The organism is Kouleothrix sp., assembly GCF_046328425.1.
GTDB lineage: Bacteria > Chloroflexota > Chloroflexia > Chloroflexales > Roseiflexaceae > Kouleothrix.
The window spans coordinates 1-57,671 of sequence record NZ_JAXLWP010000018.1; the positions used below are offsets into that span (position 1 = coordinate 1).

Below are 57,671 nucleotides of genomic sequence, written 5' to 3' on the forward strand. Positions count from 1 at the left end.
TGGCCCTGGGTGTACGGGTCTTTGGCGTCGATCGCGCCGGCCACCACTTTGATCACGCCCATAAACAGCCGGTAGGTGTCGTCGTTGAGCCGCGCGACCTGCAGCACCGTGGCGGCCTGGCTGGCGAGCGTCTCGAACAGCGCGATGTCGTCCTGGCTGAAGGTACCGCCGTTGCGCTTGTTGAGCGCCTGCGCGCCGCCCATAATGCTGGCGTTGATCTCGCCGCGCTCCTCGCCGAGCTGAATGCTAGGGGCGCGCAGCGGCACGCACAGGATCGAGCGCGTCACAAAGCCGCTCTGCTCGTCGGCCTGCTTGTAGTGATGCGTCTCCTTGCTGACATCGTACACCAGCCTGCGCTCGCCAGTCTGCACCACCTGGCCGATAATGCCTTCGCCCAAATTGAGCGTCAGCGCCTTGAGCTTCTCGCCGCGCTCGCCGGTGGCCACGTGCAGCCGCAGCACCGGCGGGTCGTTCTGCTCGTCGAGCTCCCACACCGAGGTAGCTTCGACTTCGAGCAGCTCGCGGGCGTGGTTCATGATCCGCGTCAGCAGCTCGTGGCGATCGAGCGTGGTGGTGAGGTGCGAGATAATATCGACCAGCGCGTTCAAGCGGCGCTGGCGCTGGTTCGCCTGCTCGAGCAGGCGCGCCTTCTCGATCTCGCTGGCCATGCGGTCGGCCAGGTCGTGCAGCAGCGTCAGCTCGTTCTCTTCGTCGACGGCGCTGTAGGGCAGGTTGAACACCTGCACCACGCCGATCGCCCGGTCGTGCAGCAGCAGCGGCAGGCAGTAGGCCGTGCGCAGGCGCATGCCCGAGAGCTCGCCCAGCCGCCGATCCCAGCGCGGGTCGGACTCGACATCGTCGATGAAGATCGATCGGCGCTCGCGCAGCGCCGCACCAACAATGCCGCGCGCGGCGGGCAGGCGCCGGCCGATCAAGCCGCGGCTCTGCGGGTCGCCCTTCACCACCTTGAACACCAGCTCGTCGGTGTCGGCGTCGTACAGGTACAGCGTACCGGCCGTCGCGTCGACGACCTCGATGAACAGGTCGACCATCTGGTCGAGCAGCGCGTCGAGCTCGTGGGTGGCGGCGATGGCATTGGCGCGCCGGATGGTGTCGATCACGCGCCGATATGACTGCCTGCTCAGTTCGCGTTCCACACCACACCCCCTGCGAGTTTTACTGCGTGCGCCGAACGTATTGAGCGCCGTGGCGAGAGTGCAGGCTCAGTGCTCGGCGCTTTTCGCCAGCGCCCGCACGTAGCGCGCCAGCTCGTCGGGCTCGCCGGCCAGCGCCACCGACGCGCCCGACTCGGCAGCAATCCGCTCGGCCGAGTACTCGTCGAGCGTCCGCGTGCCGGCGTGGTCGAACATCACGCGGGGCAGCAGCGCGCGCTGCGCGCCGGCGGCCCGGAGCGCCGCGGCCACGTCGTGGCCCATCAGCAGGCCCGAGACGGTGACCATCTCGCCAAAGAACTGGTTGACCACCGGCAGCAGCGTGGCGTGCAGGTTCTCGACACGGTTCAGGCGGTCGACGACGCGCTGCAGCACTGGCGCAATCAGCGTGCCGCACACCAGCGTCAGGCTGGTAGGCACGGGCAGGCGCGCGGGCAGGCGCCGCTGGGCGCGCGCCCAGCCGTCGACGAAGTCGCGGGTCATGCCGACGCCATTCGAGTACTGCGGCATGCCGTCGTAGCTGTCGGCGGGGGGCAGCGCGCGGCCGCTGATCAGGTAAAATTCGTCGGAGGGGTACACCAGGCGAATGCCCAGCTCGCGCTGGAGCTGCTCCTGGTATGGCGCGATCAGGTCGATCACCCGCGCGGCCTCGTCGGGGCGGAACGTGCGCATCGGCACGTCGGCGGCGACGATCTGGCGCGCGCAGTGGCCCAGGTCGGCGGCGAGCGTTCCGGAGCCAGGGGTTGGCGATTGAAGCTGGATCACCTCGCCAGCCGCCTTGCCCTGCCGCGCGGCTCCCCACGCCTCGTCCCAGAGCGGCTGGCGCTCCCAGTTGGTATCGATCCACTCGGGCGTCTCGTGCACGCCGATGGCGGCGCGGATGCTCTGCGGGCGCTTGCCCTCGAAGCGATACTTGGTGAGGCCCACCGGCACCACCGCGATCGTCTGGACGACCGGGTACAGTGCGGCCAGCTCGCGGATGCTCTGGTGCAGCGCGGCGCCGTCGTTGATGCCCGGCAGCGCGACGATCTGGGTATGTACCTCGACGCCCATACGCCCGAAGCGGCGGATCTGCTCAAGCACGTCGGGCACGTCGGCCTTGCCCAGCAGCACCGCGCGCAGCGCCTGGTCGGTGGCGTGGATCGAGACATACATCGGGCTGAGGTGCTGCTCTTCGATGCGCTGCCAGTCGTCTTCGCTCAGGTTGGTGAGCGTCACGAAGTTGCCGTACAGAAAGCCCAGGCGGTAGTCGTCGTCTTTCAGGTAGAGCGACTTGCGCATGCCCTTGGGCATCTGGGTGAGGAAGCAGAACGGGCACTTATTATTGCAGGTGCGCAGGCGGTCGAACAGCGGCTCGACGAACTCGATGCCCAGGTCGTCGTCGGCGTCCTTCTCGATCTCGTAGATCGTCTCGTCGTCGCCGCGGCGCACCAGCAGCTCGACGCGCTCCTCGGCGATGGCGAAGCGGTAGTCGATCACGTCGCGCAGCTGGCGCTCGCCCACCGCCAGCACCACGTCGCCGGGCTGTAGGCCCAGCGCCTCGGCGATGCTGCCGCGCGCGACGCTGGCGATCGGCCCGCCCGCGCCGGTGATATTCTTAAGATCTGGCTGGTATTCCATGCGTGTTGGTATATGTGATACAACTGAGGGCTTACGCAGAAACACGGAGCGCTCAGCCCTCGGCAGAGCGCGTCGGCGGCGTAAGCCATGATTCAATGCGCGGAGTTTCGACGTGACACTGTACGGGCGCGATCGAACGCGCCCTTTGAAACATGCCTAAGCCATACAGCAGGCTGGCCCGCACCAGCCGCATTATACCACACGGCGCCGTAGCGCGCCGAGATCAGCCTTTGGCAGCTTGCCGCGCGCCCGTTCGGATGTATACTGGCAGCGAGGCCCGGCCAAGGGCCTGGAACTTGCTACGCGCCCATGGCCGGCTGTGAAGATTGGAACATTCGCGATGGATTTGCTGTCTACTATCAAGGGCGATAGGCTAGTGGTGGAGGAAGACGGTGCGACGCCGTTTGCGACTTCTTGTTATAGCGACGCTCTTCGGGTGTGGGGCGTTTATGCTGTTCAGCCAATGGCGCGCCGACGCGGCGGCCAACCAGCGCCGGCCACCGCTCGACATGTTCGAGCGCGGGCCGTATCGGCACACACCCGGCTATGGGTGGCGCATCTCCGATCAGCGCGACCCCGGCCCATCGATTGAGCCCTATGTGCGCCCCGAGTTCGCGCGCCAGATGCGCGACCTTCAGCCCGCGATCCTCGCCGCTGCCGCGCGCCACAACCGCCCGCAGATCTCGGGCATCTCCGATCACGACTTTGCGGTCATCATCGCGCTGATCATGTACAACGAGCATTTCGGCTGGTTCGAGGAGCGCGTGAAGCCGGTGCAGCTGCTGACGCCCTGGTACGAGGATCTGCAGCGCGAGACCAACGCGACGGGCATTAGCAACCTGAGCCTGTGGCCCGCCAACATCCGGCCGTCGGTGGCGCTCGAGATCTTGCGCGGGCAGGTGCCGCTGCCGCACGGCAGCGGCGTGCTGACGGTGCCGCTGACGGTGAGCGGCAGCACGGTGCGCCCCGACGCTTTCGCCTCGCAGCAGGCGCTGTACGCGGCCATCAGCGCCGAGATCGCCAACCCCAGGCTGGCTGTTGAGTACCTCGCGGCGAACCTCGAGCGCGGGATCTACCGCGCCAACGCCGAGGGCGTGACGGTGACGTGGCGCGCGCTGGCGGCGTGGCACAACCAGGGTATTGTGGCGCCCGAGGAGCTGCGCGCCAACCCTACCGCCAGCGATTACGTGCACCGCGCGTCGGCCTACTTCGCACGCGCGCGCGCGCTGATCGACATGCCGCCGGCCGGCGCGCCCGTGTGGAAGTTCCCCACCGACACGCGCCCCGACAGCCAGGCGGCCGCGACTGCGGGCTAGCACCAAGCGGTACTTTACCTCTTGAGGTGTGCAGTTTTCCGCGCTCCGCGCGGAAAACCGCACACTATGGTCAGGCGAGTATTACGCTGCCGCAGGCGAGCTGCTGCCGTGCGCGTCTCCGTGCCTTCGCGGCGAGAGCAAGAGCACGCGCAGCTCACGCTAGCGCGCCGCCACATCGATCTGGCCAAGCGTGATGTAGTCGGCCGAGGCGTCGGCCAGCGCCAGGCGCCGCATCGAAGGGTAGGCGTACCAGCCGAGCGTCACGCGGTAGCGGCCTGGCGGCGCGCCGGGCTTGAGCGTGGGCGAAACCAGGTCGGCGTAGCGCTTGCCGGGCTGCCAGCGCTCGGTCGGGGCCGGCTGGTCGTGCTGGCCCCAGATCTGTCCGTCGGGGCCGACCAGGTGTACAAAGAACGAGTAGCTCGCCGACGGCGCGCCGAGCGCCTGCCACTGCAGCATCACTGGCACGCCGTCGCCGGGGTGGTACGGGCCAGGCGGCAGGGTGTAGCCGCTCAGCCCCACGCCGTCGGCCCAGGCCGCGCTCGCGGCCACGGCGGCCTCCAGCGGCGCACGGCCGACGCGCCAGAGGCGCCCTTCGGGCCACTGCGCCAGCCCCAGCTCCACATCGGGCGCCGAAAGGTACACCGCGCGGCCGTGGTCGAGCGCCTCGATCACCGAGGCGCGCCCGATGCCCGAGCCAAACTGCACGTCGGGGCGCAGGCCCTCGATCGTCTGCAGGTAGCGCGGCCCCTCGGTGGAGTACCAGTCGCCCAGCACCAGCGCGCCGGGCGGCAGCGGCTGCGCCAGCACCTCGCGGGCAATCCGCTCGTCGTCGGTGCTGTTGAGCGCGCGCACGGCCGGCAGGTTCTGCCACAGCAGCAGCGCGACATAGCCCGCGCCGAGGGCCGCCAGCCCGGCGCCGAGCGCGCGGCGCCACTGCTTGCCGCCGAGCCAGCGCCGCGCCGCGTCGCCCAGCGCCATCGCGCCCTCGCCCAGCAGTGGCGCGGCCAGCACGTGCGCCGGGATGAAGAACACTTCGACGTCGGCGACATAGTAGGCCACGCAGAACGCCAGCGTCAGCGCGTAGCCAAGCAGCAGCAGCGCGGCTGCGGCACGGTCGCGCAGCAGCAGGCGCACCCCGCCCAGCAGCGCCAGCAGCGCGCCGGCCGGCAGGAACTGCGGCCACACAAACGCGCGCGCCAGGGTGAATATGCGCCGCAGGCCCTCGCCGCGCAGCCGTGCCAAGTCGAGCCAGGTGGCGGTGAGCGAGGCGCCGCTGATGTGATCCCACACCTGCCGCCAGCTCTGCATCCAGGCCGGGGCGCGCAGCGGCACGTAGAGGTACAGCATGCCGCCGGCCAGCAGGCCGCCCAGCCCGAGCACGAGGTCGCGCGAGGCCACGGCGGGGCGCGCGCCGCCCGCCCGGCGGCTCATGAGCACAAACAATAGGGCGCCTGGGAGCATGAGGATGATCGAGCGGTGGTGCGCCAGGCCGAGGCCCAGCAGCAGGCAGGCGAGCCACAGCGGCCAGCGCCCATCGCGCCAGCGCAGCAGCGCCAGCAGCAGCAGCGCCTGGAGCAGCGCTGCCAGCGCGTAGACCTCGGCCACGGTGGCTTGCGACCAGAACGCGCGCGACACGCCCAGCGCCAGTGCGGCGATGGCGGCGGCCGGGGCGCGCTGGCCCAGCGCCCGCGCCAAGGCGTATACCACAGCTAGCGCGGCGGCGGCGGCTGCCGCCGAGAACAGGTTCAGGCGCCAGGCCGGCGTGCCGCCGAGCGGCAGCTGGCACCACAGCCAGCCCAGCAGCGTGTACAGCGGGTAGCCGGTGGGGTGCGCCAGCCCGAGCGTCGGCACCACCCACTGCAGCTCGGCGGTGTCGCGGCTGCCAAGCCCCGGCAGCAGCGTGGCCGCGTACAGCAGCAGCGCGGCGGCGGCAACACCGCACGCGAGCAGAATGTCGCGCCACGCGACGCCTGGCGAAAGCTTGCTTTCGGACACTGCCGTGTGGCCGCGCTCACCGCCCTGCCGCCACCCGGCGCTCAGCTGATCTCCTTGTGATTTATGCACATACACCATCCATAGCATCGAAGGCCGCGCGGCCGGCGCCTTGCGCCCGCGCCCTTAGCCTGCCCGCCGCCCGCGCGAGCGCCGAGCGAGGTTTGGGAGCGCGGGCCGAGCACAGCGCTAGCCGCGTAAGCCAGGTCATTGGCGGCCCGCGCCAGGCGCCTGCAGCGCCTGTAGCTGGGCGCTGATCGCGTCGAGGCGCTTGACCAGGTCGTCGTAGTGGGTCTGCGCCGGCGCAGGATCCTTTCCTATAAACGCCAGCGAGCCGCCGGTTTCGAGCACACACTCCTCGACGTCGTCGAGGCTGCGGAAGCCCTGGCGGTGCGCGGCGGCCGTCAGCTCGCCCAGGCTAATCAGCTCGCGGTCGAGGCGCTGGTGCCGCACGCGGCCGTGCTCGATCAGCAGCACCGGCTCGCCCTCCAGAAAGCGGTCGAGCTTGACGCGGCGAAACAAGAAGCGCACCACCAGGTAGTTTGTTAGCAGCAGGCTGACGGCGCCAAGCATTCCGCCAGTCACGCTGTTGTCGTCGCCGATAATCGCGTTCTGCACGGTGTTCGAAAGCATCAGCAGCACCACGAGGTCGAACGTGTTGATCTGCGCAAGCTCGCGCTTGCCGGCCAGGCGCAGCCCGATCACCAGAAAGCAGTAGACAATCACCGGGCGTAGGAGCTTTTCGATCAGCAGGGGGTAGAGTGGATCCAGGCCAAACATACTCCGCAGCGCAGCAAGCAGACTCATGGCTTCGGCTCCTCGTTGTTGTCGAACCATCCGCGCCATCATACCACGCTGGCGCTTGAGACGGTGCGGCACGGCGCTTGCTATAGAGAGTTCGGCATCGCGGAAAGGAGCACGTATGATCACATGCGCCAAATGTAGCAACGACACCCACACCAGCGCGCTGGTGACAGCGCAGGGCGAGGTGATGCTGGCCGGCACGATTGGCACCGGCCCGCGCCCGATCCTGGCGCAGGTATGCAGCGCCTGCGGTTTTATCGAGCTGTACGCGCCTTTGCAGCTCGACCAGCCCGAGATCAGCCGGGCGGAGCGCGCCACGCCAGCCGGCGACCTGACCGAAGTAGCCGCAGCTAGCAGCGTCGGCGCCTGACGGCACGCAGCTTGCTCCTGGTGTAGCTGCGCCACACGCCGGCGCAGCGTTAGCGGAGAACAGCTATGACCTTGATCATCGGCGGACTTGCCATTGGTATTGTGCTCGGTCTCATCGGCCTGCGCATCCTGCGCATGGGCGAGGCGCGCCAGCACGGCGGCACACAAGGCACGCACTTCCGGCATCACTCGTAGGCGGGGCCTGCGTTTTCATAGAACCAAGCGCTGCTCGGGCTTTGCCGGGTGGCGCTTGCGGTAGTTGGCCGGCCATATACACAACACAGCCGAAGCCAGGGCGGCCACCGGCCGCCGCCGTAGGGCGACCCAAGCGAGCAAGCGCTCGGCCGCACACGCCTGGTGCTCGTTTCGAAAGGCAACATGCTACCTTCCACGCGCCCGGTGTTCCTTTCCCAGGATGGAATGTTCGTTCCCGCACGCCCGGTGCTTGACACCGCGCGCCCGGTGCTTGACGCCGCGCGACCTGGCTTCGCCCTGCCAGAGGCGGTTGGGGCGCACTTTCTACGGCTCGGCCTCGCCACCCAGCCGGGCGATTTCGTCGCGGATCGTCTCAATCTCGGTGATAATCTCGGCGGGCGTATTGTAGCCAAACATCGCGCGCTTGTGCTCGAGCACCTGCAGGCGCGCGCGGTGCGCCTTCAGCAGGTCGCTGGAGCTGCCGGCCGGGGCGCCGGCCACGCCGGGCGGGCCGTAGTAATGCACGTGCTTGTCGCCCTGCACGGTGTCGCCGGCCTTGCCGATGGTATTGCCGCTGCCGAAGTTCACCCCGCCCGACTGCTGGGTGACATTGCCATGCACATCGCCGGCGACCGCAATGCCCACCCGCGCGCTGCCGCCGATCGTCTGGTTCCTGCTGCCAGCGGCGGCCGGCACGGCAACGCCAGCCGCAATGCGCCGCAGCTCGTCGCGCAGCCCATCGAGCAGCTGCTCAAGCCGATCGGTGGCCGCGTCAAGCGCGCCGGCCTGTTGGCGCAGCGCGTCGAGCACGCGCGGCACATCGGCCAGCGAATGGCCGAGCGCAGCAGCGGCCTGAGCCGTCTGGCGCGTGAGCCAATCGTGGAACGCGCGCCAGGCCTCGGCGTCGGCGGCAAGCTCGTGCTGAAACTCCAGCGCGGTGCATTCGAGCAAGCGCGCCTTGATCCAGGCAGCCTGGCGCGGCTCGTGGCCGTGCAGCAAGCCATCGAGCGCGCCGACCAGTGCGCGCTGCGCGGCAACAGGGCTATCGGCGCCGGGCGGGTACTCGGCGCGCGCCAGCGTATCGGCGGCGGCGCCGAGCAGCGCGAACGCAGCCACATCGGCGGCCCTGCCATACTCGGCCTGATACTGCCGGCGCAGCGCGGCCACCGCGCGGCGCAGGGCACGCTCGTAGGCACGCGCCAGCGCGCCACCTGGCCCGGCCGGCGGCAGAGCCAGGCGCCACAGCTCGCCCAGCGGCTCCGAAGCCCAGTTCACGCCCACGCCGCCGGCCGCACTGATCAGCGCGGCATTGCCGCTGAGCAGGCTCGCGCCCACCAGCAGCGCGCCGGCCACAAGCCTGGCGCTGGCTTCGCGTTCCATCGCAATGTTCCTTTCTCGGTCGTGTTGCCGGCGCACGCAGCGCATTCGCCGCAGCCGCGCATGTTCTGCATAAGAAACGTGGCTCACACGATTTTTCGCAGATCAACCGGGCCACGCACGCGCAAACGCCAGGAGGCTGGCGGCCCCCTGGCGTCGTATACTTGCGAAGGGCGAGTTCGACCCCGCCGCTACGTTGCCATGGTGTGGGCAGGCGAGATCCCGCCCGGTTTGGCAAAGGCTCGATCGAGCCAGGCGCAGCCCCGCGCGCCTACCCTAGCAGTTCTGGTACGCCTCGCGGAAGCGCTCGCGCGCGCGGAACAGCCGCGTCTTGATCGCGCTGTTCGAGACACCCATAGCCTCGGCGATCTCCTGGGTGCTGTGGCCCTCGCACGAATGCATGACCAGCGGCAGGCGGTACATCGCAGGCAGCTGGGCAAGCGCGCGCTGCACCGGCTCGCCCTCGTCGAGCCGCGACTCCATCGAGTGGCTGCCGCTGGGCGGCGGCTCAAGGTCGAGCAGCGGGGTGAAGCGAATGCGGCGGCGGCGGCGTAGGAAATCGTAGGCGGTGTTCGTGGCGATGCGGTAGAGCCAGGCCGCCACGCTGGCCGAAGCGTCGCGCTGGTGCCAGTTGCGCAGCGCCTTGATAAACGTCTCCTGGCAGAGATCCTCGGCGGCCTCGCGGTCGCTCACCAGGCGCGTCAGGTAGGCAAGCAGTGGCCGCTGGTACTCCTCGTACAGCAGCTCGATGCAGGTGGTATATGGGGTGCACGAATCATTCAGTGCATGCAGTGCTAACATCGTAGATTCCTCTATCGTAGAGCTGCTCGGGGTGTATCGGATCACGAAAGGAGAACGTGCCGGGGTGTGTTGCCGCTCTGGCGTTGGCGTGGCCGCTGCCGGCCACCACACCTACCTGCTGCCAAACCTGCTCACAACCGCCTCCTTGACGCTTGGCGCGGGCGCGTGAGCGTGGTGCTTGCGGGCCAGTGCGGCCCTCCCACGGCTGGTGCGCGTCGGCGCCATTGAGTGCCAGTAGGCATACTATAGCGGAATGCGCCGGCAGCGGCATCAGGCGTTTGGGCCATCTCGATCTCAACCGCGAAACCGACGCGGCGCTCATTCTCATGGTGGACATCGATCGGTCGCAGGGTTGATTTGCGAAGCGGCGCACAAAGAAGCCCGGCCCGCCGCGCGTACGCGCGGCGGCGGCTGAGCTAAGGCCTGCGAGGCAGCGAAGCCGCCTACTCCATCGGCACAAGGCGCTGGCGCAGCGCGTAGATCGCCGCCTGCGTGCGGTCGGCCAGGTGCAGCTTGCTAAGGATATTGCTCACGTGGGTCTTCACGGTCTTCTCGCTGATGATCAGCGTATCGGCGATCTCCTTGTTGCTCTGGCCCTTGGCGATCAGCCGCAGCACATCCATCTCGCGCTCGGTCAGCTGCTCGACCGAGTCCTCGGCCGGGCGCGGCGCGGTGAACTCCTGCATGAGCTTTGCGGCAACCTCGGAGTGCAGCACGGCCTCGTTGCGCTGGGCCGCGCGGATGGCGCGCGCCAGCTCCTCGGGCTGCACGTCCTTCAGCAAGTACGAGATCGCGCCGGCCTTAACCGCCGGAAACACCTTGTCGTCGTCGGCGAACGACGTAAGCACAATGATCCGCGTCGAGGGGCTCACCGACTTCACGCGCCGCGTCGCCTCGACGCCGTCGATGCCCGGCAGCACCAGGTCCATCAGCACCACGTCGGGCAGCAGCTCCTGCGCGAGCTTCACGCCCTCCTCGCCGCTTGGCGCCTCGCCTACCACCTCGATATCATCCTGCAGCTCGAGAAAATCGCGCAGGCCCTGGCGCACAACGCGGTGATCGTCGACGAGCATGACGCTGATGCGATCCATACTTCACTCCATCTCTATTCTTTAAATGTGAATGCAGAGCTGGTGCAATCTGAAACCCTCTTCCCCTGCCCCGCTCCAGCGCTCGCGGGTCGGGAAGGTGCGGTGCAGTGCGCCCCGCCTGCCCCGGCAGGGCCGCGAGCGAGGGGTGAGCCGAACAACGCTGCACGAGCCCTGCTACGTACGTGGCACCGTCACCACAACCTCGGTTCCCTTGCCCGGCTGCGAGCGCAGCTCCATCTGCCCGCCAAGCTCGGCGGCGCGCTCGCGCATGCTCGTAAGCCCAAGGTGGCGGCCGCTCTCGGGCACAAGCTCGGCCAGATCGAAGCCGGCGCCGTCGTCGACCACGCGCAGCAGCACGCGCTCGGGCTCAAGGTCGAGCACGATCGTAACGCGGCAGGCGCCGGCGTGCTTCACGACATTATTCAGCGCCTCCTGGGCGATGCGGTAGATCGCCTGCTCGGCGCCGCGGGCGAAGCGCTCGTCGCCGCTGATCTCGAAGTGCATCGTCAGGCCCTCGCGGCGGCCCAGCGCGGCCACGTGCTGCTGCAGCGCGGCCACCAGCCCCTGCTCGCTGAGGCCGGGCGGGCGCAGCTGGAAGATCAGCGCGCGCATCTCGGCCAGCGCGGCGGCGGCGGTTTCTTGCAGGCGCTCGAGCTGGGCCGCAGTGCGGGCCGGGTTCTTTTCGAGCTGCACGCGCGCCGCCTGGGCGGTGAGGGTCATGCTGAACAGCTGCTGCGAGATCGAGTCGTGCAGATCGCGCGCCAGGCGGCTACGCTCCTCGAGCACGGCGGCCTCCTGGGCGCGCTGGTACAGCCGCACATTCTCGATCGCGCTGGCCAGCACGTCGGCGGCAGTCTCGAGCACGCCCACGCCCTCGTCGCTGAATGCGCCGACCTGGCGCGACTCGAGGTTCAGCACTGCCAGCACGCGCGCGCCGGCAACGATCGGCACGCACAGCTGCGATCGCGTCTCGCGCGGCGTCTCGGCCACGTAGTCGGGGTGCCCGAGCACATCGGCCACGTACACCGTCGTGCCGGTGCGGTAGGCTTTGCCGAGCAGCCCGCGCGCGGCCGGAATGCGGTAGCCGATCTCGCTGGGCCGGAAGGTACCGGCCTGCGCCGCCAGCACCACCTCGTGGGCCTCGTCGTCGGCCAGGTACAGCTCGACGTGGCCATAGCCGAAGCCCTGCTGGATCTGCACCGTCACGGCCGCGAGCATCCGCTCGAGATCGAGCGTCGACACCGCGATGCGCGCCACCTGGTTCAGCACCGTCAGGTGCTCGTTGCGGCGCTTCACCTGGGCGGCGAGGCTCTGGGCCTCCTGGTACAGGCGCGTGCTGGCGATCGGCCCGCCGATCTGCGCCGCCACCGCCTCGAGCAGGTCGACATCCTCGTAGGTGAAGGCGTTCGGCTGGTCGGATTCGACGCTGAGCGAGCCGAGCACGCGGCCGCCGGTGCGCAGCGGCACGGCAATATACGAGCGGATGCGGCGGTTCGTGCCGACATCGCGCGCCGCCGGCGGCACACGCGCCTCGGCCCAGGTATCATTCGAAAGAAACGGGATGCCGCGCTCGACAACCCAGCCGCAGATGCCCTCGCCGACCTTCAGGCGCACCTGGCGCGCCGCGTCGTCGATATGGCCGACGGTGGCGGCGATCTCCAGCTCGTTCTGGTCGTTCAGCAGCGCGATCGCGCCGCCCTGAAACGCCACCTCGAGCCGCTCGACCGTGCGGGTGAGGATTGTCGAAAGGTCGAGGGTATTGCTGACATCGCGGCCAAGCTCGGCCAGCAGCTGCTCTTTGGCCAGCAGCCGCGCGCTACGCGCCGCCAGCCGGGCATTTTCGAGCGCCAGCGCGGCCTGGCGGGCGATCGCCTCGAGGATCTGCACGCTGGGAACGTCGAGCTGCGAGCCATCGGCCGGCGGGCCAACATAGATCGCGCCGGAAAGCCGCTCGCCGCGCCCGCGCAGCGGCACCAGCAGCACGCCGCGGGCGGGCTGGCGGATGCGCTGGCCGGCGCCGTGCTGCAGCTCGCGCTCGACGCTCTGGCCCGCCGGGATGAGGTACGACTCGCCAAGGCGGTAGCGCGGCTGAAACAGCGACTGGTAGAACGACGGCGCGGTTGGGTTGGCGCGCAGCTGGGCGATCTGGTCGTCGGGCAGGCCGGCGAAGGCCACGGCCTCGAGCTCGTCGGTGTCGGGGTGGCGCAGGCGAATATACACCTGCGAGTAGCCCAGCACGCTGTAGATCACGTCGGCGACTTCCTGGAGCAGCGCCTCGGGGGTAATATCGGCGCGCAGCTGCGTGCCCAGCGCCAGCAGATCGCCCAGCGGCATCCCGCGCGCCAGGTCGGTCGTCGACATATTCGAGCGTGACTGTGGATCTTGCACGGCCAATCCCGGGCATTCACAATGAATGGCGGTATTGTAGCACAGGCACGCGTGCGGCAGCATCATTCAGAAGCCCGATTGCCGATCGGTCTCAGTTCCTACTCGTCGATCTCCAGCTCGTGCAGGTCGGTATCGCTCAAGTTCTGGCCGCGCCCGATCATGATCGGGCCAAAGATCGCCTCCTGCTCGACGACGATCGCGCGGCGCTTCAGCAGCTCAAGCACCGACCACAGCGCCACGATCACCTCGACCCGGCGCGCCGCCAGCGACAGCAGGTCTTCGAAGCTGATCCACTGCTGCGCTGCCAGCCGCTCGCGGATGCGGCCGGCCATCTCGGCAACGGTGATGATCTTCGGCGCGGGCAGCGGCACCTCGGGCGGATCGAGCGGCAGCAGCAGCTGCATGCGCCGCTGCACCGCCGCGATCATCTCGCTCAAGGTTATGTCGAGCTTATCGGGCTTAGGCAGCGCGGGGGTAGGCGGCGCTGCCACGCGCAGAAACGAGCGCCGGCCGCTAGCCTCCCAGGCGCGCAGCAGTGCGGCGGCCTGCTTGTAGCGCTGGTACTCGCGCAGCTGGCGGGCCAGCTCGGCAGCCTCGTCGGGCGGGTCGTCGGGGCCAGCGGCGGCCGGCGGGCGCGGCAGCAGCGCGCGCGATTTGATCAGCAGCAGGCGCGCGGCCATCACCAGAAACGACGACAGCGCGCCAGGCTCGGGGGCCTCAAGGCTGCGCACGTGGGCCAGGTACTGGTCGGCCACCTGCGCCAGCGCCACGGCGGTGATATCAAGCTCCTCGCGCTCGATCAGCCTGAGCAGCAGGTCGAGCGGGCCCTCAAACACGGGCAGCTGAAATGTATAGTCGAGGCTTTCCTGCAACATCGCTTTCTCATCAGTTCTGCTGGTCGGCCCAGCCAAGCGCCAGTGTCTGCGGTGTCGCGCGGCGCGCGCCGTAATCGCGCAGGATGCACACCAGCGCGGCCGGGCTGCCGGCGCGCTCGGCCATGGCGGCGCTGCGCTCGTCGTGGGCGGCGTGGACGGCGAACGGCCGCAGGGGGCCGCGGCCGTGGCGGGCGGCGGCGCGGTACAGGCCGGGCAGCAGCCGCAGCAGCACCACGAACACGCCATAGTAGAGCAGCGGGATCGGCCGGCCGTCGTCGTCGACCTTGCCGCAATCGTGGAGCAGCGCGGCGCGCAGCAGCAGCGGATCGTCGTGGCCGGCGGCGCGCAGCGTATGGTATACATCAAGGCAGTGGCGCTGGTCGTGGCGAGGCATGCGCTCGAACAGGCGCAGCTCGGCCGGCGCGAGCGTGCGCGCCACCAGCGCTCGGTCGTCTGGGGCGAGGCGCGCGGTCAGCGCGGCGGCGAGCTGCCGCAGGCGGTAGAGCATGCTCACGGCGCTAGCCCAGTAGCTCATCGACCTGAGCGGCCAGGGCGAAATCGCGCTCGGTGAGCCCGCCGGCGTCGTGGGTTATCAGCGCCAGCGCTACCTTGTTGTAGCGGATATCGATATCGGGATGGTGGCGCGCGGCCTCGGACAGAAACGCCACTTGCGTCACAAAGCCGATCGCCGCTGGGAACGAGGCGAACGCGAAGGTGCGGCGGATCTGGCCGCCGTGCAGCTCCCAGCCGTCGAGTTCGCCGAGGCGCCGCTCGATCTCGGCATCGGCGAGTGGTGTAGCCATGGTATCTCCTTCTGGGTAAGGCATGGTTCAAAGGCTCACGCCCGCACATGGCCAAAGGCGCAAGGCCATAAGTATAGCAAGAAATCAGGGTGCCGCAGGCCAACGAAAACCGCGAGCCATCGCTGGCTCGCGGCAAGGCCGGTGCAACGTCAAACCATCTCGCTCTGCCCCTGCGCTCGAGCGCGGGGAGAGGTGCCTACCGGCTAATCGAGGTAGCCGCGCAGCTTCTTGCCGAGGTGCGGGTGGCGCAGCTTGCGCAGTGCCACCGCCTCGATCTGGCGGATACGCTCGCGGGTAATGCCGAACTCGACGCCGACCTCCTCGAGCGTACGGTAGCGGCCGTCCTTCAGGCCGTAGCGCAGCTGAATGATCTTGCGCTCGCGCTCGGGCAGCTTCTGCAACACCTCTTCGATCTGCTCGCGCAGCATCGAGGCCGCCGCAGCGTCGGCCGGGGTCGAGATCCGGTCGTCTTCGATGAAATCGCCCATGCGCCCCTCGCCCTCCTGGCCCACCGGCATCTCGAGCGAGAGCGGGTGCATGGAAGCTTCGAGCGTTCGGCGCACCTTGTTCGGGCTCATGCCCATCGCGTCGGCGATCTCCTCGGGCGTCGGCTCGCGCTGCATCGTCTGCTGTAGCTTATGCGAGGTGCGCTTCACCTGGCTGATCGCCTCGCCCATATGCACCGGCAGGCGGATGGTGCGGCTCTGGTCGGCAATCGCGCGGGTGATCGCCTGGCGGATCCACCAGGTAGCGTAGGTGCTAAACTTATGGCCCTTGGTGTAATCGAACTTTTCGACCGCGCGCATCAGGCCGATATTGCCCTCTTGCACTAGATCCATCATCGTCAGGCCGTAGGAAGTGTACTTCTTGGCAATCGAGACGACCAAGCGCAGGTTGGCCTGGATGAGATGCTGGCGCGCCTCGTTGCCGCGCATAAGCTGCTGCTCGAGCGAGCAGCGCTCTTGCCACGAGAGGTACTCCTCGTGGTCGAGCGCGAGCTTGGCGCGGTCGCCCGACTCCATCTGCTTGGCCAGCGTCACTTCCTGCTCGGCCGAGAGCAGCGGCACCTGGCCGATCTCCTGCAAATACATGCGCACGGGGTCATCGAGCGCAATATCCGTCAGGTCGGGCAGCTCGGCAAGCAGCTCTTCTTCAATGGAGGCGGGGGCTTCACTGATCTCGGCGGGCGTCTCAACCACGCGGATGCCCTCGGCCTGGAGGGCGGCGTAGAGCTGATCGACGTCGGCAACGTGGTGTTCTGGCTGAGGAAGGGCCTCGAGGATGTCGCTATAGGTGAGGTAGCCTTGCGTGCGGGCGACCTCGAGCAATTGCTCTAGCATGTGCGCCCACTCCTGTAGCGAAGTCTCTGCGAGAGGGACGGTCATAGTCTCTTTCCTAATTGACATATTACACGACCTGTCAAGAGCATCGGTTCAAAGGCAGATCGTGTTGTGAATTCGTTCACCAGCTTGCCGCCATTTTTAGGGCAACAAGATGGGGCTGAGAGCCGGTCACTCAAAGCCCCGGAATGCTCTCAAATTAGGAGGGATGCAAGCTTGGCACCCCATTTGTGCGCAAGATTACTATAGCATTAGTATCTGGTTAAAGTCAACCCCTTTTTCCACAAAGTCTTCTACAATTTCTCCACTTATTCACATAAGGCAACCAGATTGTAAAGCCTTAGAACACCCGTTCTTCACATATTCACAGCGCCGAGCGGCCGGCTGGTAAAGCGCTTTCCGATCGCATGGATACCGACGCCCAAACGCGGCGGTTGGTCACTTGCGCGGCTTGACAGGCGCGCACGCAGCGCGTAGGATGCGACTCCCGAGGAACGTTCGTGCGCCACTATATAAAGGAGACGGCGTATGACCTTTATGCACCGGTTGCGCGCCGCCGCCAAGCGCAACCGCAGCCTGCTGTGTGTCGGGCTGGACCCCGACCCGCAGCGCATTCCGGCGGCGCTGCACGGCCGCAGCGACCCGCTGTTCGCGTTCTGTGCCGCAATCGCCGAGGCCACCGCCGACCTGGCGTGCGCGTTCAAGCCCAACATCGCGTTTTTCGAGGCCGAAGGCCCCGCCGGCATCGCTACACTGGCCCGGCTGATCGCCGCGCTGCCGCGCGATGTGCCGGTGATCGTCGACGCCAAACGCGGCGATATCGGCTCGACCGCCGGCGCCTACGCGCGGGCGATCTTCGAGCGCCTCGGCGCCGACGCGGTGACGCTTAGCCCGTACCTCGGCGGCGATGCGCTGGCACCGTTCCTTGGCTACGCCGACAAGGGCTGCTTCATCTTATGTAAAACCTCGAACCCCGGCAGCGCCGACCTGCAAGACCTCGCGCTGGCCAGCGGCGAGCCGCTGTACATGGCGGTAGCGCGCAAGGCCCAGCACGACTGGAACGCCAACGGCAATGCCGGCCTGGTGGTAGGCGCTACCTACCCGGCGGTGCTGGCGCAGGTGCGCGCAGCCTGCCCCGACCTCCCACTGCTGGTGCCGGGGGTCGGCGCGCAGGGCGGCGAGCTTGGCGCGGCGGTGCGCGCGGCGGTGCGCGCCGACGGCCAGGGCGCGCTGATCAACGCGTCGCGCACAATTATGTACGCCAGCGACGGCGAGGGCTTCGCCGAGGCCGCGCGCGCCGAGGCGCTGCGCCTGCGCGATGCGATCAACGCCGCGATCGCCGACGCCCCGGCGCGGTAGCGCCGGCGCTCCCGCAATATGCCGCTGTTTGCCATGAGCACGCCATGCGCTTCGACTTACTACTCGCGCGGCTGCTCGACGACGTAGCCCAGGAGCACCTGGCGCTGCGGCGGACGACCCGCTACATTCTGCCGCTGCTGCTGCTGCCGATCGGTTTCGCGCTGGCCCAGATGGCGCGCGGCTGGCTTGGGCTGATCACCGGCGGCGTGGCGGTGCTGGTGCTGCTGGCGCAGATCGAGCTGTTCGTGCGGCCTACAGTGGCGCGCGCGCGCGTGGCCAGCCGCGATATGTCGCTGTTCCTCGGGCTGCCGCCCAGCCGGGCGCCGCGCGACACGCGGCAGCTGCTGGCATTGCTGGCGCCGGCCGCGCTGGCGCTGACGGCCAGCATGGCTATCGCCTTCCCAACCATGCTGGCGCGCGCCGAACCCTGGCAGCGCCTGCTGGCGCTGGCGCTGGGCATAGGCGCGCTGCTAGCGATCGGCCAGCGCCTCGCACAGGTGCACGCGCTGCTCGGCAGCATCGAGCGGCGGCTGCGCGCGGCCGACGAGCAGCCAGCCCCAAGCGGCGCACGGCCTTCTGATGGGCTGCTCGACCCGGCAATCGCCCGGCGCATGGCCGGGCTGACCTTCCCTGTGCTGGCGCTGGCACCGGCCGCCCAGGCGCTGCTGCGCGCCGAGGCCTACCTGGCGCTGCGCGACTTCCCAGCCACCAGCGACGCCGAGCTCCAGGCCGCGCTGGCCGACCTGGCGCAGCAGGCCCACGCCGACGAGCTGCGCCACTGGCTGCTGCCGCCGGTAGGCGGCAAGATCTACCTGCCGATCGCCGCCAACGGCGTGCTGGCGCGGCTGCTGGGCGACACCGCGCGCCGCCTGGGGATGGACGGCGCTTTTTCGGCCACGCTTGGCACCTGGCTCATCCGCCTGCCGCCGGCGCGCTCTTATGCCGTGGCCGGCCGGCTGATCGACGCGCTGATTGCGATCGGGCTCGCGCCGCCCGGCTCGATCCTGCCGCATCACCTGACCGTCCAGGGCGACCTGGGCGGCGAGGCGCGCGTGCTGAGCATCGTGCACCTGATCGCCACGCCGCTGCTGTTCGAGGAGCGGCCCGGCCCGGCACAGGCCGACGAGCGGCCGTTCATCATGCGCGGCGGCGGCGTGCTCGACGATATGGCCGGGCGCGGGCGGCAGAGCGGGCCGCGCACCGATTTCGTCGACGGCTTTATCTTCGCCCAGGCCCCCGGCCTCGACGGCGTCGAGCACCTGACCGCGCACACGATCAATCTGCGCGTCAAGCAGGTGCTGGCGTTTGGCCTCCAGGCGTCGCGGCGCCCGGCCGAGCGCCGCAGCCCGGCCGAGCAGCGCGCCGCCGACGCGTACATCCAGCTGCGCGCCAGCCTGCGCGACCTGCTGACGCGCTACGGGCTGGCGGGCATGCTCGAAGTCGATTGGATCGACGGGCGCTGGAGCGAGATCTGGCCGCTGATTCTGCGCATGAGCGAGCTGAAAGAGCGCGATACGGCATTTCTGCGCGAGGCCCAGCAGCTGCGCGACCGCGCGCTCGACGCGATTGAGGGCGCGGCAGCGCAGGCCAGCTGAGCCATGCTATAATAGCCACGCTCGATACTCTACACGCCGCCGCGCCCCGCCGGCCGTGGCGCCCTTTGAGGACCAGATGGCAGGCAACAACGGCCAACCGAACCCGACAGTGGCCGACAATCGCAAGGCGCGCCACGACTATTTCATCGACGAAAGCTACGAGGCTGGCATTGCGCTCACCGGCAGCGAGATCAAATCGGCCCGCGCCGGCCGGGTGAACCTGCGCGGCGGCTATGCCCGCGTGGTGAACGACGAGGTGTGGCTGTACGATGTGCATATCTCGCCCTACGACCAGTCGGGCACGTATTTCAACCACGAGCCCACCCGCCCACGCAAGCTGCTGCTACACCGCCGCGAGATCAGCCGCATCCTCGGCCAGGTCGAGCGCCAAGGCTTCACGCTGGTGCCGCTGCGCCTCTACTTCAAAGGCCGCCGGCTGAAGGTCGATCTTGGCCTGGCGCGCGGCAAAAAGCTCTACGACAAGCGCGACGATATCGCCAAGCGCGAGGCCAAGCGCGATATCGAGCGGGCCATGAAATCGCGCTCGCGCGAGTGACGCCCCGCACAAGCCGGCCGGAAGATAGGCAGCAGCAGGCCATGCGGTCGCGCCGCCCTGCATCCTTTGCCTGTCGTGATCGCCAGGAGGACGAGCATGTCGGCTAGCTACGCCCTCTACGAGCAGATCTACGCCGTGGTCGAGCAGATCCCGCGCGGCATGGTCGCGACCTACGGCGACATCGCCGCGATCGTTGGCGGCGGCTGCGACGCGCGCACCGTCGGCTTCGCGCTGAACGAGACGCCCGCCGCCCAGGCGCACCTGCCCTGGCAGCGGGTGATCAACCGCCAGGGCGGCATCAGCACGCGCGGCCTGGCCCAGCGCCAGCTGCTCGAGGACGAAGGCGTGGCCTTCGACGCGCAAGATCGCGTGATCATGGCGCGCTTCCGCTGGCCCGGCCCTTCTGCCGAGTGGGCCGCCGCGCACGGCTTCAACACGCTGCCGCCGCGCGACGACGCCGAGCAGCTGAGCTTGTTCTAACGCGCTGACGCTTGTGCCGCCATAGCTGCCTGAGAAAAGAAACCCCGCCGTATGCCGAACGCCACCGCGCATGCCCCCGCCGATCTCGTGGCGCCGCTGGTGCTCACGATCGATATCGGCACCTCGTCGGTGCGTACGCTCGTCTACGACGCGCGCGGCCAGGCCGTGCCCGGCGTCGGCGGCCACGAGCCCTACACCGTGCGCGCCGCGGCCGACGGCCGGAGCGAAGACGACGCCGACGCCGCGGTTGCGCGGGTGGCGCGCTGCGTCGACACAGCGCTGTCGCAGGCTGGCGCGCTGGCCGCGCACATCGGCGCCGTGGCCGTCGATACACTGGTTTCGAACATCCTGGCGATCGACGCCAGCGGCCGGCCGCTCACCCCGCTGATCACCTACGCCGACACGCGCAACGCCGACGACGCGGCAGCCCTCAGGCGCGAGCTCGACGAGCGCGCGGTGCACCAGCGCACCGGCTGCATGCTGCGCACCAGCTACTGGCCGGCGCGGCTGGCCTGGTTCAAGCGCACCCAGCCGGCGACCTGGCGCAGCGCCGCCCGCTGGATCACGCTCGGCGAGTACCTCGAGCTTCAGCTGTTTGGCCAGTGCCGCGCCAGCTACTCGGCTGCGTCGTGGGGCGGCCTGCTCGGCCGGGCGAGCCTGGAGTGGGACGCGCCGCTGCTGGCGCATCTGCGCCTCGGCGCGGGCCAACTCTCGCCACTCGTTGGCGCCGACGCGCCGCTGCGCGGGCTGACCGGCCGCGACGCCCAGGGCCGCGCCTACGCCGAGCGCTGGCCGGCATTGCGCGGCGTGCCCTGGTTCGCGGCGATCGGCGACGGCGCGGCGGCCAACATCGGCAGCGGCGCCACCAGCGAAGGCCGGGTGGCGCTGACCGTCGGCACCACCGGCGCGCTGCGCGTCGTGCTGCAAGAAGGCAGGCCAGCTGCTACGCCCGTGCCCGACGGCCTGTGGTGCTACCGCGTCGACGCGCGGCGCGCGCTGCTGGGCGGCGCCACCAGCGAGGGCGGCAATGTATACGCCTGGCTGCGCCAGACGCTGCGCCTGGGCGAACCCGAGCAGATCGAGGCCCAATGGAGCAAGCTGCCGCCCGACGGCCACGGGCTGACTGTTCTGCCGTTTGTGGCCGGCGAGCGCAGCCCCGGCTGGGCCGGCGATGTCCGCGCCACCATCCACGGCCTTGGCCTGAGTACTGCGCCGATCGAGATCCTGCGCGCCAGCCTTGAGGCGGTCGCGTATCGCTTCGCAATCATCTTCGGCGGGCTCGAAGCCTCGCAAGCGTCGCAGCCGCACCGCTCCGAAGCACAGCTGATCGCCAGCGGCGGCGCGCTGCTTGGCTCGCCGGCGTGGATGCAGCTGATCGCCGACGTGCTCGGCCGGCCGCTGGTAGCCTCGGCCGAGCACGAGGCCACCAGCCGCGGCGCCGCGCTGCTGGCGCTCGAGGCGCTTGGCGCGGTCGCGTCGGTCGACGACCTGCCAGCCAGCACCGGCGCGCGCTACCTGCCCGACCCGGCCAACCACGCGGCCTACCAGGCGGCGATCGCGCGCCAGCAGGAGCTATATCGCCAGTTCTACGGCTAAGCTGCCGTCGGGAAGCAGGCAGCGCGAAAGGAGCGGCTCATGGCGGTGGTTGTATTCGGCAGCATCAACATGGACCTTGTGGTGCGCGCGCCACGGCTGCCCGCCCCTGGCGAGACGCTGCTCGGCCACGAGTTCTTCACCGCGCCGGGCGGCAAGGGTGCGAACCAGGCGGTGGCCTGCGCGCGCATGGGCGCCGGCACGCGCATGATCGGCCGCGTGGGCGACGATGTCTTCGGCGCGGCGCTGCGGGACGGCCTGGCCGCCAATGGCGTCGACATCGCCGGCGTCGCCACCCACGCCGGCATCTCGTCGGGCATCGCGGTGATCGAGGTCAACGACGCCGCCGAGAATACGATCGTGGTGGCGCCGGGCGCAAACGGCCAGGTTGGCGCCGACGACCTGGCGCGGTTGGATGCCGCGCTTGACGGCGCGCGCGCTGCTGCTACAGCTCGAGGTGCCGCTTGGCATGGTGGTGGCGGCCGCCCAGGCGGCGCGCGCGCGCGGCGTGGCGGTACTGCTCGACCCTGCGCCGGCGCAGCTGCTGCCGCCCGAGCTATACGCAGCCGCCGACATCATCACGCCGAACGAGACCGAGGCCGCCGCGCTGGTGGGGTTCGCGCTCGACGACCTAGCCGCCGCCGAGCGCGCGGCCCAGGCCCTGCTGGCGCGCGGCGTAGGCTGCGCCGTGATCAAGCTTGGCGCGCGCGGCGCCTTCTGGCACGATCGCCAGAGCAGCGGCTTCCTGCCGGCATTCAAAATCGCGGCGATCGACACGGTTGCCGCCGGCGATGCGTTTAATGGCGGGCTGGCGGCCGGCCTCGACTCCGGGATGCCGTTCGGCGAGGCGCTGGGCTGGGCCATGGCCGCAGGCGCGCTTTCGACCACCCGCCCAGGCGCGCAGCCCTCGTTGCCGCGCCGCGCCGACGTGCTGGCGCTACTAGCGACGCACCGCTAGCTCATCGGCAGCCGCGCAGCCCACCAGGCCACCAGCGGCCAGGGCGACCTCGCCCTGGCCTGCACCCGCCGAATACACCCGCGAATCCCCCAGATCGATGAGCACACCCGCCACCACACGCGCGAAATCTCCCTGTTCTGATGAAGACAGCCGGCCTCCGCCCTGCTATCGTAGGCGTGGATTCTGAAACCGGTACCACGGATGCACAAGCCTCGCCTCACAGCGCCACCCGCCTGTGCCTCTACGCTCGGCCGATACCTGCCCGCGCCGGTGCGATCCGCGACCCATTGATACGCTGTTCGCCTGATCACTTATAGATCGTGTTGCACTACGTGACGAAGCCACATAGTGCAACACAAAAAATGGGGGCGGCGAAGCCGCCCAAACCCCACCAAAGTGTAAGGCATCAAGCGAATTTGTTATGACCGCCGCCGGCAGCGCAGCCGCCCTGTAAAAAGTAGGATCGATCGCATGGCTTCGTTTGGTGCTGCGCACTCCACACCCGCGGTGCGCCTCGCCGCGTTTCCCCGCCAGGTGCCAACCTGGCTGATACTGGTGCTGGTTGGTGGGCTGGCGTTGCTGCCGCGCGTGCTTGGCCTCGCCGATTTCTACACCGTCGACGAGGCGTACCACTGGCCGCAGCGCACCCGCGCCTTCGCCGAGGCGATTGCGGCGCACAGCTGGGCAGCCACGAATCAGACCGGCCACCCCGGCGTCACCACCATGTGGCTCGGCTCGCTGGGCTACTGGCTGGCCAACCAGATCGGCATCTACCTGCCTGGCCGCACCGGCGGCGGCGCAAGCTACCTGGCGCTGCTGCGGCTGCCACTGGCCATCGCCAACAGCATGGCGATCGTGATCGGCTACGCCCTGCTGCGCCGGCTGCTGGCACCTGCCACCGCCCTGCTCGCCGCGCTGCTATGGGCCACCGCGCCATTTCTGGTTGCGCATAGCCGGGTGCTGCACCTCGACGCGCTGCTTACCTCGTTCATGACGCTGAGCGTGCTGTGCATGCTGGTGGCGACTGTGGGGAAGCCAGCGGGCGGCAAACCAGGCGCAGCGCCTATGCGATTGGCATACATCGCCTCGGCGATGTGTGGCGGGCTGGCGCTGCTTACCAAGGCGCCCGGCCTTATTCTGCTGCCGTCGATCGGGCTGATGCTGTTTGCGCTCAGCCCGCGCGCCGGGCTATGGCCGCGCCTGCGCTGGTCGTTCGGCTGGTATATGCCCTGGCTGGCGCTCGCCGTGGCAGTGGTATTCGCCGGCTGGCCGGCGATGTGGGTCGCACCGCGCCAGGCGATCGGCAGCGTCGTCGCCGAGATTGTCGACAACGGCGGGCAGCCGCATGTCTGGGGCAACTTCTTCATGGGCCAGCCGGTCGAGGCGCCGGGGTGGGGCTTCTACCCAGCGATCGTCGCCTGGCGCATGACTCCGCTGGCGCTGCTGGGGCTGGCGCTGGCGCCACTGGCGATCTGGCTGCGGCGCCGCGAGCGCCGCGCCCTGCTGGCGCTGCTGGGGTTCGCGCTGCTGTTTATGCTGGTGATGGGCCGCGAGCCTAAAGCGTTCGACCGCTACCTTCTGCCGATCTGGCCGGCGCTGCTGACGCTGGCCGCCGCCGGGCTGGCCGCGCCATTTCAGCTGCTGGCGCGCCGTGTGCCCGCTCTGCGCCCCGCGCCGCTCGTGGGCGCGCTGGGAGCGCTAGCGCTCACTGGCGCGCTGCTGGCCGAAGTGCTGGCGTATCACCCCTACACCCTGGCATATTTCAACCCGCTGCTGGGTGGCGGCGCGGCGGCGACAAAGAGCGTGCTGGTGGGCTGGGGCGAGGGCAGCGAGCAGGCCGGCGCATGGCTGCGTGGCCGGCCCGACCTGGCGCAGGGCTCGGTGGTGTCGCGCAACCCGCCGACGCTTGAGCCGTTCCTGCCGGTGCGCGTGCGCGACCTGACGATGAATAATGTGCACGACAACGCGAACTACGTCGTGCTGTACATCAGCTATGTGCAGCGCCAGAACGACCGCGATATCGAGGCGTACGTACGCCAGACCGCGCCGCTGCACACGGTTGTGATCAACAATATCCCGTACGCCGAGATCTTTCAGCTGCCGCGACCATTCGACCGGCCGATCGACGCCGCGTTTGCCGGCGGGCTGCGCCTGCGCGGCACCAGCCAGAAGATCGCGAATGGCGCGCTGGCGATCACGCCGTCGTGGGATGTGCAGCGCGATCAGCCGGGCAGCTCGTTCGTATTCATCCACCTGCTCGACGCGGCCGGGCAGCGCGTGGCCCAGCTCGACCTGCCGCTCGACAGCCGCTTTGCGCAGTGGCAGGCCGGGCAGCAGCTCGCCAGCCCGTTCAGCCTGCCGCTGCCAGCCAACCTGCCGGCCGGGAGCTACCGCGCGGTGCTCGGCGTGTACGACCCGGCCAGCGGCCAGCGCCGGGCGATCATCAGCGGGCCGGCGCTGCCCGAGAGCCTGGACGGGCCGGGCACCGTCGAGGTAGCCGCCTTCGAGTGGCCAGCGCGCTAGCCCATTGGCACGTGGCCAAGGCTGAGCAGCCGCAGATCCTGGGCCGAAGTGACCGCCTCGACACGGTTGCGCACGCCGAGCTTGCCGTAGATATTCTTGATGTGCGTGCGCACCGTGCTCACCGCAACCGTCAGCTCGGCGGCGATCTCGGTGTTGGAAAGGCCGGCCGCCAGGCAGCGCAGTACCGCCAGCTCGCGATCGGTCAGCGGCTCCACCAGCGTCTGCAGCGGCGGAGGCCCAATCCGCACCACCGAGCCGGCCGGCTCAAACGACCACAGCAGCTCGTCGAGGTAGCCCGCCAGCTCGGCGCCTGGCTCGGCAGCTTCTTCGCGCAGCCGCGTCAGCAGCAGCCGCATTGGCGCGCCAGCATCGGCGAAGGTGCGAACATAGCCCTCGGGCGCAGCCAGCGCCAGCGCGTCGCGCAGCCGAGCGTACGCAGCTGTGTCGCCGGCGGCGGCATACGCGAGCGACTGCAGCAGCATTGCGCGTAGCAGGCTGCGCACGTGGCCGCCGCTTTGCGCCGCCTGCATCCAGCCGCCCAGCAGCTCCAGCGCGCTCTCGGTCTGGCCGAGCGCGATCTGCACCTGCGCCTGAATGGCATACTCGTCGTCGTGAAAAATATTGAGCGGCCCGTACTCGCCTGGCCCGGCCCGCTGGACGCGCTGCTCGGCCTCGGCCAGGCGCCCCTGGCGCAGCGCCAGCCGCGCCCATACGGCCTCGATCGGCCCCAGCGCCTGCGGGCTGGCGTGGCGCTCGGCGAGCACGTGAGCCTGGTGCAGCAACTGAACCGCGGCGTCGAGATCGTCGGCGGCGATGCGAACGCGCGCGAGCGCCACAGTCGCATCGACATCCGTCAGCGAGGCGGCGCGCCGCTCGCCGATCTCGATCGCCTGCTGAAGATACTCGGCCGCGCCGCCGAGGTCGTTCCACTCGTACAGCAGCTCGCCCAGGCCAACGTAGGCGCTCGCCAGGCCGGCCTGCCAGATCGGGTCGGCCGTCTGCGCCACAGCCCGGCGGATGATCTCGCGGTAGCCCTTGGCGGCAGAGTGCAGCCGCCCCTGCATCATGTCGAGGCTGGCGACCAGCAGCAGCACCTGGACATCGTCGGCAATTTGCCCGAGGCCGCGCGCGTGCTGGAGCGCCCGCTCCGAGGCGGCGGCATCGCCGAGGCTGCCATAGGCATTCGCCAGGTTGAAGGCGATCAGCGTGCGCAGGATCCGATCGGCCAGCGGCAGCAGCGCCAGCGCGTCGCGCGAGTGCGCAATCGCGCGCGGCATATCGCCCCGCAGCAGCGCCAGCGCGGCGTGGGTGGCGGCCAGTCGGCCGCGCTCACGCTCGAGGTGCGCCGGCTGAAGTTCGGCCTGCTGGCGCACCGCCTCAAGCGCGCGCTCGGCCCGATCGAGCCACAGCGCGGCAGCGCCAAGCTGCTGCGTGCTGATCAGCGCCCACGCCCGCAGCGTACACAGGTGCGGCCACGACACGATCAGCGCTTCGGGCAGAGCGGCGAGCCAGCGCCGGATGGTCGAGATATCGCCGCGCAGGAACATGGTATGCGCGGCGTACTCGATCAGCGTGGCGGCCCACTCGTAGTCGCGCGCCGCCAGCGCGTGATCCACGGCGGCGATCTCCATGCCGTTGTTGGCATACCACAGGCTTGCACGCGTGTGCAGCAGCTCGAGCGGCGCGGCCGGCTGCTTTTCAAGCTGGCTGCGCAGAAACGCGGCGAATAGCTGGTGGTAGCGAAACCAGCGCCGCTCGCCGTCGAGCACCTCTACCAACATCTGGCGCTCCAGCAGCTCAAGGATCTGCTGGCTGTCGCCGCTCGCAAGCAGCGTGTCGCAGAGCGGCGCGCTCAGCTGATCGACAACCGACGTGTGCAGCAGAAAGGTCTGGATAGTTTCAGGCTGGCGCTGCAGGATCTCCTCGCCCAGATAGTCGACGACGTAGTGGTGGCTGCCGGTGAACTGCGCCAGCGCCGGCTCGGCCTGCGGCAGGCCGCGCACCGACAGCGCCGCGAGTCGCAGGCCCGCCACCCAGCCCTCGGTGCGAGCTTCAAGCGTGGCCACGCGCTCGGGCGAGAGGTTGAGGCCCAGCGAGCGCAGAAACGCCTCGACCTCGGCGTGAGTAAAGCGCAGGTCGGCCGCGCGCAGCTCGGCCAGCTCATCGCGCACACGCAGGCGCGCGATCGGCAGCGGCGGGTCAGCCCGGCTCGAAATCACCACGTGAAGCCGCGGCGGCAGGTGCTGCAGCAGGTCGGCCAGCGCCGCGTGGATCGCCGGCGCGCTGATCTGGTGGTAGTCGTCGAGGATCAGCACTACGTCGTGCGCCAGGCCCATGCCGGCGTTGATCAGGCTTGCGAGCATGGCGTCGAAGCGCGGCTGCAGCTCGAGCAGCAGCTCGCGCGCGCGCGCCACCAGCGCCGGCTGCACGCGCTGCAGCGCCGTCAGAATATAGAACCAGAAGCGTAGCGGCTCGTCGTCGCCCGCGTCGAGCGAGAGCCAGGCAATATCGGGCGCGCGTGGCGCCGGGCTGGGCACGGGCGCTTCCATGGCCCCGCCTTGCGCCCCAAGCGCCGCCAGCCAGCCGGCCAGCAGGCTGGTTTTGCCAAAGCCGGCCGGCGCCGATACCAGCGTCAGCTTGCGCCGTAGCCCCTGGTCGAGCTGCACGAACAGGCGCGGCCGCGCCACCAGCGCCGCGTGTGCCGGCGGGATGACACACTTCGTGGCGATCACGACGAGCTCGGGAACGCCTGCTTCGAGCCCCCGCTCCTGATCCATACCAGCCTCTTTCCTCTGCGCTGCTCGTGCTCGTAAGACGGCCGGGTGCGCGCCCGTGTTGCAGCCCCAGCCGCACTGCATTGACGTGCATGACGCGCCGTGTTATAATTAACGCGGCGCGTTATACTCCGCTACGTGGCCGCGCAACGCTGCCCATTCCACAGTGATGTTCCTACATAGAAAACACATAAGGAGCCAAAATTATGACATTGCTTGATACAACCGCCGGGCTTGTGCACAAGGGCGTGCTGGCGTATGTTGGCGTGTTTTTGCTTGGCACCGACGCTGTAAGCCAGTCGTTCGGCGTGCTGGCGAAGCGCGGCGCGCAGGCCCAACAGACGGCCTTTGGCGAGCTGAGCAAGCTGGCCGATCGCACGCCGCTGCTCGAAATACGCGATTATGTCGAGCAAGGGCGCAACCAGCTGATCGACGCGCTGGGGCTGCCCAGCCAGGAGGCGCTGTACGAGCTGAAGGGCCAGATCGAGCGCCTTTCGGCCGCGCTCGACGATCTGCGTGTGAAAACGCGCCGCCACAAGGCCGAGCAACCCGCCGAGCCGCTGCCCGGCTACGACAAGATGAATGTCGATACTGTGCTAAGCCGGCTGCCCAGCCTCGACGAAACCAGCCTGTACGCGGTGCAGGCCTATGAGCTCGCGCATCAGAACCGCGTCACAGTGCTGCGCGGCGTCGAGCGCGCCCTTACCACACGCCCCGCGCCGGCCGCGGCATAGACGCCACTATCACGCAGGCCCGCGCCACGCCGACGCGGCTCGGCCCCGGGCCTGCGTGGCCCTCGCCACCAACATCCCGCACGGGCGGCTGCGCTAGCCGCCCAGCACCACCGGGTTGCGCAGCTCGCCGATCCCCGCAATCGCGATCACCACCACGTCGCCCGCCTGCAGCGACACCTCGTCGGGCGGCACGATGCCGGTTCCAGTGAGCAGCACCACGCCTTCGGGAAACAGGTTGTCGCGGCCGAGATACTCGATCAGCTCGGCGTACGGGCGCACAATCCGGCGCGTGCTAGTGGCGCCGCTGAAGATCGCCGCGCCGTGGCGCTCGATCCGCAGCGTAATGTCAAGCGCCGCCGGGTTGGGCAGGCTATCGCGCAGCGCGATCAGCGGCCCGAGCGCACAGCAGCGCGCATAGACCTTGGCCTGCGGCAGGTACAGCGGGTTCTCACCCTCGATATCGCGCGAGCTCATGTCGTTGCCGATCGTGAAGCCCACCAGCTCGAGCGCCGGGTTCACGACAAGCGCCAGCTCGGGCTCGGGCACGTTCCAGCCCGAATCGCGGCGGATGGCTACCGGCTCGTGCGGGCCAACCGTGCGGCTGGGCGTCGCTTTGAAGAATAGCTCGGGCCGTGGCGCGGCATACACCCGATCGTAGATGCCGCTGCCGGCCGACTCGGCCTCGCGTGCGACTTTGCTGCGCTCGTAGGTGACGCCCGCAGCCCATACCTCCTGCGCGTCGGTTGGCCGCAGCAGCGCCGCGCGCCCGGGCGCCGGCGCAACGTCGAGATCGGCAAGCTGGCCTACCGGCGCGGCGCCGGCCACTGCCGCCAGCAGGTCGGCTGCCAGGCCGGCGCGCCCAGCCGACCAGGCCAGCAGCTCGGCCAGGCTCGGCCAGCGCGCCCCCAGATCAAACACCGCCCCGTCGCGCACAAGCCCGAGCCGCGCGCCGCCCATGCCGTCGGTAAACCTGCAAAGAAACATCGCGCCCCCATTCGAATTGCAGAGTGCCACAACACGCCAAACCGAACTACCATTATAATCGACAGTCGCCCAACTGCCAGCGCCGGTGCTGCCGCAGGTTGACGCCGCCAGCGCCGCAACCTATAATGCCCAGGCTCCATGTCTCCACAACGGCGTGAACGACGAGCCGACCAGACCGAGCGACACAACGGCGCCTCGCGCGGTGTGTTTTGCAGCAGCCCCACAAAGGAAAATCAATGGCCGCCCCACCCCTGACGAATGGTGAACGTCTCTCGACCACGATCCGTCTCCTCGGCGACATCCTCGGGCAAGTCATTCGCGAGCAGGCCGGCGAGGCCGCCTTCAGCCTCGAGGAGCGCGTGCGCAAGCTCGCCAAAGCGCTGCGCGCCGAAGGCCAGCCCGAGCAGGCCGCCAACATGCAGCAGATCGTCGCCGGCCTGTCGATCGAGCAGGCCCACGACCTGCTCAAAGCCTTCAGCACTTACTTCGCGCTTGTCAACCTTTCCGAGCAGCTGCAGCGCCTGTGGGTGCTGCGCGAGCGCGCCCAGCAGCGCCCCGACACCCCGCGCTCTGAGTCGATCGCCGCGGCCGTGGCCGAGCTGCGGCGCAATGGCGTGCCGGCCGACGAGCTACAGCAGTGGCTCAACTCGGCGCTGATCCTGCCGGTGTTTACGGCCCACCCCACCGAGGCGCGCCGCCGCACCACGATCGAGAAGCTCCGCCGGCTGGCGGTGCTGGTCGAACGCCGGCTGGCCGGCGACAGCGCGCACGCCGAGATCAACCAGCGCATCGCCGAGGAGGTAGCCGGCCTGTGGCAGAGCGACGAGGTGCGGATCATCCGCCCCACCGTGGTCGACGAGGTGAAAAACGGCCTATACTATTTCGAGGCGACACTGTTCAACCTGATCCCGCGGCTCTACCGCGAGCTCGAGCACGCCCTGGTAAGCCACTACCCCGAGCATCGCTGGCACGTGCCCGAGCTGCTGCGCTTCGGCTCGTGGATGGGCGGCGACCGCGACGGCAACCCGTTCGTCACCCCCGACGTCACGATCGAGACAGTGAAGCGCATGCGCGGCTGGGCATTGAAGCGCCAGATCGCCACGATCGAAGAGCTTAGCCGGCGCCTCAGCCAGTCGATCCGCCAGGTGCCCGTCAGCGATGAGCTGCGCGCCTCGCTCGAAGCCGACGCCCGGCTGTTTCCCGAAACGGCTATGCTGCTGGCGCGCCGCAACCCCTACGAGCTGTATCGCCAGAAGTGTACCTACATCCGCGAGAAGCTGCTGCGCTCCGAGCGGCTGGCCGCCGAGCACACCCCCGACTGGGGCCACGCCGCGCCGCTGCCACCGCCCGGCACGTTCTACCACCACCGCCGCGAGCTGCTCGACGACCTGAAGGTGATGGAGCGCAGCCTGCGCGCCAATGGCGGCGGCGGCGCGGCCGACGGCGCGCTGCACGACGTCGTGCGCCAGGCCGAGGTATTTGGCCTGCACACCGCCACGCTGGACATCCGCCAGCACAGCGAGCGCCACAACGCCGCGCTGGCCGAGGTGCTGCGCGTCGCCGGCGTCTGCGACGACTACCTGGCCTTGGCCGAGCCCGAGCGCGTCGCGCTGCTGGCACGCGAGGTCGCCAACCCGCGCCCGCTCATCCCGGCGCGCCTGCCCTACAGCGACCCAACCGCCGAGATCGTCAGCACTTTCCGCACCATCGCAGCCATCACCGAGCAGATCAGCCCCGAGTCGATTCATACCTACATCATCAGCATGACCACCGGCGCCAGCGATCTGCTGGCGGTGCTGCTGTTCGCCAAAGAGGCCAGGCTGTTCGAGCCCGAGCGCAGCGCCAGCTGGCTGAATATCGTGCCGCTGTTCGAGACCGGCGCCGACCTGGCGGGCTGCGACCGCGTGATGGCGGCGTGCCTGAACATCCCGATCTACCGCGAGCATCTGCGCCTGCGCGGCAATGTGCAAGAGATCATGATCGGCTACTCCGACAGCAACAAAGATGTCGGCTTCGTAGCCGCCAACTGGGCGCTGTACCAGGCTCAGCGCGCGCTGCGCGATATGGCCAGGCGCGAAGGAATCGGCCTGCGCCTGTTCCACGGGCGCGGCGGCGCGATCGGCCGCGGCGGCGGCCCGGCCAACCAGGCGATTCTAGCGCAGCCGCCCGGCAGCATCGGCAACCAGATCAAGATCACCGAGCAGGGCGAAGTGATCGCCGACCGCTACGGCCTGCCCGACCTGGCGCACCGCCACCTCGAGCAGCTGATCAACGCGGTGCTGCGCGCCCAGTTCGCCCCGCAGCACGACGCCCCGGCCGAGTGGGAGCAGGCGCTCGAGCAGCTCGCCACGATCGCCCGCCAGCACTACCGCGCGCTGGTGTACGGCCGGCCCGACTTCGTGCCCTACTTCCGCACCGCTACGCCGATCGCCGAGATCAGCCGGCTGAATATCGGCAGCCGCCCGGCCAGCCGCCGCAACAGCGATCGGATCGAAGACCTGCGCGCCATCCCCTGGGTGTTTAGCTGGATGCAGAGCCGCCACACCCTGCCCGGCTGGTTTGGCCTGGGCTATGCCCTTGAACAATTTATCTCGTCGAGCGACGCGGAGCCGTCGGCACAGGCAGGCCAGGCGCGCAGCGCACACAGCAGCGGCAGCTCGTCGCCCGCCGAGCGGCTGGCGCTGCTGCAAGACATGTACGCCAACTGGATGTTCTTCCGCACCATGATCGACAGCGCGCAGATGATCCTCGGCAAGGCCGACCTGCCGATCGCCGAGCGCTACGCCGAGCTGACGCCCGACCAGGCGGCCGCGCGGGCAATCTTCGACGAGGTGCGCGCCGAGCACACGCGCGCCAGCCAGATGATCTGCCAGGTGGCGCGGATCGACCAGCTGCTCGAGCGCAGCCCGATCTTGCAAACCTCGATCGCGCGGCGCAACCCGTACATCGACCCGATGAGCTACATTCAGGTCGAGCTGCTGAAGCGGCTGCGCGCCGACCCGTCCGGCCCCGACCATTCAGCGCTGGAAGACGCGATACTGCTCAGCATCAGCGGCATCGCGGCCGGGCTGAAAAACACCGGCTAGCGCCCGATCGGCACCAGGCCGCGCTGCAGCGCCACCGCCACGGCCTCAGCGCGGCTCTGCACGCCCAGCTTGCCGAAAATATGGCTGATGTGCGACTTGACGGTGTTCTCCGACAGGTTCAGCTGCGAGGCAATGGCCTTGTTGCTCGACCCGACGACGATCAGCCGCAGCACCTCCAGCTCGCGCGCCGAAAGCTCCTCGCCGCGCTCGGCCTCGGCCATGCGCTCGAGCAGCTTGGCCGCCACCGCCGGCTCGAGCGCGGCGCCACCCTGCGCCAGCGCCCGCACCGCGCGCGCAAGCTCGTCGGGCAGCGCGTCTTTCAGCAGGTAGCCCTGCGCGCCGGCCGCCAGCGCCGGCGCGATATACTCGTCGGTGTCGTAGGTCGTCAGCACCAGAAAGCGCACCTGCGGCGCCTGCGCGCGCACCTGGCGCATCACCTCGATGCCGCTCAGCTCGGGCAAGCGCAGATCGAGCAGCACCACGTCGGGCCGCTGCTCGAGGATCAGGCGCACCGCGGCCAGCCCGTCGGCTGCGTCGCCCACCACCTCGATGTCTTTCTCATAGCGCATGATCGCGATCAGCCCGTGCCGCACCACTGGGTGATCGTCGACGACAAGCACACGTATCATACCAAGCTCACTCGTGGGAATCTTCAGCCGAATACCGTTGCCACCACCTGCGCGCCGCCGTTATTCTGAAGCTCGAGCGTGCCGCCGAGCGCGCCGAGCCGCTCGCGCATGCCCAGCAGCCCGAAGCCACCCCACGGCCCTGGCGCAGCCGCGCCATGCGAAAGCTCGGCGCCGTCGAATCCCACGCCATCGTCGCTGATGCACAGCCGCACCAGCTCGGGGGTGTACTCAAGTACGATCGCGGCGTTGTGCGCGCCCGAGTGCTTGGCCGCGTTCGCCAGCGCCTCCTGGCCCACGCGCAGCAGCGCCGACTCGACGCCCGGCGGAAGCGGCCGGGCGTCGCCGCGCTGCTCGAAGCGCGTCGCGATCTCGGCGTGCGGGCTGCGCTCGGCCAGGCCGCGCAGCGCGTCGCCGAGCGCCCGCCCCTGGTCGGCGGCGGCCTGCGCGCGCTCGAGCGCCGGCGAGCGCAAGTTCCACACCGATCGGCGCGCCTCGGCCAGCGCCTCGCGGGCCATACGCTGCGCCAGCTCGATATGCTCGTCGGCCTCGCTGGCGATATCGGCGGCCTGAAAGGCCCGCTGCGCCGCGCCGAGCTGCACGACAATGCCCGCCAGGCCCTGCGCCAGCGTGTCGTGGATCTCGCGCGCCAGCCGCGCGCGCTCTTCCAGCGTCGCCGACTCGCGCTCCTGCTGAATCAGCTGGGTGGTCTGCTCGGCCACCCGCGCCTCGAGCTGGTCGCTCAGCTGCTGCAGCGCCTGCGCTTGCGCGCGGCTCTTGTGCAGCGACCGCTGCAGATTGCCGGCGAGCAGCGAGGTGAGCGCGGCGACCGTGGCGAAAAGCGCGACCCAGAAGCCAAACGCCTCGTACGACTGATTTGCGGCGATAAACGCCGGCGCCTGGTGCGGCACCGCATAGCCATTGCTTTCGAGCCAGGCCAGCGTGCCCACCAGCACCGCCGCCAGCGCGGCCAGGCTCACGCTCGCCACTGCGTCGATCAGCAGGCCGGCCGCGCAGATCGGGATGATCAGCAAGGCCGGCGTGTACGACGAAATACCGCTGCGCAGCGAGCCAAGCATCGTCACCAGCGTCCACACGCCAATCAGCAGCAGCGCCGAGATCGTTGGGCGCTTCAGCCGCGCCAGAATGATCAGCGCGCTGCAAAACACCACCATCGTCACCACCGGCACCAGCGGGCTGGGCGGCGGGCCAGGCGGCGAGCCTGCAATCGGCGAAAACTGGCTGGTGAGCCGCAGCAGCCAGAATGTCAGCCCGCTCACGATCAGCGGGATCGAGAAGATCGGCAGCGTGCGCAGAAATAGCTGGCTGCGGCGCGTCGTTTCGTCGGGCGGCGACTCGTGAAGTTGCTGGCTTGCGTCGTTCATGGCCGCATTGTAGCACATCGCGTCGGCTGGCCCATCGGCCATGTTGGCGTGCTGCCGATCACCCAAATGGGTGATCGGCGATCACCGGAAGCGCCGATCGGCGATCACCACCCTTCCTGATGACTAGCCCGGCGCGGCTGGCTATACTGGCCACAGGTTCGATACACAACGAAGGGATACGCCAATGGCAACAACTACGCTTCCAAACCGCCAGGGCCTCAGCCGCGGCAAGTGGCTCGGCGGCGGCATTGCGCTGATCGTGCTCGGGATCATCGCCGCGCTCGTCATTAACAGTATGCGCAGCAGCAGCACGACTAGCACCGTCGCCACTAGCAAAGTGACGCGCGGCACCATCGTCGCCACCGTCGACGGCAGCGGCACGATTGCCGCCGCGCAGTCGCTCGACCTCGGCTTCGCCACCACCGGCACCGTCAAAACCGTGCTGGTGAACGAGGGCGATACGGTGAAGGCCGGCCAGGCGCTGGCGCAGCTCGACGACGCCGACCTCCAGCTGCAGGTCGCCAGCGCCCAGGCCGCGCTCGACAGCGCCACGCTCAAGCTCGGCCAGGCCCAGAGCGGCAACGCCCTGCCTGCCGACCTCGCCGCCCAGCAGGCTGCCGTCGCCAGCGCCCAGGCCCAGCTCCGCGCCGCCCAGGCCCAGCTCGACGCGCTCCGCCACCCCACCGCCGACGCCCTCAGCGCCGCCGAGACTGCCGTGCGCCAGGCTCAGCTCGACCTCCAATCGCAGACCAATACCAGCTCGGCCAACAAAACCAAGGCCCAGCAGGATCTCCAGCGCGCCGTCGAGGCGCTCACCCAGGCGCAGTCGAAGTACGCCACTGCGCTGCAGAACTGGCAGTATGTGCAGGACACCGGCAACGACCCGGTGACGCCGACCAAGACCAGCGCGCAGGGCAAGGCGGTGGCGAACACGCTCAACGACGCGCAGCGCCAGCAGTACTACGACGCGTACGTGCAGGCGACGGCGAGCATGCACAGCGCGGAGACGGCGGTGCAGCAGGCACAGGTGAGCTACGAGAGCGCGCGGCAGGCCGAGCCGCTGGCGATCGCGCAGGCGCAGGCCAAGCTGGCGGACGCGCAGGCGCAGCTGGTGGCGCTGCAGCAGCCAAGCGCGACGAATGTGGCGCAGAAGCAGGCGAGCGTCGACCAGGCGCGGGCGAGCCTGACGCAGGCGCAGGCGAACCTGGCTAAGCTGACCGCGCCGAGCACGGCGTCGGACGTGAGCATCCAGCAGAACGCGATCACCCAGGCCGAGCAGACGCTCAAGCAGGCCCAGCTCAAGCTCGCCGACGCAACCCTCACCGCCCCGTTCGACGGCGTGATTACTACAGTGAACATTGTGCCGGGCAGCAGCGCCAGCGGCACGGCCGTGGCGCTCAGCCTGATCGACCGCAGCACCCTGCACATCGACATGAAGCTCAGCGAGAATGATGTCGCCAAGGTATCGCTCGGCCAGCGCGTGGCGCTGACGATCGACGCGCTGAAGGACTGGAAAGCGCAAGGGACGGTGAGCTACATCTCGCCGGTGGGCGCAAGCAGCAACGGGGTGGTGACATACGCGGTGCGCGTGAGCTTCCCCGACAGCGACGCGCGCGTCAAGGTCGGCATGACCGCGAACCTGTCGATTACCACCGCCAGCAAAGACGGCGCGCTGCTGGTGCCAACCAGTGCGCTGCTGCCCAAAGGCGCCGGCCACGCCGTGCTGGTTCCTAATGCCGACGGCACCAAGCGCGAGGTCGAGGTGCAGACCGGCCTGAGCGACAGCACGCAGACCGAGATCACCGGCGGGCTGAGCGAGGGCGACAGCGTGGTGACAACCGCCGCCACCAGCACAACCACGCAAACGCGGCGCGGCCCGTTCGGTTAGGCGCTCGCGGCAGGTAACGCAACACCAATGTTCGGGTTCCCAACCACGCAATGGGAACCCGAACACAAGCAGAAAGTACGGCTATGGAACCAACCATGATCGCAATCAACGATATGCAGAAGATCTACCGGATGGGCGATGTCGAAGTGCCGGCGCTACGCGGCGTCTCGTTCACAATCAACCGCGGCGAGTTCGTGGCGGTAATGGGGCCAAGCGGCAGCGGCAAAAGCACGCTGATGAACATGATCGGCTGCCTCGACACACCCACCTCGGGCAGCTATATCCTCGACGGCGCCGAGGTGGCTACGCTCAACGGCACCGACCTAGCGCTGGTGCGCGCGCGCAAGCTCGGCTTTGTGTTCCAGCAGTATATGCTGCTGCCGCGCCAGAACGCGCTGCGCCAGGTCGAGATGCCACTGATCTACCGCGGCGTGCCCACAGCCGAGCGCCACCGCCGCGCCGAAACCGCGCTACGGATCGTCGGCATGGGCCAGCGCCTGGCCCACAAGCCCAACGAGCTTTCTGGCGGGCAGCAGCAGCGCGTGGCCATCGCCCGCGCCATGGTCGGCAGCCCGGCCGTGCTGCTGGCCGACGAGCCCACCGGCGCGCTGGACACGCGAACCAGCGAGGAGATCATGCTGATCCTGACGCGCCTCAACCGCGAGCAGAATCTCACGATCGTGCTGGTGACGCACGAGCCCGAAATTGCCGCCTACGCCCAGCGCATCCTCACAATGCGCGATGGCCTGCTCGTCGAGGATCGGAGGAATTAACCATGGCAGCAACTGCAAATCTTCCGCTGGGGGCACAGGCCAACAGCACGCAGCCCTCGCTCGAGCCGCTCGACGATCGCGGCCCCGCCAGCATGGGCGCCGGCGAGGTCGGCCGGCTGGCGCTCGACAGCCTGTTGGCAAATAAAATCCGCTCGCTGCTCACCATGCTCGGCGTGATCATCGGCGTGGCCTCGGTGGTGGCGCTGCTGGCGATCGGCAACGGCGCCAGCTCGGCGATCACCAACCAGGTCAAGTCGATCGGCACCAACGTGCTGACGGTGATGCCCGGCTCGCCGAACAATCGCGGGCCAGGCCAGGGCGGGCCGCGCGAAAGCCTGACCCTCGCCGACGCACAGGCGATCGCCACGCTGAACCTGCCGATCGTCGGGCCGTCGCCGCAGTTTGGCGGCAGCGCCCAGGTGGTGGCGCCGGCTGCCGATAAAAACGCCTCGGTCACGGGCGTGACGGTGGCGTACCAGGAGATCAACAACCTGACGCTGGCCAGCGGCGCGTTCTTCTCCACCGACCAGATCCAGGGCGCCAACCCGGTAGTGGTGCTCGGCAACACGCTGGCGACCGACCTGTTCGGCAGCGGCGAGGCCGTCGGCCAGACGGTGCGCATCAGCGGGCACACCTTCCGCGTGATCGGCGTGCTCAACACCAAGGGCAACAGCGGCTTCGGCTCGGTCGACGACCAGGCGCTGGTGCCAATCACGGTGGCGCAGCAGCAGCTGTTCGGCGCGCGCACGCCCGACGGCAACGGCTGGCAGGTGTCGCAGATTCAGATCTCGGTAAAGAACAGCCAGGACATCACCGCCGTGCAGGCGCGCATTGAGGCACTGCTGCGCGAGCGCCACAACCTCAGCGCCGACGGCAGCAAGGACGACTTCGGGGTGATGAACCAGGCCGCGCTGCTCAGCTCGCTCTCGACCGTTACGACGCTGCTGACAGCCTTTCTGGCGTCGGTGGCCGGCATCTCGCTGCTGGTGGGCGGCATCGGCATCATGAACATCATGCTGGTAAGCGTCACCGAGCGCACGCGCGAGATCGGCCTGCGCAAAGCCGTCGGCGCCCGCCCGCGCGACATCCTGCTGCAGTTCGTCGTCGAGGCGCTGGTGATCAGCCTGGCGGGCGGCCTGATCGGCCTGGCGATCGGCAGCGGCATCGCCCTGATCGTCACGCTCACCGGGCTGGTCACGGCCAGCATCACCGCCAGCTCGGTGCTGCTGGCGGTCGGCTTCTCGCTGGCGGTCGGCCTGTTCTTCGGCATCTACCCGGCCCAGCGCGCCGCCAGGCTCAACCCGATCGAGGCACTGCGCCACGAGTAATACCAACTCGGTTTGATTGCTTTCTTGTTACGATGCCCTGCCCGGCCAAGCCGGGCACGCGTAAAACTGCACACAAACAGTCAAAAGTGTATTGGGCAAATACACTCTGCACTGTGGGGGTGCGGGGCGCTTCGCCGCCCCCGCAGAAATCTTGGTTATGGTACGGCGGCTTCGCCGCATACCCATGTGCAGCATGTGCTTGCCCAGCACACAAAACAGTCAAAGTAGCATCTACTCCAGCGGCAGGGCGCGTAGGGCGCGGGCCGGCGCGCGATTGCCCGCGCCAGGTCGGCCAGCGCGCCGCGGCCAATCGCCCCGAAGAACACCGACGACGGCAGCCATCCGGTTGGCGGCAGGCCGCGCGCCAGCAGCAGCATCAGCCGGCGCTGGTACTCGCGGTCGGTCGAGAGCCAGCGCACCCAGGTGCGGTAGGCTCTCTCGCTGTAGCCGGTGTACAGCTCGCGCCGCACCCGCTCAAGCGTTTCGACATACATGGCGTAGGTCTCGGCGCGCACTGCCGCGTCGTACTGCTCAAGCGCGCGCTCCCAGGTCATGCGCCCGCGCCGCCAGTCGCCAATCGCCGTGGCCAGCAGCTTGGCGGTGGCCACGGCGTCGTAGATGCCCTGGCCGTCGATCGGGTCTTTCTGGTGCAGCGCGTCGCCCACCAGCGCCCAGCCCGGCCCGCCGGCGCCGCGATACTTGTTGCCGATGTTGCGCATGCCGCGCACGTCGGTCGCGAGCGTGGCCCCCGCCAGCCGCCGCCATACGCGCGGGTGGCGCCGCAGCAAGCCGAGGTACAGCTCGTCGGCCGTCGCGTCGCCCAGCTCAAGCGCCGCCGCGCGGCCCTCCACCACCACGGCAGTGCTGCCGTCGGCGCTGTCCATCGTCAGAATGCCGTAGCCACGGCCAGCCGAGAACGAGTGGATGATCGGCTCGGCGCCATCGTAGGGCGCCACGCCCTTCCAGTAGGCGTAGTAGATCGTCGTCGGCAGATCGGTGCGTTCGTCGCAGTCGTGCGCGCCGGCTTTGCGCGCTACCAGGCTAAAGCGCCCATCGGCGCCGACCACGCATCCCGCGGTGGCGCGCTGCTCGAGGCCATCGGCGCGCCATATCACGCCGGTTACGCGCTCGCCGTCGCGCAGCAGGTCGGTGACGCTCGCGCCGTCGTGGGCCACCACGCCCGGCTGGCCGGCGGCCGTGCGCCATAGCGCCGCGTCAAAGCGCGCCCGGTCGATCGCATAGATGTAATCGCGTCCGAACAGGCTCGGCACCGCCGCAGTGAAACGAAAATCCTCGCGCACCTCGGCCACAAAGCGCCGCAGGCGCGGCGTGCCGCGCGCGTACTCGGCCTCGTCGGCGCCGATCTCGTCGAGCAGGCGCATGGTTGCCGGGTAGATCACCGGCGACGAGGCGGCGGGCGGGCTTGGCAGCACGGCGCGCTCGAGCAGCAGCACGCGCAAGCCCTGCTGGCCCAGGCGCGCCGCGAGCGTCGCGCCGGCCGGCCGGCCGCCGACGACAATGCAGTCGTAGTGGTTGGTGTTATGCGAATCGTTCATTTACGTCCTGCCACGAGCAACACTCCTGGCGCATTGATACGCGTTGTACGGCGCGCTGCGGGGCGGCTTGGGCGGCGGCCGGCGGGGTGCATACGATAGCCTGTAGCATGTACAAAAATTGCGAAACTGTCACGTTCTTGATTATAGCACGCTCGCAAGGCGTCTTGTAGCGGCAGGAGCGCTGTGTTATACTTTACACATCCGATCGATCGCAACCGCGCAGTGAGGCAGTAGATTGAGCGCCGAACAACCGGCGGTGCTGCGCGAAGCGCACCAAATTGTCGCCGAGCAGCTCGCACGGCTGCGCGCCCTCGCCGAAGCCACCCGCCAGAACGGTGCGGCCTTGGGCGTGGCGCTGCGCCAGGCCGAGCGCCAGCTCGACGAAGTATTGATGCAGCAGCGCTCGGCCACGCAGTCGCGCGCACCGGTGGCGCGGGGGCTCGGGCAGCGGGTGCTCGAGCGGCGCGCGCACTACGAAGCGCTCGAGCGCGAGGTTCGCACCAGCCAGCACGCGCTGAAGCAGCTCGATCAGCTGATCCGCCAGATCGAGATGAGCAGCGGCTCGCTCACCAATGCCGAAGACGCAAATAGCGCCGATCCGTGGCTGCTGGCGCTGCGGTCGCAGATCGTTCAGGGGCGTGAAGACGAGCGCATCCGCCTGGCGCGCGAGGTGCACGATGGGCCGGCGCAGGTGCTGGCAAACTCGCTGATGCTGATCGAGCACGGCCACACGCTGGCCCAGCAATCTGGCGCCGAGAAGCTGGTAACTCTGCTCGCGCGCCTGCGCGACGCCACCCGCGAGGGCCTGCAAGAGGTGCGGCGCTTTATCGCCGATCTGCGGCCCGGCGCGCTCGACGAGCATGGTCTTGCGGCGGCGTTGCACGAGTATATTCGCACCTACAACAACGCATACGTCGCCAAAGTCGCACTCGAGGCCGACGCTCTGCCGCGCCTGCCGCGCGAGACCGAAATTGTGCTGTACCGGATCGTGCAGGAGGCGCTGCAGAACGCCCACAAATACGCGCGCGGCGCGCCGGTGGCGGTGCGACTGGCGGTTCAGGCCAATCGGCTGCTGCTGTCAATCCGCGACGAAGGCCCAGGCTTCGACCCACACGAGGTCGCGCGGCGCGCCGGGCGTAGCAACTGGGGGCTTACCAGCATGCGCGAGCGCGCCGAGCTGGTAGGGGCGCGTTTCAGCGTCGCATCAAGCCCCGGCCACGGCACCGAAGTCACCGTCAGCGTACCGCTCGAGTTGTAAGTGTTGAGCATTAGGTTATGAGGCTGAGCAGCTATCTGGCTCGCTCATGGATCATAACGCACACTGCCGAAGGAAAGCTCATGGCCGCAAGACTGCGTGTTTTAATAATCGACGATCACCCGCTGTTCCGCCAGGGCATCCGCTGGAGTCTCGAAGAGCTGGGCGACATGGAGGTCGTGGGCGAGGCCGAGAACGGCCAGGAAGCGATCAAGCTGGCCGAGCGCCTGCTGCCCGATGTCGTGCTCGTCGACATCAACCTGCCCGGCCTGAACGGCCTCGAGGTGGCGCGGGTGATCAAACGGCGCGACCCGCGCATCGCCATGATCGTGCTGAGTGTCTACGAAGACGACGAGCAGCTCTTCCAGGCGATCAAGGTCGGCGCGGCAGCGTACTCGTCGAAAGACGTACACCCGAACGCGCTGATCAATATGATCCGCGATGTATCGCGCGGGCGCTACCTGATCAACGAAAGCGTGCTGGCTAAGCCGCACGTGGCTACGCGCGTGCTCCACCAATTCCGCGAGCTGGCCTCAAGCGAAGATGAGCAGACCTCGGCGCTGTTTGCGCCGCTCACCTCGCGCGAGATCGAAATTCTCGACTGCATCGCGCGCGGCCTTTCAAACAAAGAGATCGCCAACGAGCTGTCGATCAGCGGGCAAACCGTCAAGAACCACATCACTTCGATTCTGTCGAAGCTGCAGGTCAACGACCGCACCATGGCGGTGATCTACGCGATCAAGAAGGGCTGGATCAAGATGGGATACGAGGGCGCCTCGCCAGTAGCCAATTAGCGGTACCTGTTTGTTTTGAGTGCGATTTCCCGCGCTACGCGCAGAAAATCGCACTCAAAGATGCTTGAGTATATACCGCCGCCACCGCACCACCACATTACCTCGGCTCCCCACAGCGTAGCCAATCACTTCCGCAGATACCACCGCTCGATATTCCACAGGTACATTGGCGTATTCAGATCCACCGCGCCGTCGAGCGACACCACGCGCGCGCCCAACGCCACCGGGATGCGGTCGGCCCACAGGAACAGGTACGGCCGCGCCGCGACAATCCGCGCCTGCGCCTGCTCGATCGCCTTGAGGCGCTCGGCCGGGTCGTAGAGCTGGCGCGCTGCGGCGGCCTGGTTGTCGTAGGCCGGGTCGGCGAAGCCGCCAATATTCAGCACGGCGCGCGTATCCGCCACGCCCTGGTTGATCTGGCTGCTGTGGAACAGCGCGAAGTCGTCGGGGTCGTAGAAGGCGTAATCGGCGAAGTCGGGGTCGCCCGCGCCATTGCTCCAGCTGCCTAGCAGCAGGTCGAAATCGTACGGCGGCGCGTATTTCGACTTGATCACACTGGCGAAGTCGGCGCGCTGCACGTCGATGTTCATGCCGATCTGGCGCGCGGCCGCGGCGATCAGCTCGGCCGCCCTGAGGCGCCGCTCGTCGTCGCCACGCACGAACAGCTGCACCGTCAGCGTCACGCCGCCCTGCTGGCGGATCGCCGCGCCGTCGGGCAGCTTCCAGCCGGCCTCGTCGAGCAGCGTGCCCGCGCGCGCAAGGTCGAGCGTGCTGGTAGGCGCCGGCACGCCATCGGCCCAGCTGCCTGGCGCGATGCTGGTGGCGATCGGCTGGCCCTGGCCGGCGGTGGCGACACTCACCAGCGCGGGCATGTCGAGCGCGCCTGCCAGCGCCTCGCGCAGCCGTGGATCGGCGAACAGGCGATTCTGGCGCATGTTGAAGGCCAGGAAGTAGTAGCCGTTCTCGGGGTATGCGCCGGCCTGCAGCCCCGGCAGCGTCTGGCTGATCGCGCGGCCCTGCGCCCACGGCAGCTCGGCCAGCGATAGCCGGCCATCCTTCAGCGCCGACACCGCCACATCCGCGTCGGCCACCACAAATGCCACCCGATCGAGCAGCGGCGCGCCGCGGTAGAAGCGCGGGTTCGCCTCGAGTGTCACCGACGCGCCGGCCTTGTGCTCGGCAAATCGGAATGGGCCGCTGCCCACTGGGGCATCCCAAAAGTTCAGCGTGGCGATGTCTTTGCCAAGCAGCAGGTGCTTCGGCAAAATCGGCACGGCCAGCTCGGCGAAGATCGGCGCATAGCGCTCGGTGAGCGACAGCACCACGGTGCTGGTGGTCGGCGTGGCGATCTGGTCGATCCGCCGCAGGTCGGCCAGCAGCGCGGTGGTGGGCGAAAGCTCGCGCAGCGCGCCGAGCGTGTAGGCCACGTCCTCGGCGCTGAGCGGCCGGCCGTCGTGCCATGTCACGTCGGTGCGCAGCGTAAAGGTGATCAGCCGGCCATCGGGCGCGGCATCCCAGCCGTTGGCAAGGTCGGGCTGCGGCTGCAGCTTGGCGTCGAGCCGCGTGAGGCCGCTGTAGAGCAGCCCGCTGATCTGCTCTTCGGCGCGGCTGCGGGGCTGCCAAGGGCGCAACTCGGGCACGTCGGCGGCCATGCGGATCGTCAGGTTGCCGCCGCGCGGCAGCGGCGTGCTGGTGGGCGGCGGGGGCGTCGGGGTCGGCTCGGCGGTGGGATCGAGCGCGCACGCGGCAAGGATCGCCAGCGTCAGAACGGCCAGCGCTACACTGGCCAGCAGCAGTCGTCGGGTTGGGAGGTAGCTCATTCCGCGATTATACCATACCATACCGGCGCGCCGCGCGATGAACAGACTGTTATTTGCCGCATCACGATGCGCTTTGCTATAATGCGCCCACCTGATCGAAAGGAGCGTAGCGATGTCGTCATACCGTGGCCTTGGCGTGCAGCTGCGGCCGGCCAAGCCGGCGCGGCCGGCTGGCGTAGCCTTTTTCGCGGGTTTGGGCGTGCTGGGCAGCCTGGCCGGGCTGCTGCTTGCAATAGCCCAGATCTGGTTGCTGATGCGCGTGAGCGTGGAGCCCAGCCGGCTTTTCGGGCTGTGCGCGCTCGGCCTGGTGGCGGCGCTGCTGGCGCTATGGATCAACTGGGGCTTCTGGGAGCTGCTGAAGTGGGCCTGGTGGGCGAACCTGCTGCTGACGCTGTGCGGCGCCGCGCTATGCGGCCTGGCGCTGAGCCAGGCGTCCGCACTTGGCAACGCGCTGGGGCGGGCGCTGCCACAGCTCGCCGCACGCGCCAACCCCGGCGCGATCGCAGTGTTCGGCATTATCGCGCTACTGGCCTATCACCTGGTGGTGGCTGCCTACATTGTGAGCGCGCACGCTGCCTTCGGCGTCGGCACGCCCGACGAGCGCCCGCTCTGGGAGAAAGCGCAGCGGCGCTAGCCACGGCACCCCGGCATAGCGCTTGCTACCCCGCCGCTAGCGGGCCAGCAAAAGGAGGCGCTATGGCACAGCCGCAGACACAGTTCGACGCGCTCGCGCGCGCCGCGCACGATCTTGGCATCACGTTTATTGGCGGGGCGCCGCAGCCGCCCGATGGCGGGCGGCTCTACTTGGGCAGGCGCAGCCTGGCCGAGCTGCTGCTGCCGGCATTCGAGGGCCGTCCGATCGCGCTTGCGCTCGCCTCGGGCGGGCCGCCATCGAGCAGTTTTCGCGGGCAATGCGCTGCTCGACGCCGCAGGCCTGGCGCGCTTGAACCAAGCCGCCCAGGCCGCCGCCGGCCACGTCTACCAGGGCCGGCTGGCGCGGCTCGGCCCGGCCGAGTGGCTGCGGCTGCGCCCCGATCGCGCCGACCCGGCCAATCGTCCAACTGGCCAATCGACCGAGTATGCCTGGGGCGACAACCTCAGCAACGCCGCGACGGCTGGGATGGGCGTCGGCGAGCTCGTCGGCGCGGCGCGCGCTGCCGGCTGGCCGCCACTATTCGCCGATGAGCAGGTGCTGTTCGTGGGCGACGACCCGCTATACTACCTGCTGATGCGCGAAAATGCCGGCCGCAACGTAATCATGCTGATCGGCGCGCTCGCTGGCGAAGGCTAGCCACTGGCCGGCGGCAGCTCGGCCAGGCGCGTCTCGAGGAACTCGCGCAGCGCACGCGCGGCCGGCGCCAGCGCACGATCCTCGCGCGACACCAGCGCCATGGTGCGGCGCAGCTTCTGATCGCTCACGCGCAGCGCCGCCAGCCGGGTGTTGCCGTGCAGCGCCAGCCGCGGCATCAGCGCGATGCCCAGCCCCAGCTCGGCCATGCGCAGCACCATATCCATCTCGCCGCCGTCGAGCACGATCCGCGGCGTGAAACCAGCCTGCGCGCAGGCCAGCAGTGTCTGCTCGCGCATGCCATAGCCGCGCGGGTACAGCAGAAACGCCTCGCCCGACAGCCCGGCCAGCGCCACGTGCTTGCGCGCCGCCAGCGGGTGCGACGGCGCCACCACAATCACCAGCTCCTCGCTGAACAGCGTGGTGACGTGCAGGCCGCGCCGTGCTACCGGCAGTGTCACCACCGCCAGATCGACCTCGCCAGTCTCAAGCAGCGACAGCATCGTCTGCGTACCGCCCTCGCGGAGCACCAGCTGGAGCCGTGGGTACTGCTGGTTGAACTGCGCCAGGATCGGCGGCAGCAGCTGCACGCCAACCGACGGCGGCGCGCCGATCGCGGCGCGCCCGCTGTGCAAGCCCACGCGCTCGCGCATCTCGGCGCGCGCCGCCTCGAGCTGCGCCAGCACGATCCGCACGTGATCGAGCAGCGCGTAGCCCGCGTCGGTCAGCCGCACATTGCGCCCAACCCGCTCAAACAGCGCCACGCCTAGCTCGTTCTCAAGATCGCGGATCTGCCGGCTCACTGCCGGCTGCGCCACCGACAGCTCGGCCGCCGCCTGCGAAACGTGCTGGTGGCGCGCCACCGCCTCAAAATAGACCAGGTGCCGTAGCTCCATAGCCTGCAATCCATACATTTCTGATCTGGATTCATCTTAAACGAGATAGTGAGCTTCGGCAAACGGCGCCTATACAAACTCCGTTTGATCACTTTCGTTTTGCCCTGCCCGGCTTCGGCGGGCAGGGCAAAACGAACTTTCGGGGAGCAACTCCGCCGCCCCCGAACCCCCACCATACAGCAAGTAAAGAACCTACGCAGTTGGCGTGCTTAGCCTTCGGCAGAGCGATATTTTTCTTTTGGACGTATGCGGTTTTTCCGCGCACAGCGAGGAAAAACCGCATACACGACGATCAAAAAGTACCATGCTGCCGCAGGCACCATGCACGGCCTCGGGAAGCCGAACAGCGCAACTTCGTAAGTCCTAAAGTAATCAGCCGAATGCCACAGGCGAAACAGGATGCGCCAGGCGGCATCCCGGCCGCGCCACCACCGTAATCGGAATGCGGATGGCCGGAAATCACGAGCGCAGGCCAGGGCCGGCGGCCAGAGATCGAGTACAATAGCATTGATGATCGCGACCATCCACGAACAGATCGCCGCGCTGCCGCCGGCCCTACGCGCCATTGCCGAGCGCATGTACCACGTTGTGGTAATGCGCAGCCAGGCCGTCCCACCGCCGGCGATGGAGCCCTGGATCATCGAGCATTTCGGCGACGTCGCCCAGATTCGCGAGCAGCTGGTCGTCAAGGTCACCAATCGCCTGACGCTCGAAACTGCGCTGTTCAACCCGGTGCGCGCGCACCGCCCGCACACCGGCGCGGCCGAAGACGAGGCGATCGAGCGCTGGATCGCCCACGAGCTGGCCGAGCACGATATTTTCGCCTACCCCGAGCGCGACACCACCGCCGATGTGTTTGGGCGCATCCGCGGCAGGTTCTGCGTGAGCGCCTCGAACGTGGCCAAGTACGACGGCTGGCACGGCCTGGTGATCTTCGACGACCCGCACCCGCTGCGCCCTGGCCCAGCCCAGATCGCCGACTTCATCGACGTGGCGCTGCGCTGGATCGCCGCCGCCCACGCCCACGACCCGGCCGCAGTCTACCCGCTGATCATCTGGAACTGCCTGCCGAAGAGCGGCGCCACCATGATGCACGGCCATATGCAGGTGGCGCTGACGCGCGGCATGCATTTCGCGCGCGTCGAGTGCTGGCGCCGCGCCGCCGAAAGCTACCGCGCCGCCACTGGCGCGCCCTTCTTCGCCGACCTCGCGGCGCTGCACGATGCGCTGGGCTTGTCGATCCGCCACGACAACGCGCACATCCTCGCGCACCTCACGCCAATGCGCAATGGCGAGCTGCTGCTCTGCGCCGACACCGCCGAGCAGCTGATCGCGCCACTGGCCGCGCTGGTGCGCCGGCTGATCGACGAGCAGGGGCTGCGCGCATTCAACCTGGCGATCGCGCTGCCGCCCCTCGCCGCCACAGCCGAAGATTGGAGCGGCGTGCCGGCGATGGCGCGCATCGGCGACCGCGGCAACCCGCTGACCAACCGCAACGACGTAGGCGCAATGGAGCTGTTCGCGGCGAATGTGATCTCGACCGATCCATTCGAGGTTGCCGCTGCGCTGCAAACGAAAAACCAGGAGCCAGGCGCCGCCTGATTGCGGCGCCTGGCTCCTGGCCTCCGTTTCTTTCCCTCCGCGCTACTGCAGATCGCCCGGCCGCGTCGCCAGCGTCACATCCACAGTCAGCGTCTTGCCGTCGCGCAGCACCTCGAGCTGCACCGTCTCGCCCGGCTTGTGCTTCAGCAGCGCGGCGCGCAGCGAGGTATTGCTGTCGAGCTTGGTGCCGCCGATCGCCGTAATAATATCGCCATCGCGCAGGCCCGCCTTGGCCGCCGGCGTGCCGTCGACTACGGCCGGCTCGTTCGGGCTGCGCGGGCCGATCAGCGCGCCATTTTGCACCGGCAGGTTCGCCTGGGCCGCAGTGTCGGCGTCGATCATGCTATAGCTGATGCCGAGATATGGGTACTCGACCTTGCCCTGGGCGATCAGGTCGTCGCTGACGTGCTTCACCGTGTTGCTCGGCACCGAGAAGCCCAGGCCCTCGGCCTGATCGCCGCTGAGGCCATTGCCGCGCACCACCAGCGTGTTGATGCCGATCACCTCGCCGCGCAGGTTCACCAGCGGGCCGCCGCTATTGCCGTGGTTGATCGCCGCGTCGGTCTGGATCAGGCCTTCCTGGCCGCTGCCCGGCACCGTGCGGTTCAGCGCGCTCACCACGCCCACCGTCACCGAGTTCTTGAAATCGCCCAGCGGGCTGCCGATCGCGATCACCGTCTCGCCCGGCTGCAGCGCGTCGGAGTCGCCTAGCGCCGCGAAGCTCGGCACGGCCTCCTTCACGCGAATCACGGCCAGGTCGCTCAGCGGGTCGGTGCCGATCAGCTCGGCGTCGTGGCGCGTGCCATCGGCGAAGATTACCGCAAGCGAGGCCGCGCTCTCGACCACATGGTTGTTCGTCACCACATAGCCGTCGCCGCTGATGATCACACCCGAGCCGCTGGCGCGCTGCTGGCGCTGCTGCGGCTGATCCTGGCCGGGAATCGGGAACGGCAGCTGCGCGTCGTTCGGCTGCGCGTCGGGCCGCAGCGTGTTCACCACCGTTACCACCGCCGGCGAGATCTGCTTCACCGCCACCACCACGCTGCTATCGCCGCTCTGCGGCTGCGGCGCGGTGCGCGGCGCCGGGATAGGCGTGGGCTGCACCTGCGCCTCGATATTCGACACCGGGCGCGGCTGCGGCTGCGCGGCCGACTGCGACGACGCGCTCCGCGAGAAATAATACGCCGCCCCGCCGCCGATCACCCCGCCCATCGCCGTGCCTAACAAAAATGTCACCACCAGGGCAACTATCACCAAAATTCGTGTACGACGTTCCATCGGAACCTCCTCAATCACTTCACCCATCGGCCCGGCCAATCTATCACGCCGGGCATGGTAATGCGCTTTGTTGCTGGTATTAGTATGCCAACATAAATTGAGCCAGCCGTGAGGAAGGGATGAGAAACGGATGAGCCATGGTAGGCGCCCGGCGCTGGCATAGTAATGTCGTAAGCCGCCGCGGTTGGCGAGCTTGCCTCGCTGCTGTATAATGAAACACTGGAAATACTTCAAGAACAATGCCAACCCAGCGCAACACCCGTGACACCCTATGGAAGAGATCCTGATCATCGACGACAGCCAGCAGATCTGCGCCATGCTGGCGGAGTACATTCTGCCCGAGCTTGGCTACACCTCGGCGATCGCCAACACCGGGCGCCAGGGTCTCAACCGGCTGCGCCAGCGGCTCCCCGATCTTATCTTGCTCGACCTGCAGCTGCCCGATATTAGCGGCCTCGATCTGCTGCGCCTGATCGCCCAGGAGGGCTACGACGTGCCGGTGATCCTGATGACCGCGCACGGCTCGGAGGGTATCGCCGTCGAGGCATTCCGGCTCGGCGCGCGCAACTACCTGATCAAGCCATTCAGCGAAACCGAGGCCCAGGCGGTGATCGACCAGGCGCTGCGCGAGCGCCGGCTGCGCCGCGAGAAAGAGCAGCTGACGCGCAACCTACAGCAGCGCGTGAAAGAGCTGACGGTGCTGTACTCGATCGGCCAGTCGGTCAGCGCGCTGCTCGATCTGGAAGAGCTGCTCGAGCGCATTGTCGAGGCGGCGGTGTATATCACCCGCGCCGAAGAGGGCTTTCTGCTGCTGCGCGATCAGAACGCCGACGAGCTGTACCTGCGCGCCGCCAAAAACCTCGGCGAGCAGCGCGCCCAGCGCATGCGTATGCCGATCGAAGATACGCTGGCCGGCCAGGTGGTGCGCAGCGGCAAGCCGGTGCGGCTCGATAAAGCCAGCGCCGGCGCGAACTTGAAAGTCAAGACTGGCTTTCTGGTGCGGGCGATCTTGCAGGTGCCGCTCACCGTCGGCAATCACGCGATCGGCGTGCTGGCCGTCGACAACCAGCAGGCCGAGCGCACCTTCAGCGAGAACGACCAGTACCTGCTCTCGGCGCTGGCCGACTACGCCGCGATCGCGATCGAGAACGCCCGGCTGTACTCCGAAGTCAAGAGCAGCGAAGAGCGCTACCGCGATCTGTTCGCCAACGCCTACGATCTGATCTTCACCCTCGATCGGCAGCTGCACATCCAGAGCATCAACAATATCGGCACCACGCTGATTGGCTACGACGAGGCCCAGCTGGTTGGGCGGCCGCTGCGCGACCTGGCCGTGGCCGAGGCCTGGGATGCCGCCGAGCAGCGCTTCGCCGGCCTGCTGATGGGCAACAGCACTCAGCCATTCGAGCTGCAGCTGCGCCGCCCCGACGGCGAAACCCTGGTGCTCGAGGTCAGCGCGCGGCTGCTGCACGGCCACGGGCGCACCGGCGGGGTGCACTGTATTGCGCGCAACCTCACCGAGCGCCGCCGGCTCGAAGAGCAGCTGATCCACTCCGAAAAGCTCTCGTCGATCGGCCAGCTGGTGGCCGGCGTGGCGCACGAGCTGAACAACCCGCTCACCAGCATCTCGGGCTATACCCAGCTGATGCTGCGCGACACCACCCTGCGCGACGATATGCGCGACGACTTGAAGCACATCAACACCCAGGCCGAGCGCGCCGCGCGGATCGTGCAGAACCTGCTGGTGTTCGCCCGCGAGCACAAGCCCGAGCGCAGCACCGTCAACCTCAACGAAGTCTTTCGAAATACGCTCAGCCTGCGCGCCTACCAGCTGCGCGTCGACAACATCAGCGTCGTGCTCGACTTCGACCCGAACCTGCCGAACACGATCGCCGACCCCTTCCAGCTCCAGCAGGTCATCCTCAACCTGATCAACAATGCCCACCAGGCGATCACCGAGCGCGGTGGCCCCGGCACGCTGACACTGCGCACCTATGTAGCCACCACTCCCGGCGAGAGCGGCGCCGCCAGCCAGCCGTCGGTGGTGCTGGCCGTGGGCGATACCGGCGTAGGCATCGCCGCGCGCGATCTGAACCGGATCTTCGACCCGTTCTATACCACCAAGCCAGTCGGCCAGGGCACCGGCCTAGGCCTGTCGATCTGCTTCGGCATCGTGCGCGAGCACGGCGGGCGGATCTGGGCCGAAAGCGAGCCAGGTAGCGGCACAACCCTCTCGGTGGCGCTGCCGCTGTTGCAAGGGCCAGCCACCGATGGCATCCTGCTCGACGACGACGCGCGCGTGGCCGAAAACACCCCGCGCTGCCGGGTGCTGGTGGTCGACGACGAAGAACCGGTAGCGCGGCTGCTGGCGCGGCTCCTGCGCCAGCTTGGCCACGAGCCGATGATCGTCGACAGCGGCGCGGCCGCGATCGAGCGGATTAAACGCGAGCCATTTGACTTGATACTCAGTGATGTTAAAATGCCTGGAATGAGTGGTTTTGAACTACACCAGGTCATCAAGCAGCTGAACCCCGAGCTCGCGGCGCGCGTGGTATTCGTCACCGGCGATATGCTCAGCGCGGCAACCCAGGCGCGCATCGCCCAGACTGGCAACCCCTATATCGCCAAGCCATTCGCCATTGAGCGCCTTGAGGCGCTTGTTCGAACCTTGTTGTCGCAACGACCGATCGAGCAGTAGTGTACGCCCGCACAGATCGTCCAATGAAGTACGCCTGCTAGCCCACCGGAAAGCGCCGGTTCGCCATGTCAGCGTTTGACGATTCGCATTTCCCGCTACGACACAGCGTCGGAGAAGCCACACTACGCGCGCAACGAAGCATTATGCGTGGTCCACACTCGGTGCGCGCCGATTGGGTGCGGCCGGGAGGAGATCAAGCCGTGGAACCAACTTTCAAGGCGATTGCCGAGATTGCCGCCGACAATCGCTCAGGCGCCGCCCAGATCGCCGAGCGCGCCGCGAACATTCTGCTGCAGCGCGCAGCCAGCGGCCAGGCGCCCTCGGCCGATGCGTTTCGCCACGAGATTCTGGCGATCGGCCGGGCGCTGATTCGCGCGCAGATGGTGATGGCGCCACTGGTGAACCTGGTGAACGCGGTGCTTTGGCGCATGGAGCAGGGCGACTCGCCGCGCAGCCTCAGCCGCGCCGTCGAGCAAACCACCGAGGAGTTCAAGCGCCAGATCCAGCAGCACGCGCTGCACGTGGCCGAAGGAACGCTTGGCCTGATCGACGAAGGCAGCCAGATCGTCACGCTGTCGTTCAGCAGCACTATTCAGCACGCACTGATCCACGCGCAGCGTGCCGGCCGGCGGCTCGAAGTGCTCTGCGCCGAGTCGCAGCCGGGCCGCGAGGGCCGCGACACCGCCACGGTGCTGCGGAGCTGCGGCGTGGCGGCGATCCTGCTCGACGACGAATCGGCGCTCGCGGCCGTAGAGCATGCCGACTTGGTACTGGTCGGCGCCGATATGCTGACGCACCGCGGCCTGATCAATAAAGTTGGCACCGCGCCGATGGCGCTGGCGGCACACACGGCCGGCACGCCGTTCTATACGCTGTGCGGCAGCGAAAAATTCCTGCCGCCCGGCTTCCGCCCCGGCAATCGCTCGATCAGCTGGGCCAATAATGGCGATGCCGTCGAGGCGTACCAGCTTGAGCTCGGCGACCTGCCGTTCGACTTCACGCCGCTTGAGCTGCTCTCGGGGATCGTGACCGAAAAGGGCATCCTGCCGGTCGCGGCCATCGAGGCGTGGCTGGCCGCAACACAGCTGCACCCGGCCCTGGCGCAGCATTCGGCAGAAGTGGCGCTGTGAAACAAACGCTCGCGCGCCAGCGTCGAACTCGTGATGCGTTTGTTAAAACAGCCCGGCCAACGCCATGCTATAATACGAGCGGATTGCGCATTACAATGCGATTGCAGTCGCGTCGCGCCCCCGAATGATCTGGTAAAAAATGCTTGACACAGAACATATGTTCTATTATAATAAGCCTCACCGAATACGTTCTGAGCGATGCTCAACACGGGCGATCAGCGGGGCGGCGCGGTATGTTTCCGCAGTACGCGCCGGCCACCCAGGTGAGGAGAACGATCACTATGGCCGTGACACAGAAGACGCTGCGCTCGAATATTCAGGCGCAGGCGCTAGCGAATGGGCTGCCGCGGCGGATGTATAGCACCGTATACCTTGCGACGCTGCTGCTCGCGGCGGTGGCAATCTACGTGCTCGTGAGCCTACTGCTGGGCAAGGCGCAGGTGCTGATCGACGACGTGCGCTACGGCCGGCCGCGCACCGTGCAGCTCGACGCATTCGTGGGCCACGACGAGGCCAGCGGCCAACCAACACACCTGATCGCCGTAAATTTAAACCGCCAGGCCATGATCATCGAGCTGCCAGGCGGCAACCCGGCCAACGCCCGAACGATCAGTGGCCCATACCTGTTTGGCGCCGACGAAGACCTGACGCCGCTGGCGCTTGAGCTGCGCGATATGGACAACGACGGCAATGTCGATCTGCTGCTGGATGTGCGCAACGAGCAGGTGGTTTACCTGAACAAAGATGGTGTGTTTCGTCTGCCAACCGCCGCCGAGCAGGCGCGGCTGGCAAAAGGGAACGCGCGATGAGCGCAGACGCACAGCGGCGCCAGAAGCCGGCCGATCGGCCCAGGCAGGCGTCGCAGCGCGCGCCGATGTTTGAAGTTCGCCACGACGAACTTCCGCAGGCGCCCAGGCCAATAGATAAAACGCGCGATCTGTTCGAGGATCTGCACGAGATCGGGCCACGCCAGGCCGCGCCGGTCGTTCGCACCGCGCCACGCCAGCCGGCACCGCTGCAGCGGCTTGTGACGCCGCAGCTGGCCGCGCCAGGTGAGCGCGATCATGCCGACGCCCCGGCGCCGCGCTCGCTGCCGCAGCGCGTGGCCGATCTGCAGCACACCACCTCGCAGGCGCAAGGCATGGCGATGCGGCGGCCCTACCAGGCCACGTACGAGCCGCCCGGCGCGTTCATCCGCAGCCGGCCCTGGCTGCTGATCATCGTCGCGCTCGTCAGCGTGCTGATTATCTGGTTTGCCTCGGCCACGCCAAAGACAATCATCAGCGGCTTTAACGGCGGGCCTGCCGCCGCTGCCGCCGACTCGCTATCGCAGGTGTTTCAGGCCAGCCAGGCTGCTATTCCTGCCGGCGAGCACTCGCTACTCGGCACGCCAAGCATCAGCGCCCAGTTCATCGACCAGGTGCTGGCGCACTATGGCTCGCCGGCGCAGGGCACAGGCGCGATCTGGGTCGAGATGGGCCAGCGCTATGGCATCGACCCTGCCTACGCGCTGGCGTTTTTCATCCACGAGTCGAGCGCCGGCACCAACCCCGGCTGGGCTGGCCTGAAGCCGGGCGGCGGCAGCACCCATAATGTCGGCAATATCATCTGCGCCGGCTACGCCACTTGCTTCGGCCGCTTCCGCGACTACGCCAGTTGGGATGAGGGCATTGAAGATTGGTATAAGCTGATTGCCACTGAGTATGTAGGCAATCGCGGCACCGCAACCATCGAGCAGATTATTCCAATCTACGCGCCCTCATTTGAGAATGATGTCGGCAACTACGTTGCCACGGTGGTCGATCTCGCGAATGCGTGGCGCCAGGGAGTGGTGCGTTGATCAACGATGGCTGGGCCGCCGCGGGCGGCCTGCGCAAAGTCATATTCATACTCGCGCTGGTTGGGCTCGCCTACCTCCTGCTGCAGACCCGGCCGGGCGCAGCGCGCATCAGCGCGTGGAACGCCGGCGGCGCGGCCGGCGCGCGCACGCAGGGCATCACCGGCGAGGCAGCGCCGCTCACCGGCCGCGGCGTGCCCGACACCGACCTTCCCTCAATCAACCCGCTTGGCCTGCCAAACACTGTGATGACGCAGGGCTACGGCGTTGGCTCACACGCGCCGGCCAATATCTGGGGCGCGATCGACCTGGCGATCGATGGCAATCACGACGGCCAGGCCGATCCCGATGGCACCCTCGGCACACCCGTGTACGCCACCCACGACGGCGTGGTGCACCTCGCGCGCGACACTTGGCCGGCCGGCAATCATATCTGGCTCGAGGGCATCCACTTCAAAACCGGCTACTCGCACCTGAAAGACTTTGCCATCCAGGACGGGCAGACGGTCAAGCGCGGCGACGTGATCGGCTACGTCGGCTCGACGGGCGAGGCAAGCGGGCCGCACCTCGACTACCAGGTGTGGAAAGACGGCGTGAACGTCAACCCGCTCGACTATAACGCGCTGCCATAGCCATCCTCTTTGCACAGCACCCCGGTGTATGTTACACTACGCGCAATTGAAAGAGCGCCATCAGCGTTGATGACGAGCTCTGCGTAGCCGGCCCACGCGGATGTGGGATTGGCCAGCGCGACCTGTAAGATTCAACGCCTGCGATGTCGCCATCGGGGGCGTTCTTTCTTGTTGGCCTGAGTCCAAAGGAGTACTCAAATGACGCTACCGGCCGAGACCCAGCTGCTGCACGAGATCGGGCCAGCGCCCGCGCTCGACGAGCACACCATGCTGGAAATGTATCGGTATATGCTGCTGGCGCGCGCGCTCGACGAGCGAATGTGGCTGCTCAATCGATCGGGCAAGGCGCCGTTCGTGATCTCGTGCCAGGGCCACGAGGCCGCCCAGATCGGCGCGGCGTTCGCGCTCGAGCGCGGCAAAGACTTTACACTCCCCTACTACCGCGGCCTCGGCACCGTGCTAGTGATGGGCATGACGCCGCGCGAGGTGATGCTGGCGATCTTCGCCCGCGCCGCCGACCCCTCGAGCGGCGGGCGGCAGATGCCGGCGCACTACGGCCACCGCAAGCACAAGATCGTCACCCAATCCAGCCCGGTCGGCACCCAGATCGCGCACGCCGCCGGCATCGCGCTGGCCGAGAAGATCAAAGGCGGCGACGCGGTGGCCTGGGTGTCGTTTGGCGAGGGCACCTCGAGCCAGGGCGACTTCCACGAGGCGCTGAACCTGGCCTCGGTACACCGGCTGGCGGCGATCTTCCAGTGCGAAAATAACGACTACGCGATCTCGGTGCCCATGAACAAGCAGATGGCCGTCAAGAGCGTCGCCGACCGCGGCCCGGCCTACGGCATGCCCGGCGTGAAAGTCGACGGCACCGACGTGCTGGCGACCTACGCCGCTACTGCGGCGGCGGTGGCGCGCGCGCGCGCTGGCGAAGGCCCGACGCTGATCGAGGCCCACTGCGTGCGCCTGACACCCCACTCGAGCGACGACAACGACCGCACCTACCGCCCGGCCGACGAGATCAAGAGCCTGCGCACCCACGACCCGATCGCGCACTTCCGCGACTACCTGCGCGAGCACGGGGTGCTCGACGATGCGATCGACCACCAGCTGCGCGCCAGCGTGAAGCACGATGTCGACGACGCCACCACCTTCGCCGAGCAGGCGCCGCTGCCGGATCCAGCCACCTTGTCGCGGCATGTCTATGCCGACTAAGAAGTTGTTTGAAAAGGGTGGTTTGGAGGGACTTCGTCCCTCCAAGTATCCACTTGTTCTGGCGGGTGGCGGCCACGAATGTGGCCGCCACCCGCCAGAAGGGAAGTGTGAGGGGCATAGCCCCTCGCGCACCCCCTTTTCAAACAGGCTCTAAGAACAGGGTTCGTGCAACGTCTTTCAACAAGGATAAGAGCATACTATGGCTGAAATAACACTCCTCGAATCGATCCGCCAGGGGCTCGACGAGATGATGGCGAGCGACCCGCGGGTGTTCGTTTTCGGCGAGGACGTGGGCAAGCGCGGCGGCGTATTTCGCGTCACCGAGGGCCTGTTCGACAAGTACGGCCCCAACCGGATCATCGACGCGCCACTCGCCGAGAGCGTGATTGTCGGCGCGGCGATCGGCGCGGCCATGAACGACACGCTGCCGGTAGCCGAGATCCAGTTCGCCGACTTCATCGCGCCGGCGTTCAACCAGATCGTGCAGGAGGCCGCGCGCGTGCGCTACCGCTCGAATGGCGACTGGAACGTGCCCATGGTCATTCGCACGCCCTACGGCGGCGGGATCCACGGCGCGCTGTACCACTCGCAGAGCATCGAGGCGATCTTCTGCCACGTGCCCGGCCTCAAGGTGGTGGCGCCTGCGACCCCCTACGACGCCAAGGGCCTGCTGAAAAGCAGCATTGAGGACCCCGACCCGGTGCTGTTTCTCGAACACAAGAAGTGCTACCGGCTGATCAAGGGCGACGTTCCGGCCGAAGATTACCGCATCCCAATCGGCAAGGCCGACATCAAGCGCGCAGGCCGCGACCTGACGGTGATCTCGTATGGGCTGATGCTACACTACTGCCTGGAGGCCGCCGAGGAGCTGGCGCACGAGGGCGT

Annotated in this window: 46 protein-coding genes and 1 pseudogene (1 of these 47 running past the window's edge); 27 read left to right on the forward strand and 20 right to left on the reverse strand. The window is 68.2% G+C overall.

The features are described 5' to 3' along the window. Both U0177_RS17150 and U0177_RS17155 read right to left on the reverse strand, forming a co-directional pair. A partial coding sequence (locus tag U0177_RS17150; RefSeq protein ID WP_409571878.1) for a GAF domain-containing protein occupies positions 1–1,157 on the reverse strand: 1,157 nt, incomplete at its 3' end. Positions 1,158–1,223: 66 nt separating this feature from the next. Further along, positions 1,224–2,792, reverse strand: coding sequence for a DUF512 domain-containing protein (locus tag U0177_RS17155; protein WP_409571879.1), 1,569 nt, complete (start codon positions 2,790–2,792; stop codon positions 1,224–1,226). Between the two features lie 449 nt (positions 2,793–3,241). Between U0177_RS17155 and U0177_RS17160 the strand changes: the two genes are divergently transcribed. Beyond that, positions 3,242–4,108 carry a hypothetical protein gene (locus U0177_RS17160; RefSeq protein ID WP_409571880.1) on the forward strand — a complete coding sequence of 289 codons (867 nt, stop codon included), beginning with the start codon at positions 3,242–3,244 and terminating at the stop codon, positions 4,106–4,108. Positions 4,109–4,267: 159 nt separating this feature from the next. On the opposite strand, the gene U0177_RS17165 is transcribed toward U0177_RS17160, so the two are convergent. Together U0177_RS17165 and U0177_RS17170 are read right to left on the reverse strand one after the other, a co-directional pair. After that, positions 4,268–6,172 carry a protein O-mannosyl-transferase family gene (locus U0177_RS17165; protein ID WP_409571881.1) on the reverse strand — a complete coding sequence of 635 codons (1,905 nt, stop codon included), beginning with the start codon at positions 6,170–6,172 and terminating at the stop codon, positions 4,268–4,270. A gap of 135 nt (positions 6,173–6,307) precedes the next feature. Further along, positions 6,308–6,907: a DUF421 domain-containing protein gene (locus U0177_RS17170; RefSeq protein ID WP_409571882.1), complete on the reverse strand. Its 600-nt coding sequence runs from the start codon at positions 6,905–6,907 to the stop codon at positions 6,308–6,310. 115 nt (positions 6,908–7,022) lie between these two features. Here U0177_RS17170 and U0177_RS17175 point away from each other — a divergent pair, with 115 nt between their 5' ends. Then, complete coding sequence (locus U0177_RS17175) at positions 7,023–7,274, forward strand: hypothetical protein (protein ID WP_409571883.1); 252 nt, start codon at positions 7,023–7,025, stop codon at positions 7,272–7,274. 65 nt (positions 7,275–7,339) lie between these two features. Further along, positions 7,340–7,468, forward strand: coding sequence for a hypothetical protein (locus U0177_RS17180; protein WP_409571884.1), 129 nt, complete (start codon positions 7,340–7,342; stop codon positions 7,466–7,468). A 324-nt stretch (positions 7,469–7,792) separates the two neighbouring features. Here U0177_RS17180 and U0177_RS17185 read toward each other — a convergent pair whose 3' ends face one another. The 8 genes from U0177_RS17185 to rpoD form a co-directional block, all read right to left on the reverse strand. Beyond that, positions 7,793–8,848, reverse strand: coding sequence for a hypothetical protein (locus tag U0177_RS17185; protein ID WP_409571885.1), 1,056 nt, complete (start codon positions 8,846–8,848; stop codon positions 7,793–7,795). Positions 8,849–9,121: 273 nt separating this feature from the next. Further along, positions 9,122–9,646, reverse strand: coding sequence for an RNA polymerase sigma factor (locus U0177_RS17190; protein ID WP_409571886.1), 525 nt, complete (start codon positions 9,644–9,646; stop codon positions 9,122–9,124). 443 nt (positions 9,647–10,089) lie between these two features. Next, positions 10,090–10,737, reverse strand: a complete 648-nt coding sequence (locus U0177_RS17195) for a response regulator (protein WP_409571887.1) — start codon at positions 10,735–10,737, stop codon at positions 10,090–10,092. A gap of 174 nt (positions 10,738–10,911) precedes the next feature. After that, positions 10,912–13,098, reverse strand: coding sequence for a GAF domain-containing protein (locus U0177_RS17200; protein WP_409571888.1), 2,187 nt, complete (start codon positions 13,096–13,098; stop codon positions 10,912–10,914). A gap of 125 nt (positions 13,099–13,223) precedes the next feature. Further along, on the reverse strand, positions 13,224–14,000 hold the full coding sequence (locus U0177_RS17205) for a segregation and condensation protein A (protein WP_409571889.1): 777 nt from the start codon (positions 13,998–14,000) through the stop codon (positions 13,224–13,226). Positions 14,001–14,010: 10 nt separating this feature from the next. Beyond that, positions 14,011–14,535: a hypothetical protein gene (locus tag U0177_RS17210; RefSeq protein ID WP_409571890.1), complete on the reverse strand. Its 525-nt coding sequence runs from the start codon at positions 14,533–14,535 to the stop codon at positions 14,011–14,013. Beyond that, on the reverse strand, positions 14,519–14,803 hold the full coding sequence (locus tag U0177_RS17215) for a 4a-hydroxytetrahydrobiopterin dehydratase (RefSeq protein WP_409571891.1): 285 nt from the start codon (positions 14,801–14,803) through the stop codon (positions 14,519–14,521). The genes U0177_RS17210 and U0177_RS17215 overlap by 17 nt, the downstream gene beginning before the upstream one ends. Positions 14,804–15,006: 203 nt before the next feature. Beyond that, positions 15,007–16,143 carry an RNA polymerase sigma factor RpoD gene (rpoD, locus tag U0177_RS17220; RefSeq protein WP_409571892.1) on the reverse strand — a complete coding sequence of 379 codons (1,137 nt, stop codon included), beginning with the start codon at positions 16,141–16,143 and terminating at the stop codon, positions 15,007–15,009. Positions 16,144–16,671: 528 nt separating this feature from the next. On the opposite strand from rpoD, the gene pyrF reads away from it, so the two are divergent. The 7 genes and pseudogenes from pyrF (at position 16,672) to U0177_RS17255 (ending at position 25,207) form a co-directional block, all read left to right on the forward strand. After that, positions 16,672–17,502, forward strand: a complete 831-nt coding sequence (gene pyrF / locus U0177_RS17225) for an orotidine-5'-phosphate decarboxylase (protein WP_409571893.1) — start codon at positions 16,672–16,674, stop codon at positions 17,500–17,502. Between the two features lie 44 nt (positions 17,503–17,546). Beyond that, positions 17,547–19,097: a hypothetical protein gene (locus U0177_RS17230; RefSeq protein WP_409571894.1), complete on the forward strand. Its 1,551-nt coding sequence runs from the start codon at positions 17,547–17,549 to the stop codon at positions 19,095–19,097. Between the two features lie 76 nt (positions 19,098–19,173). Continuing rightward, on the forward strand, positions 19,174–19,653 hold the full coding sequence (gene smpB, locus U0177_RS17235) for an SsrA-binding protein SmpB (protein ID WP_409571895.1): 480 nt from the start codon (positions 19,174–19,176) through the stop codon (positions 19,651–19,653). 96 nt (positions 19,654–19,749) lie between these two features. Continuing rightward, positions 19,750–20,133, forward strand: a complete 384-nt coding sequence (locus tag U0177_RS17240) for an MGMT family protein (RefSeq protein ID WP_409571896.1) — start codon at positions 19,750–19,752, stop codon at positions 20,131–20,133. A 51-nt stretch (positions 20,134–20,184) separates the two neighbouring features. Next, on the forward strand, positions 20,185–21,729 hold the full coding sequence (locus U0177_RS17245) for a gluconokinase (protein ID WP_409571897.1): 1,545 nt from the start codon (positions 20,185–20,187) through the stop codon (positions 21,727–21,729). Positions 21,730–21,768: 39 nt separating this feature from the next. Next, positions 21,769–22,684: pseudogene (gene rbsK, locus U0177_RS17250) on the forward strand (ribokinase). A gap of 471 nt (positions 22,685–23,155) precedes the next feature. Further along, a complete protein-coding gene (locus U0177_RS17255) occupies positions 23,156–25,207 on the forward strand; it encodes a phospholipid carrier-dependent glycosyltransferase (protein ID WP_409571898.1) in 2,052 nt (683 codons plus the stop codon). On the opposite strand, the gene U0177_RS17260 is transcribed toward U0177_RS17255, so the two are convergent. After that, positions 25,204–27,984 (reverse strand): LuxR C-terminal-related transcriptional regulator, encoded by a 2,781-nt coding sequence (locus tag U0177_RS17260; RefSeq protein ID WP_409571899.1) that lies wholly within the window; start codon positions 27,982–27,984, stop codon positions 25,204–25,206. The two genes, U0177_RS17255 and U0177_RS17260, sit on opposite strands and share 4 nt — an antisense overlap. Before the next feature lie 203 nt (positions 27,985–28,187). Between U0177_RS17260 and U0177_RS17265 the strand changes: the two genes are divergently transcribed. Continuing rightward, positions 28,188–28,715 carry a hypothetical protein gene (locus tag U0177_RS17265; RefSeq protein ID WP_409571900.1) on the forward strand — a complete coding sequence of 176 codons (528 nt, stop codon included), beginning with the start codon at positions 28,188–28,190 and terminating at the stop codon, positions 28,713–28,715. Positions 28,716–28,808: 93 nt separating this feature from the next. Here the strand turns inward: U0177_RS17265 and U0177_RS17270 are convergent, their stop codons facing one another. Next, entirely contained in the window at positions 28,809–29,699 is an 891-nt protein-coding gene (locus tag U0177_RS17270) for a fumarylacetoacetate hydrolase family protein (RefSeq protein WP_409571901.1), read from the reverse strand. Between the two features lie 236 nt (positions 29,700–29,935). Here U0177_RS17270 and ppc point away from each other — a divergent pair, with 236 nt between their 5' ends. Then, positions 29,936–32,785 (forward strand): phosphoenolpyruvate carboxylase, encoded by a 2,850-nt coding sequence (gene ppc, locus U0177_RS17275; RefSeq protein ID WP_409571902.1) that lies wholly within the window; start codon positions 29,936–29,938, stop codon positions 32,783–32,785. On the opposite strand, the gene U0177_RS17280 is transcribed toward ppc, so the two are convergent. Together U0177_RS17280 and U0177_RS17285 are read right to left on the reverse strand one after the other, a co-directional pair. Further along, entirely contained in the window at positions 32,782–33,414 is a 633-nt protein-coding gene (locus U0177_RS17280; RefSeq protein ID WP_409571903.1) for a response regulator, read from the reverse strand. The genes ppc and U0177_RS17280 overlap by 4 nt on opposite strands. Positions 33,415–33,437: 23 nt before the next feature. Next, on the reverse strand, positions 33,438–34,838 hold the full coding sequence (locus U0177_RS17285; RefSeq protein ID WP_409571904.1) for a sensor histidine kinase: 1,401 nt from the start codon (positions 34,836–34,838) through the stop codon (positions 33,438–33,440). A gap of 142 nt (positions 34,839–34,980) precedes the next feature. Between U0177_RS17285 and U0177_RS17290 the strand changes: the two genes are divergently transcribed. The 3 genes from U0177_RS17290 to U0177_RS17300 all read left to right on the forward strand — a co-directional run bounded on the left by U0177_RS17290 (position 34,981) and on the right by U0177_RS17300 (position 38,785). Continuing rightward, positions 34,981–36,684 carry an efflux RND transporter periplasmic adaptor subunit gene (locus U0177_RS17290; protein ID WP_409571905.1) on the forward strand — a complete coding sequence of 568 codons (1,704 nt, stop codon included), beginning with the start codon at positions 34,981–34,983 and terminating at the stop codon, positions 36,682–36,684. 95 nt (positions 36,685–36,779) lie between these two features. Next, positions 36,780–37,457: an ABC transporter ATP-binding protein gene (locus U0177_RS17295; protein WP_409571906.1), complete on the forward strand. Its 678-nt coding sequence runs from the start codon at positions 36,780–36,782 to the stop codon at positions 37,455–37,457. A 2-nt stretch (positions 37,458–37,459) separates the two neighbouring features. After that, complete coding sequence (locus tag U0177_RS17300) at positions 37,460–38,785, forward strand: ABC transporter permease (protein WP_409571907.1); 1,326 nt, start codon at positions 37,460–37,462, stop codon at positions 38,783–38,785. 155 nt (positions 38,786–38,940) lie between these two features. Here the strand turns inward: U0177_RS17300 and U0177_RS17305 are convergent, their stop codons facing one another. Beyond that, positions 38,941–40,341, reverse strand: coding sequence for an NAD(P)/FAD-dependent oxidoreductase (locus tag U0177_RS17305; protein ID WP_409571908.1), 1,401 nt, complete (start codon positions 40,339–40,341; stop codon positions 38,941–38,943). Positions 40,342–40,576: 235 nt separating this feature from the next. Between U0177_RS17305 and U0177_RS17310 the strand changes: the two genes are divergently transcribed. Further along, positions 40,577–41,599 carry a sensor histidine kinase gene (locus U0177_RS17310; RefSeq protein ID WP_409571909.1) on the forward strand — a complete coding sequence of 341 codons (1,023 nt, stop codon included), beginning with the start codon at positions 40,577–40,579 and terminating at the stop codon, positions 41,597–41,599. Positions 41,600–41,679: 80 nt separating this feature from the next. Next, positions 41,680–42,390 (forward strand): response regulator, encoded by a 711-nt coding sequence (locus U0177_RS17315; RefSeq protein ID WP_409571910.1) that lies wholly within the window; start codon positions 41,680–41,682, stop codon positions 42,388–42,390. Between the two features lie 125 nt (positions 42,391–42,515). Here U0177_RS17315 and U0177_RS17320 read toward each other — a convergent pair whose 3' ends face one another. Beyond that, positions 42,516–44,210 (reverse strand): peptide ABC transporter substrate-binding protein, encoded by a 1,695-nt coding sequence (locus tag U0177_RS17320; protein ID WP_409571911.1) that lies wholly within the window; start codon positions 44,208–44,210, stop codon positions 42,516–42,518. Between the two features lie 112 nt (positions 44,211–44,322). Between U0177_RS17320 and U0177_RS17325 the strand changes: the two genes are divergently transcribed. Together U0177_RS17325 and U0177_RS17330 are read left to right on the forward strand one after the other, a co-directional pair. Further along, positions 44,323–44,844 (forward strand): hypothetical protein, encoded by a 522-nt coding sequence (locus U0177_RS17325; RefSeq protein WP_409571912.1) that lies wholly within the window; start codon positions 44,323–44,325, stop codon positions 44,842–44,844. A 309-nt stretch (positions 44,845–45,153) separates the two neighbouring features. After that, positions 45,154–45,501: a hypothetical protein gene (locus U0177_RS17330; RefSeq protein WP_409571913.1), complete on the forward strand. Its 348-nt coding sequence runs from the start codon at positions 45,154–45,156 to the stop codon at positions 45,499–45,501. Here U0177_RS17330 and U0177_RS17335 read toward each other — a convergent pair. Next, positions 45,498–46,394 carry a LysR family transcriptional regulator gene (locus U0177_RS17335; RefSeq protein WP_409571914.1) on the reverse strand — a complete coding sequence of 299 codons (897 nt, stop codon included), beginning with the start codon at positions 46,392–46,394 and terminating at the stop codon, positions 45,498–45,500. The genes U0177_RS17330 and U0177_RS17335 overlap by 4 nt on opposite strands. Positions 46,395–46,904: 510 nt before the next feature. On the opposite strand from U0177_RS17335, the gene U0177_RS17340 reads away from it, so the two are divergent. After that, complete coding sequence (locus tag U0177_RS17340; RefSeq protein WP_409571915.1) at positions 46,905–47,996, forward strand: hypothetical protein; 1,092 nt, start codon at positions 46,905–46,907, stop codon at positions 47,994–47,996. 42 nt (positions 47,997–48,038) lie between these two features. Here the strand turns inward: U0177_RS17340 and U0177_RS17345 are convergent, their stop codons facing one another. Next, complete coding sequence (locus U0177_RS17345; protein WP_409571916.1) at positions 48,039–49,274, reverse strand: S1C family serine protease; 1,236 nt, start codon at positions 49,272–49,274, stop codon at positions 48,039–48,041. A gap of 271 nt (positions 49,275–49,545) precedes the next feature. Here U0177_RS17345 and U0177_RS17350 point away from each other — a divergent pair, with 271 nt between their 5' ends. The 7 genes from U0177_RS17350 to U0177_RS17380 form a co-directional block, all read left to right on the forward strand. After that, positions 49,546–51,972: a response regulator gene (locus tag U0177_RS17350; protein WP_409571917.1), complete on the forward strand. Its 2,427-nt coding sequence runs from the start codon at positions 49,546–49,548 to the stop codon at positions 51,970–51,972. 200 nt (positions 51,973–52,172) lie between these two features. After that, a complete protein-coding gene (locus U0177_RS17355; protein ID WP_409571918.1) occupies positions 52,173–53,102 on the forward strand; it encodes a translation initiation factor eIF-2B in 930 nt (309 codons plus the stop codon). A 281-nt stretch (positions 53,103–53,383) separates the two neighbouring features. Further along, positions 53,384–53,911, forward strand: a complete 528-nt coding sequence (locus tag U0177_RS17360) for a hypothetical protein (protein WP_409571919.1) — start codon at positions 53,384–53,386, stop codon at positions 53,909–53,911. Further along, positions 53,908–54,942, forward strand: a complete 1,035-nt coding sequence (locus U0177_RS17365) for a glucosaminidase domain-containing protein (protein ID WP_409571920.1) — start codon at positions 53,908–53,910, stop codon at positions 54,940–54,942. Before U0177_RS17360 ends, U0177_RS17365 begins: the two co-directional genes overlap by 4 nt. Further along, on the forward strand, positions 54,939–55,571 hold the full coding sequence (locus tag U0177_RS17370) for a M23 family metallopeptidase (RefSeq protein ID WP_409571921.1): 633 nt from the start codon (positions 54,939–54,941) through the stop codon (positions 55,569–55,571). The genes U0177_RS17365 and U0177_RS17370 overlap by 4 nt, the downstream gene beginning before the upstream one ends. Positions 55,572–55,769: 198 nt before the next feature. After that, positions 55,770–56,786 carry a thiamine pyrophosphate-dependent dehydrogenase E1 component subunit alpha gene (locus U0177_RS17375; protein WP_409571922.1) on the forward strand — a complete coding sequence of 339 codons (1,017 nt, stop codon included), beginning with the start codon at positions 55,770–55,772 and terminating at the stop codon, positions 56,784–56,786. Between the two features lie 199 nt (positions 56,787–56,985). Beyond that, positions 56,986–57,671: the 5' portion of an alpha-ketoacid dehydrogenase subunit beta gene (locus U0177_RS17380; protein ID WP_409571923.1), read on the forward strand. It continues 298 nt past the right edge of the window; the window shows 686 of its 984 coding nt (coding positions 1–686); its start codon is at positions 56,986–56,988; its stop codon lies off the right edge, out of view.

Bases quoted from the DNA above. Each gene is read 5' to 3' on its own strand.
- U0177_RS17325 (WP_409571912.1), top strand. From the start codon at position 44,323: ATGTCGTCATACCGTGGCCTTGGCGTGCAGCTGCGGCCGGCCAAGCCG.
- U0177_RS17255 (WP_409571898.1), top strand. From the start codon at position 23,156: ATGGCTTCGTTTGGTGCTGCGCACTCCACACCCGCGGTGCGCCTCGCC.
- U0177_RS17335 (WP_409571914.1), bottom strand. From the start codon at position 46,394: ATGGAGCTACGGCACCTGGTCTATTTTGAGGCGGTGGCGCGCCACCAG.
- U0177_RS17365 (WP_409571920.1), top strand. From the start codon at position 53,908: ATGAGCGCAGACGCACAGCGGCGCCAGAAGCCGGCCGATCGGCCCAGG.
- U0177_RS17295 (WP_409571906.1), top strand. From the start codon at position 36,780: ATGATCGCAATCAACGATATGCAGAAGATCTACCGGATGGGCGATGTC.
- U0177_RS17170 (WP_409571882.1), bottom strand. From the start codon at position 6,907: ATGAGTCTGCTTGCTGCGCTGCGGAGTATGTTTGGCCTGGATCCACTC.
- U0177_RS17285 (WP_409571904.1), bottom strand. From the start codon at position 34,838: ATGGCCGATGGGCCAGCCGACGCGATGTGCTACAATGCGGCCATGAAC.
- U0177_RS17305 (WP_409571908.1), bottom strand. From the start codon at position 40,341: ATGAACGATTCGCATAACACCAACCACTACGACTGCATTGTCGTCGGC.
- U0177_RS17350 (WP_409571917.1), top strand. From the start codon at position 49,546: ATGGAAGAGATCCTGATCATCGACGACAGCCAGCAGATCTGCGCCATG.
- U0177_RS17200 (WP_409571888.1), bottom strand. From the start codon at position 13,098: ATGTCGACGACCGACCTGGCGCGCGGGATGCCGCTGGGCGATCTGCTG.
- U0177_RS17175 (WP_409571883.1), top strand. From the start codon at position 7,023: ATGATCACATGCGCCAAATGTAGCAACGACACCCACACCAGCGCGCTG.
- U0177_RS17190 (WP_409571886.1), bottom strand. From the start codon at position 9,646: ATGTTAGCACTGCATGCACTGAATGATTCGTGCACCCCATATACCACC.
- U0177_RS17290 (WP_409571905.1), top strand. From the start codon at position 34,981: ATGGCAACAACTACGCTTCCAAACCGCCAGGGCCTCAGCCGCGGCAAG.
- smpB (WP_409571895.1), top strand. From the start codon at position 19,174: ATGGCAGGCAACAACGGCCAACCGAACCCGACAGTGGCCGACAATCGC.
- U0177_RS17345 (WP_409571916.1), bottom strand. From the start codon at position 49,274: ATGGAACGTCGTACACGAATTTTGGTGATAGTTGCCCTGGTGGTGACA.
- rpoD (WP_409571892.1), bottom strand. From the start codon at position 16,143: ATGCTAGAGCAATTGCTCGAGGTCGCCCGCACGCAAGGCTACCTCACC.
- U0177_RS17195 (WP_409571887.1), bottom strand. From the start codon at position 10,737: ATGGATCGCATCAGCGTCATGCTCGTCGACGATCACCGCGTTGTGCGC.
- U0177_RS17155 (WP_409571879.1), bottom strand. From the start codon at position 2,792: ATGGAATACCAGCCAGATCTTAAGAATATCACCGGCGCGGGCGGGCCG.
- U0177_RS17205 (WP_409571889.1), bottom strand. From the start codon at position 14,000: ATGTTGCAGGAAAGCCTCGACTATACATTTCAGCTGCCCGTGTTTGAG.
- U0177_RS17230 (WP_409571894.1), top strand. From the start codon at position 17,547: ATGCGCTTCGACTTACTACTCGCGCGGCTGCTCGACGACGTAGCCCAG.
- U0177_RS17320 (WP_409571911.1), bottom strand. From the start codon at position 44,210: ATGAGCTACCTCCCAACCCGACGACTGCTGCTGGCCAGTGTAGCGCTG.
- U0177_RS17180 (WP_409571884.1), top strand. From the start codon at position 7,340: ATGACCTTGATCATCGGCGGACTTGCCATTGGTATTGTGCTCGGTCTC.
- U0177_RS17375 (WP_409571922.1), top strand. From the start codon at position 55,770: ATGACGCTACCGGCCGAGACCCAGCTGCTGCACGAGATCGGGCCAGCG.
- U0177_RS17160 (WP_409571880.1), top strand. From the start codon at position 3,242: ATGCTGTTCAGCCAATGGCGCGCCGACGCGGCGGCCAACCAGCGCCGG.
- U0177_RS17280 (WP_409571903.1), bottom strand. From the start codon at position 33,414: ATGATACGTGTGCTTGTCGTCGACGATCACCCAGTGGTGCGGCACGGG.
- U0177_RS17300 (WP_409571907.1), top strand. From the start codon at position 37,460: ATGGCAGCAACTGCAAATCTTCCGCTGGGGGCACAGGCCAACAGCACG.
- U0177_RS17270 (WP_409571901.1), bottom strand. From the start codon at position 29,699: ATGTTTCTTTGCAGGTTTACCGACGGCATGGGCGGCGCGCGGCTCGGG.
- U0177_RS17210 (WP_409571890.1), bottom strand. From the start codon at position 14,535: ATGAGCTACTGGGCTAGCGCCGTGAGCATGCTCTACCGCCTGCGGCAG.
- U0177_RS17340 (WP_409571915.1), top strand. From the start codon at position 46,905: ATGATCGCGACCATCCACGAACAGATCGCCGCGCTGCCGCCGGCCCTA.
- ppc (WP_409571902.1), top strand. From the start codon at position 29,936: ATGGCCGCCCCACCCCTGACGAATGGTGAACGTCTCTCGACCACGATC.
- U0177_RS17245 (WP_409571897.1), top strand. From the start codon at position 20,185: ATGCCGAACGCCACCGCGCATGCCCCCGCCGATCTCGTGGCGCCGCTG.
- U0177_RS17315 (WP_409571910.1), top strand. From the start codon at position 41,680: ATGGCCGCAAGACTGCGTGTTTTAATAATCGACGATCACCCGCTGTTC.
- U0177_RS17360 (WP_409571919.1), top strand. From the start codon at position 53,384: ATGGCCGTGACACAGAAGACGCTGCGCTCGAATATTCAGGCGCAGGCG.
- U0177_RS17260 (WP_409571899.1), bottom strand. From the start codon at position 27,984: ATGGATCAGGAGCGGGGGCTCGAAGCAGGCGTTCCCGAGCTCGTCGTG.
- U0177_RS17240 (WP_409571896.1), top strand. From the start codon at position 19,750: ATGTCGGCTAGCTACGCCCTCTACGAGCAGATCTACGCCGTGGTCGAG.
- U0177_RS17265 (WP_409571900.1), top strand. From the start codon at position 28,188: ATGACATTGCTTGATACAACCGCCGGGCTTGTGCACAAGGGCGTGCTG.
- U0177_RS17215 (WP_409571891.1), bottom strand. From the start codon at position 14,803: ATGGCTACACCACTCGCCGATGCCGAGATCGAGCGGCGCCTCGGCGAA.
- U0177_RS17185 (WP_409571885.1), bottom strand. From the start codon at position 8,848: ATGGAACGCGAAGCCAGCGCCAGGCTTGTGGCCGGCGCGCTGCTGGTG.
- pyrF (WP_409571893.1), top strand. From the start codon at position 16,672: ATGACCTTTATGCACCGGTTGCGCGCCGCCGCCAAGCGCAACCGCAGC.